This is a genomic window from Pseudomonas sp. MSSRFD41 (assembly GCF_014230245.1).
GTDB lineage: Bacteria > Pseudomonadota > Gammaproteobacteria > Pseudomonadales > Pseudomonadaceae > Aquipseudomonas > Aquipseudomonas piscis.
In genome coordinates, this window is record NZ_JACKZK010000029.1 from 1 (window position 1) to 55,755 (window position 55,755).

The window sequence follows — 55,755 nt, forward strand, 5'->3', positions numbered from 1 at the left end:
CTCGGCCCTGGACCCGGAGCTGGTGGGCGAGGTACTGGCGACCATCCGCGGCCTGGCCGAGGAGAAACGCACCATGGTCATCGTCACCCATGAGATGAGCTTCGCCCGCGACGTGGCCAACCGGGTGATCTTCTTCGACAAGGGAGCGATCGTCGAACAGGGCGAAGCCAAGGCCCTGTTCGCCCACCCCCGGGAAGAACGCACCCGGCAGTTCCTCAGCAAGTTCCTCACCTCGGCCTGACCCGCCCCCAAAACTCCAAGGCCGCTCCGCGCCCCCTCACCTGCAGCCGCTGCCGAGCAACACGAGGCTGCACCAAGGCCCGCAGGGCCTTCAAACCCCAAAACCCACGGCCGCCGCGCGCCCATGCGCGGCCTGCGGCAGCGGCTACACACACCTGCGATACCCACACGCCCATCCCCCGCCTGACGTATACGTAACCCTCTTCTATGCATATTCCTCGAAGTTAGTTCATTTAATTTTTATCCACGTTTAGGGTATATGCCACCGGACCACCGGACATTCTTGATCCTGATTTCGCCGCATGACGCGGCCTATCCAAAGATGTGAGGTAGGTATGGTTCGGAACACAATCACCCCAGTGCAGATCGCCAGGGCATTGCGTGCAGCCAAGGAGTGGCACTGATGTCCAGTCTGGTAGAAGCACAGGTCCAGAGCGACCTGGACATTGCCCCCCTGTTGTTGCCCGCACAGGTCTTGCGTAACGACGCCGAGGCCCTGCAAGCCGCCCATGAACTGGCCGACGTGGCCCGCCAGCAGGCCGCCCAGCGCGACCGCCAGCGCAAGCTGCCCTGGGCGCTGGTCGAGCAGTTCACCCGCAGCGGCCTGGGCAGTATCGCCATTCCCCGGGCCTATGGCGGCCCACAGGTTTCCTACGTGACCGTGGCCGAGGTCTTCGCGATCATTTCCGCCGCGGACCCGGCCCTCGGGCAGATCCCGCAGAACCAGTTCGGCATCCTCAACCTGATCCTCGGCTGCGGCACCGAGCGCCAGAAGAAACAGCTGCTGCAAAGCGTCCTGGAAGGCTGGCGCATCGGCAATGCCGGGCCCGAACGCGGCACCAAGAACACCCTGGAACTCAAGGCGCGGATCAGCGCCGACGCCGACGGCCATGTGCTCAATGGCCAGAAGTTCTATTCCACCGGTGCGCTGTTCGCCCACTGGGTGGCGGTCAAGGCGCTCAACGACGACGGCCGCCAGGTCCTGGCCTTCGTCCGCCGTGGTACCCCGGGGCTACGCATCGTCGATGACTGGTCGGGCTTCGGCCAGCGCACCACCGCCAGCGGCACCATCGTGCTGAACAACGTACGGGTGGACTCCGAGCTGGTGCTGGACAACTGGAAGATCAACGAGACGCCGAACATCCAGGGCGCCGCCTCGCAGCTGATCCAGGCCGCCATCGATGCCGGGATCGCCCGCGAAGCCCTGGCCGATGCCATTGGCTTCGTCCGTGAACGCTCGCGGCCGTGGATCGACGCCAATGTCGAACGGGCCAGCGACGACCTCTATGTGATCGCCGACATCGGCAAGCTGCAGATCGAACTGCACGCCGCCGAGGCCCTGCTGCGCAAGGCCGGCCAAGTACTGGACCAGGTCAGCGCGGCGCCGATCACCGCCGAGTCCGCGGCCCGTGCCTCCATCGCCGTGGCCGAAGCCAAGGTGCTGACCACCGAGATCTCCCTGCAAGCCAGCGAGAAACTGTTCGAGCTGGCCGGCAGCCGCGCCACCCTCGCCGAATTCAACCTCGACCGCCACTGGCGCAACGCCCGGGTGCACACCCTGCACGACCCGGTGCGCTGGAAGTACCACGCCGTCGGCGCCTATCACCTGAACGGCACGCTGCCGGCCCGTCATTCCTGGATTTGACCGCCCAGAACGCTTTTGACCAGATCTCTGGAGAAACACATGTCTCTTTCCCAACACGTCGCGGTCATCACCAGCGACGAGCAAGCCCTGATTGTCGCCAGCGACCTGGCGGAAGACTTCAAGCGCGACAGCGCCCTGCGCGATCGCGAGCGGCGCCTGCCGCACCCCGAGCTGGAAGCCTTCAGCCGCTCCGGCCTGTGGGGCATCAGCGTACCCAAGGAATACGGCGGCGCTGGCGTCTCCAACGTCACCCTGGCCAAGGTCACCGCGCTGATCGCCGAGGCCGACGCCTCCCTGGGCCAGATCCCGCAAAACCATTTCTATGCCCTCGAAGTGCTGCGGGTGAATGGCAGCGAGCAGCAGAAGCAACGGCTGTACGCCGAGGTCCTGGCCGGCCGACGCTTCGGCAACGCCCTGGCCGAGCTGGGCACCAAGACCGCCCACGACCGCACCACCCGCCTGAGCCGCGACCGCAGCGGCCAGGGCTACCGCATCGACGGGCGCAAGTTCTACGCCACCGGCGCCCTCTACGCCCAGCGCATCCCCACCTCGGTGGTGGATGAGGACGGCATCCAGCAACTGGCCTTCGTCCCCGCCGACAGCCAGGGCCTGAACGTGATCGATGACTGGAGCGGCTTCGGCCAGCGCACCACCGGCAGTGGCTCGGTGGTCTTCGAAAGCGTGGCGGTGGACGCCGCCGACGTGGTGCCGTTCCAGAGCGCCTTCGAGCGTCCGACCCCGGTCGGCCCCCTGGCGCAGATTCTCCACGCCGCCATCGACACCGGCATCGCCCGCGCCGCCTACGAAGACGCCCTGCGCTTCGTACGGACCAAGAGCCGGCCGTGGATCGATTCCGGCCTCGACAAGGCCAGCGACGATCCGCTGACCCTCAAGAGCTTCGGCCACCTGAGCATTCGCCTGCACGCCACCGAGGCCCTGCTGGAGCGGGCCGGGGAATTCCTCGACCGCGCCCAGGCCCAGACCAACGCCGAGACCGTGGCGGCGGCGTCCATCGCCGTGGCCGAGGCCCGGGCCCTGAGCACGGAGATTTCCCTGGCCGCCGGCAGCACCCTGTTCGAACTGGCCGGCAGCCAGGCGACCCTGGCCGAATACGGCCTGGACCGCCACTGGCGCAACGCCCGGGTGCACACCCTGCACGACCCGGTGCGCTGGAAGTACCACGCCGTGGGCAACTACTACCTCAACCAGCAGAACCCGCCACTGCGGGGGACCATCTGATGAGCGCCCTCGCCCCCACCAAGAAGAAGATCCTGCTCAACGCCTTCAACATGAACTGCGTCGGGCACATCAACCACGGCCTGTGGACCCACCCACGGGACACCTCCACCCAGTACCAGAGCCTCGAGTACTGGACCGAGCTGGCCCAGTTGCTGGAGCGCGGGCTGTTCGACGGGCTGTTCATCGCCGATATCGTCGGGGTCTACGACGTCTACCAGGACTCGGTGGACGTGACGCTCAAGGAGTCGATCCAGCTGCCGGTCAACGACCCCCTGCTGCTGGTCTCGGCCATGGCCGCGGTGACCCGCAACCTGGGGTTCGGCCTCACCGCCAACCTCACCTACGAGGCGCCCTACCTGTTCGCCCGCAGGCTTTCCACCCTCGACCACCTGAGCCGTGGCCGGGTCGGCTGGAACATCGTCACCGGCTACCTGGACAGCGCCGCCCAGGCCATGGGCCTCAAGGAGCAGATCGAGCACGACCGCCGCTACGACCAGGCCGACGAATACCTGGAGGTGCTGTACAAGCTCTGGGAAGGCAGCTGGGAGGACGACGCCGTGCTCAACGACCGCGAGCAGCGCATCTATGCCCGGCCGGACAAGGTGCACAAGGTCGAGCACCAGGGCGAGTTCTACCAGGTCAGCGGCTATCACCTGTGCGAGCCCTCGCCCCAGCGCACCCCGGTGCTGTTCCAGGCCGGCAGTTCGGAGCGCGGCCTGGTGTTCGCCGGGCGCCACGCCGAATGCGTGTTCATCAGCGGGCAGAACAAGGCCGCGACCAAGGCCCAGGTGGACAAGGTCCGCGCCAGCGCCGTGGCCGCCGGGCGCAACCCCGAGGACATCAAGATCTTCATGGGCCTGAACGTGATCGTCGGGGCCACCGAGGAACTGGCCTGGAAGAAGCACGCCGAGTACCGCAGCCATGCCAGCGCCGAGGCCGGGGTCGCGCACTTCTCCGCTTCCACCGGCATCGACTTCGCCCAGTACGAGCTCGACGAACCGATCCAGTACGTGAAGAACAACGCCATCCAGTCGGCCACCAAGCACCTGCAGAACAACGACTGGACCCGGCGCAAGCTCCTGGAGCAGCACGCCCTGGGCGGGCGCTACTTCACCGTGGTCGGCTCACCGCAACAGGTGGCCGACGACCTGGAGTCCTGGATCGCCGAGACCGGCCTGGACGGCTTCAACCTGACCCGCATCGTCACCCCGGAAAGCTATGTCGACTTCATCGACCTGGTGATCCCGGAGCTGCAACGACGCGGGTCCTACAAGACCGCCTACGAGACCGGGACCCTGCGCGAAAAGCTCTTCCACCAGGACCGCAAGCTGCCCGCTCGCCACACCGGCGCGGCCTACCGCCGCTAACGGCATCGCGGGCAAGCCGGATCGCTGCCCGCTCGCTCCTGCAGATGCCTGCGCAGGAGCGAGGCTTGCCCGCGACAAGACCGTAATACCCCCAAAAACCTCGATGCACTGACTGGAACCCAAGACCATGAACACCAAGCTCCCGCGCCATCCGGTCAAAGCACTGGCCCTCGCCCTCGGGCTCTTCGCCAGCAGCGTCTTCGCCGCCGAACCGCCACTCAAGGTCGGCACCACCGCCGCCTTCGCCATTCCCCTGGAGGCCGCCGTCGCCGAAGCCGGCAAGCAAGGCCTGAAGGTGGAACTGGTGGAGTTCAGCGACTGGATCGCGCCCAACGTCAGCCTGGCCGCCGGCGACATTGACGTGAACTACTTCCAGCACATCCCGTTCCTGGAAAACGCCAAGGCCGCCGCCGGTTTCGACCTGGTGCCTTTCGCCCCGGGGATCATCAACAACGTCGGCCTGTACTCGAAGAAGTACAAAAGCTTCGACGAACTGCCTCAAGGCGCCAGCGTGGCCATCGCCAACGACCCGATCAACAGCGGTCGCGGCCTGCAGCTGCTCGCCAAGGCCGGGCTGATCAGCCTGAAGCCGGGGGTCGGCTACAAGGCCACCGAAGACGACATCATCGCCAACCCGAAAAAGATCAAGATCCTCCAGGTCGAGGCCGTGCAACTGGTGCGTGCCTACGACGACGCCGACCTGGTCCAGGGCTACCCGGCCTACATCCGCCTGGCCAAGACCTTCGATGCCGGCTCGGCGCTGCTGTTCGACGGCCTGGACCACAAGGAGTACGTGATCCAGTTCGTGATCCAGCCCAAGAGCAAAAACGATCCGCGGCTGATCAAGTTCGTCGATATCTACCAGCATTCGCCCGCCGTGCGCGCCGCCCTGGACCAGGCCCACGGCAAGCTCTACCAGGCCGGTTGGGAAGGTTGAGATGACAGTCGCCACGCATAAGCTTGCGCTCCCCGAACCCGAACCCCAGAGCGCCGAACGGACCGAGCTGCATCCGGACCTGAACCGCGCCCAGGTACGCTTCATCGGCCTGGGCAAGACCTACCAGGGCCAGCAGGGTCCGGTCCAGGCCCTGCACGGCATCGACCTGGCGATCCAGCGCGGCGAGGTGTTCGGCATCATCGGACGCAGCGGCGCCGGCAAGTCGTCGCTGATCCGCACCATCAACCGCCTGGAACGCCCCAGCAGCGGCCGGGTGCTGATCGACCAGGTGGACATCGGCGAATTCGACGAAGACCGCCTGGTGGCCCTGCGCCGACGCATCGGCATGATCTTCCAGCACTTCAACCTGATGTCGGCCAAGACCGTGTGGCACAACGTCGAGTTGCCGCTGAAGGTGGCCGGGGTGCCCAAGGCCCAGCGCCAGCGCAAGGTCCGCGAACTGCTGGAACTGGTGGGCCTGAAGGACAAGCACCAGGCCTACCCGGCGCAACTGTCCGGCGGCCAGAAGCAGCGGGTGGGGATCGCCCGCGCCCTGGTCCACGACCCCGAGATCCTGTTGTGCGACGAGGCCACCTCGGCCCTGGACCCGGAGACCACCCAGTCGATCCTCGGCCTGCTGCACGAGATCAACCAGCGCCTGGGCCTGACCATCATCCTGATCACCCACGAGATGGCGGTGATCCGCGAGATCTGCGACCGCGTCGTGGTGCTGGAACACGGGCGCATCGTCGAACAGGGGCCGGTCTGGGAAGTCTTCGGCAACCCGCAGCACGAAGTCAGCAAGACCCTGCTGGCACCCTTGCAACCTGAACTGCCCGAGGAGTTGCGCCAATGCCTGCGCAGCCATCCCGAAAGCGCCGCAGCAGCCGTGGTGCTGATCCTGCGCTTTACCGGTGCACAGCGCGACGAACCGGACCTGGCGGCGCTGTTCAACGCCCTGGGCGGACGCGTGCGGCTGCTGCAAGGTGGCGTGGAACGCATCCAGGGCCACGCCCTGGGGCAACTGCTGCTGGCGGTGCAGGGCTCGTCCCTGGACGCCGAGGCACTGCGCCAGCGCGCCAGGCACTGGGCACAACAGGTGGAGGTACTGGGCTATGTGGCTTGATCGCTTGTTGCAGGGCATTCTCGACACCCTGCTGATGGTCGGCGTGTCGTCGTTGATCGCCCTGCTGGCGGGGATTCCCCTGGCGGTGATCCTGGTCACCAGCGGCAAGGGCGGGATCTACCAGGCCCCGGCGCTGAACCGGGCGCTGGGGGCTTTCGTCAATCTGTTCCGCTCGATCCCGTTCCTGATCCTGATGGTGGCGCTGATTCCCTTCACCCGGCTGATCGTCGGCACCACCTACGGGGTGTGGGCGGCCGTGGTGCCGCTGACCATCGCCGCCACTCCGTTCTTCGCGCGGATCGCCGAAGTCAGCCTGCGCGAGGTCGACCACGGCCTGATCGAAGCGGCCCAGGCCATGGGCTGCCGACGCTGGCACATCGTCTGGCACGTGCTCTTGCCCGAGGCGCTGCCGGGGATCGTCGGCGGCTTCACCATCACCCTGGTGACCATGATCAACTCCTCGGCCATGGCCGGGGCCATCGGGGCCGGCGGCCTGGGGGACATCGCCTACCGCTACGGCTACCAACGCTTCGACAGCCAGATCATGCTCACGGTGATCGTGTTGCTGGTGCTCCTGGTGGCCGCAATCCAGCTCGGCGGCGACCGCCTGGCCCGGAAACTCAACAAGCGCTGATGCAGGCTGCGCACGGACGCGCAGCGGCCGCCGGTGTATATTCGGTCGGTCCCTCCCACAAGCCGCCTGCCGCCATGAAACTTGCCCCCGACGATCTCGATACCATCACCGCCACCACCCTGGGCCACTACAACCAGGTGGCCGAAGGCTTTCGCGAAGGTACTCGCGACCACGACGTCAGCCAGAACATCGACGCCCTGCTGCGGCATATCCAGGGCACCGCGCCCTTCACCCTGCTGGACTTCGGCTGCGGCCCGGGGCGCGACCTGCGCGCCTTCACCCGCCTGGGCCATGTGGCCATCGGCCTGGATGGCAGCCAGGAGTTCGCCCGGATGGCCCGGCAAGACAGTGGCTGCGAGGTCTGGCAGCAAGACTTCCTCAAGCTCGACCTGCCAGCGGAGCACTTCGACGGGATCTTCGCCAACGCCGTGCTGTTCCACGTCCCCGGCCAGGAACTGCCCCGGGTGCTCAAGCAACTGCATGGCACCTTGAAGCCCGGCGGCGTGCTGTTCAGCTCCAATCCCAGGGGCGACAACCAGGAAGGCTGGAACGGCGCCCGCTACGGCGCCTACCACGACCTCGCGGCCTGGCAGGCGCTGCTGACCGCCGCAGGTTTCGTCGAGCTGGAGCACTACTACCGCCCCGCCGGCCTGCCCCGGGAACAGCAACCCTGGCTGGCCAGCGTCTGGCGCAAGGCCTGACGAACACCCCTCCCCGTAGGAGCGAGCGGGCGGCGATCCGACTTGCCCGCGATAGCGATGCGCCTGATGCACCGCCATCGCGAGCACGCTTCGCTCCCAGGGATCAGCGGCTGTCCTGGTCCGGCTTGGGCTCCTTGATCCTGTACCAGGCCACGTACAGCGCCGGCAGGAACAGCAGGGTCAGCAAGGTGGCGATGATGATGCCGCCGATCATGGCGTAGGCCATCGGCCCCCAGAACACTTCCCGGGCGATGGGGATCATCCCCAGGCTCGCCGCCGCGGCGGTCAGCAGGATCGGCCGCCGCCGGTGGTGGGTGGCTTCCAGTACCGCATCCCAAGGGTCGTACCCGTCCTTCTCGTATTCATCGATCTGGGTCACCAGGATCACCGAGTTGCGGATGATGATGCCGATCAGCGCCAGGATCCCGAGGATCGCCACGAAGCCCATGGGCGTTCCCGTCGGCACCAGGGCCAGGACCACGCCGATCAGCCCCAGGGGCGCGACACTGGCCACCAGGAACATCTTCTGCACGCTGTGCAGCTGGATCATCAGGAAGGTCGCCATCAGGAACAGCATCAGCGGCACCACCTTGGCGATCGGTCCCTGGGCCTTGCCGCTCTCCTCCACGGTGCCGCCGGTGGCCACCGAATAGCCGGCCGGCAGGCCGGAGGCGAACCTGTCGATGGTCGGCTTGAGCTGCTTGACCAGATCGGTGGGCTGGATCTGGTCGCGCACCGCCGCCTTGATGGTGATGGTCGGCTTGCGGTCGCGGCGCCACACCAGGGGCTGCTCCAGCTCATAGCGCACACTGGCGAAGGCCAGCACCGGGATCGAGGTGCCGCTGGGGGTGACGATCTGCAGGTTCTGCAAGGTATCCGGTGAACCGCGCTCGCTGTCGTCGGCGCGGCCGACCACCTTGATCAGGTAGATGTCGTCATGCACCTGGGTCACCGTGGAGCCGCTGACGATGCTGTTCATCAGTTGCGCCACGTCTTCCGACGACAGGCCCAGTTGCCGCGCCTTGTCCTGGGCAATATCGATGCGCAGCACTTTGCCCGGCTCGTTCCAGTCGTAGATGATCTCGCCGATGTGCGAATTCTTGTCCAGCTCGGCGGCCAGCTCGATGGCGTGCTTGCGTACCTGGTCGATGTCCTTGCCGCTGACCCGGTACTGGATCGGCCGGCCCACCGGCGGCCCCATCTCCAGGGCCTGGACATAGCTGCCGATGCCGACGAAGTCCTGGCGCAGGCGCTTCTGCAGGCGCTCGGTCAGTGCGGTGCGCTGCTCCAAGCCCTTGCTGACGATCACCAGCTGGGCGTAGTAGGGATTCTGCAATTGCTGGTCCAGGGGCAGGTAGAAGCGGATCGCACCTTCGCCGATGTAGGTGCTCCAGCGCTCGATGTCCGGATCGTCCTTTAAGGTCGCCTCCAGTCGGTCCACCGCCCTGCGTGTCTCGTTGATCGAGGCGTTCTGCGGCAGGTTCAGGTCCACCAGGATCTCCGGCCGGTCGGAGGACGGGAAGAACTGGTTCTGCACGAAACGCATGCCGAACACCGAGGCGACGAACAACAGCACGGTGATGCCGATGGCCCACCAGCGATTGCGCATGGCCCACAAGAGGCCGCCATTGAAGGCCCGGCCGATCCGCCCCGGCTCCTCGGAATGAGGTTTGACGTCGGTGCTCAGGATATGCACGCCAATCACCGGGGCGAACAGCACCGCGACGATCCACGACACCAGCATCGCCACCGCGATCACCGCAAACAGGGTGAAGGTGTACTCCCCGGCCGAGCTGGCGTTCAGGCCGATGGGCACGAAGCCGGCCACGGTCACCAGGGTCCCGGTGAGCATCGGGAAGGCGGTGGAGGTATAGGCGTAGGTCGCCGCCTGCTCCTTGCTTTCACCCTTTTCCAGGCGCGTGACCATCATCTCCACGGTGATCATCGCGTCGTCCACCAGCAGGCCCAGGGCGATGATCAGCGCCCCCAGGGAAATACGCTGCATGGTGATGCCGCTGTACTCCATGAACAGGAAGACCATGGCCAATACCAGCGGGATCGAACAGGCCACCACCAACCCGGCCCGGACCCCGAGGCTGATGAAGCTCACCACCAGGACGATCACCACCGCCTCGAACAACGCGCTGGTGAAGCCACCCACTGCCTCCTCCACCACCTCGGCCTGGTCGGAGACCTTGTGCACGCCGACGCCCACCGGCAGGTCGGCGGTCAGCTGGTCCATGCGCGCATGCAGGGCCTTGCCGAAATCCTGGATATTGCCGCCCTTCTTCATGGCGATCGCCAGGCCGATGGCCGGCTGGCCGTTGAAGCGGAACATCGGGGTCGAGGGGTCGACGTAGCCACGGCTGATCTCGGCGATATCCGCCAGGCGATAGAAACGATCGTTGAGCCGCAGGTTGACCGTGGCCAGGTCCTTCTCCGAGGCGAACTGCCCCGAAGTGCGCACCGAGATCCGCTCCGGCCCGGCCTCGATCACCCCGGCCGGGGTCACCGCGTTCTGCGATTGCAGGCTTTGCAGCACCTGGCGCTGGTCGATCCCCAGGGCCGCCAGCTTGCGGGTGGAGAAGTTGAGGTAGATCACCTCGTCCTGCTCGCCGACCATCTCCACCTTGCCCAGGTTCGGCACCTCGCGGATCTGCGCCCGCACCTGCTCCACGTAGTCGCGCAGCTGGCGCATGCTCAGGCCATCGGCGGTGAAGGCGTAGATGGAGCCGAACACATCGCCGAACTCATCGTTGAACCCCGGCCCCTGCAAGCCCTGGGGAAACTCGCCACGGATGTCGTTGATCTTCTTGCGCACCTGGTACCAGATATCGGGGATGTCCTTGCCGCTGGTGGTGTCGCGCAGGTAGACGAACACCGTCGACTCGCCGGGGCGGGTGTAGCTCTTCACGTAGTCCAGGGAGTCGAGTTCCTCGAGCTTCTTCTCGATGCGGTCGGTGACCTGCTTGAGGGTCTCCTCCTGGGTCGCGCCAGGCCAGCGGGTCTGGATGACCATGGTCTTGATGGTGAAGGACGGGTCTTCCTCGCGTCCCAGGTTCATGTAGGAGAACACGCCCATCAACAGCGCCACGAACATCAGGTACCAGACGAAGGATTGATGCCTGATCGCCCACTCGGACAGGTTGAAGCTCCCTTTGCTGGCGGGCGTCATTGTGCTCGGTCCTCATCGATTTTGACTTTTTGCCCCGGCTTGAGGCTGTTGACGCCAGCGCTGACGATCCGCTCGCCGGGCTGCACGCCCTGGCTGATCAGCACCGAATCGCTGTCGCGGCTCAGTACCGTCACCTCACGGGGCGAGACAGTCAGGGCCTTGGGGTCGATGACCCAGATCCGGCTCTTGCCATCCACCTCTTGCAACGCAGTCGACGGCAGCTCGGTGCGCGGCGCGATGGCCGAGCTCAGGGTTACGCTGATGGCGGTGCCCAGGCGGAATGCCTCGGGGGTGTCCTTGAGGGTCAGGCGCGCCCGGCGGGTCCGGGTCGCGCTCTGGGCCTGGGGTTCGATCTCACGCACCGTGGCGCTGGTGCCGATGCTCGGATCCAGTTGCGCCGCGACCTGGAACACCACGTCCGCCGGCAACTGGTCCACCAGGTTCGCCGGCAGGTCGATCACCGCTTCCTTGACCTCGGGCCGGGCCAGGGTCACCACCTGCTGGCCGGCGCTCACCACTTGCCCGGCCTCGGCCTTCCAGGCGGTGACCACGCCACCGTGGTCGGTGTGCAACTCGCTGTAGCCGAGCTGGTCCCGGGCCTGCTGCACCGAGGCCCTGGCCTGGTCGAGGGAGGCGCGGGTGGTCTTCATGTCGGTCTGGGCCAGGTCCAGCTGGGCCTGGGCCCCGACCCCACGGTCGAACAGCTCCTGCTGGCGCCGGGCATTGGCCTGGGCATTGATCCACTGTGCCTGGACCCGGGCCAGGTCGCCCTGGGCCGCCCGCAACTGGTTCTGCTGGTCGGTGGGGTCCAGGGTCGCCAGCAAGTCCCCGGGGGCCACCTCGGCACCGACGTCGACATTGCGCTTGGCAATCCGCCCCGGCACCCGGAAGCCCAGGTTGGTTTCGTAGCGCGCCTGGATGTTGCCGGCAAAGCGTCCCAGGCTTTCCTCGGACTGCGGCGTCACCTGGAGCCACAGCACCGGACGCACCGGTTCAGGCGCCGGGTCCTCCTTCGAGCAACCTGGCAGCAACACCGCGGCACACCACAGCAAGGCCAGGCGCTTCATGGCTGCCTCCCCTGCTCGGTGGTCTTGCCGGCGATCTCCACCGGTACTCCCGGATACAGCAGTTGCCCGCCGGCCACCACCACCTGCTCACCGCCCTCGAGGCCTTCGCTGATGATCACCTTGCCGGTCAGGTAGCGCCCGACCTTGACCTTGTGCAGTTGCGCCCTGCCGTCAGCGTCCACCAGCCATACCGCCGGCTCGCGCAGGTCCTTGGTCAGCGCCGCCCAGGGCAGCAACACGCTGGCCTTGGCAGTGGCGCGAGCGGTGGCGCTGACCACCGAACCCAACTCCATGCCCGCCGGCAACGAATCGAGCTTGACCTTGACCTGCACCGTGCCGCTCTGGGCCGAGACCACCGGCGTCACTTCGCGGACCTTGCCGGTGGTGGTCACCTTGGGATTGTCCAGCAGGGCGATGGGGATGGTTTCCTGCCCCGGTGGCTGCATCACCAGCGACTCGTAGACGTTGAAGACCGCATCGCGCTCGCCATCCTGGGCCAGGCTGAAGATTGGCTGCGTCGCCTGCATCACCTGGCCGACCTCGGCCTGGCGGGCGGTGATCACCCCCGGGGCCTCGGCCACTAGTTCGGTGTAGCCCAATTGCTCGCGGGCATTGGCCAACTGGGCCTGGGCCGCGCTCAAGGCGCTCTGGCTGCTGCGCAGGGCGGCCTGGGCCGAGTCGTATTCGCTCTGGCTGGTGTAGCCCTTGGGCAAGAGTTTCTGCTGGCGGACGAACGCGGCGCTGGTCTGCTTGACCCGCGCCTGCTCGGCGAACACCGCGGCATTGGCCGAATCGACGTTGGTCTGCAAATCCTTGGGGTCGAGCCTGGCCAGTACCTGCCTGGCCTCGACCCGGTCGCCGACATCCACCAGGCGCTGGATGATCTTGCCGCCAACGCGAAACGACAGGTCGGTCTGGACCCGTGCCTGCACATCGCCGGTGAGGGTCACCGAAGCGGCGAATTCACTGTTCTCCACCTGCTGCACATGCACCCTTGGATGGTCCTTTTGCGCAGGCTGCTCCGCCCCGCAACCTCCCAGCAGGGCCAACAGGCAGAGCCCCACCACCCACTTCGTATCGAGACCAGCCATGCAGGCTCCTTTTGCTTGATCGATGCGCCGTGACGTTTACGACTGTGAGCTTAGAACAGGGTTCCACCCTTGCACTGTCCCCGCAGCGCAGGGTCTTGCTGCGTGCCCCGGAAGGTCCTGCCGGCCTTGGCGCAGCCTCGCTGCGCTCGACAGCGGCTACAGGTTCGCCCCGTGTCGCCGCCGCAGGGATGGCGCGACAAGAGCGCGGGGGATTGGGCACACTGCGCGGCAGGCAAAGGAGATCCGGCATGCTCAAGACCCTGGCGGTGGCCAATTACCGCTCCATCAACAAACTGGTGATTCCCCTCGCTCGGCTGAACCTGATCACCGGCGCCAACGGCAGTGGCAAATCCAATCTGTACAAGGCCCTGCGCCTGTTGGCGGAAACCGCCCAGGGTGGGGTGGTCAACGCCCTGGCCCGGGAGGGCGGGCTGGACTCGACCTTCTGGGCCGGGCCGGAAACCATCAGCCGACGCATGAGCCGGGGTGACGTGGCAGTCCAGGGCGGTCCACGCAAGACGGTCAAGCGCCTGCAACTGGGCTTTGCCAGTGAAGATTTCGGCTACGCCATCGGCCTCGGACTACCCGACTCCAGTGGGCATTTCATGCTTCCCGGCCACAGCCTGCCGATTCCATCGCGCTTCACCCTCGACCCCAACATCAAGCGCGAAAGTATCTGGGGCGGTGCGCTGTATCGGTCGGCCAGCGTGCTCGTGGATCGCCAGGGTCCGATGGTACGGGCTCGCGACGGGCGACAGTGGGAAGTACTGACGCAACACATCTCCAGCGGCGACAGTCTGTTCGACCAAGTGGGCAACCTGCGCTCATCGCCAGAAGTCTTGCACCTGCGCGAGCAGATCCGCGGCTGGCGCTTCTACGATCACTTACGCACCGACAGCCAGGCCCCCGCGCGCCGAGCGCAACTAGGTACCCGCACCCCGGTTCTGCACCATGACGGCCGGGACCTGGCGGCGGCCTTGCAAACCATCATCGAGGTCGGCGACCAACAAGCCTTGCACGACACCATCAGCGATGCTTTCCCGGGTTCCAGCCTGGAGATCGATGCTGTACCCGGAGGCTTGTTCGAAGTGCGTTTCCGCCAGGAAGGCTTGTTGCGCCCGCTGTCGGCGGCGGAGCTGTCGGACGGCACCCTGCGCTACCTGCTGTTGGTGGCGGCCCTGCTGACCCCGAGACCGCCGACGCTGATGGTGCTCAACGAACCGGAAACCAGCCTGCACCCCGACCTGCTGCCGGCGCTGGCGCGCCTGATCATCCGTGCCTCGGAGCAGTGCCAGGTGTGGGTGGTGTCCCACGCCCGGCGCCTGATCGCAGCCCTGCAGGAAGACCCGCAGTGCAACTGCATCGTGCTGGAAAAGGAGCTGGGCCAGACAGGTATCGTCGGCCAGCGCCTGCTCGACGAGCCCGCCTGGTACTGGCCCGATTGAGCCGCCAGAAAAGCATCACGGGCAAGCTTCGCTCCCAAGGTCTGTGTAGGAGCGAGGCTTGCCCGCGATGGCGTACTCAAGAGCGCCTCAAGCGCCCGGGGCGGATCACCCCTGCCACTTGCCGCCTTCGACGATCACGCTGTCGGGGTTGGTGTCGTCGCTCAGTTCCTTGCGCACGTACTGGTCGTACAGCTTGAGCAGGTACTTCTGCTCGCCCAGCTTGGCCAGCTCGGCATTGACCCAGTCACGCAGCTCGGTGTTGCCCTTCTTCACCGCCGGGGCGATCGGCGCCTGCTCGCCCAGGGTCTGCGGCAGCACGCGGTAGCCCGGGTTCTGCTTGGACCAGCTGAACAGGATCAGGTTGTCCTGGGCGTAGGCATCGCCACGGCCATTGGCCAGGGCCTGCAGGGACTCGGTGTTCTTCTCGAACTTGAGCAGCTTCCAGTCCGGGTGGTTCTGGGTCAGCCAGATATCCGCGGTGGTGCCGGTGGTGACGATGGTGGTGCGGCTCGCCAGGTCATCCAGGCTTTTCACCGGGCTGCCCTCGGGCACCAGGGCCTGGACCGCGACCTTGAGGTTGGGGTTGGTGAATTCCACCGCTTCCTTGCGCTCGGGGGTCACGGTCATGTTGGCCAGGATCAGGTCGACCTTGTCGCTTTGCAGGAACGGAATGCGGCTGGCCGGCTCCACGGCGACGAACTCCACCTTGTTCTCGTCGCCCAGCAGGTCCTTGGCGAACTGGCGGCCGATGTCGGTATCGAAGCCCACGTAGCGCCCGGCCTCATCGACGAAACCGAACGGCGGCTTGTCGGTGAACACGCCGACAATCAGCTTGTCCCGGGCCTTGATCTTGTCCAGGTAGCTGGCCGCCGGCGCAGCGCTGGCGGCACTGGCCGCAGGCTTGGAGGCCTCGGAAGATTTATCGCAGCCAGCCAGCAGGGCCAGGCCGAACAGCGGTAGCAACAGCAGTGAAGACTTGACGGTTTTCATAAGAGCTCCAGTTCCTTTCTAGGGGCTTTCTTGGGTAATGCTTCGACGAACGAGAACTTCTCCAGGAACTGCTGCGCGCGAACGGTCTGCGGGTTCGTGAAGAAAGCTTCGGGGGTGTTCTGCTCGAGGATGCGGCCAGCGTCCATGAACACGATGCGGTCGGCTACGGCCCGGGCGAAGGCCATTTCATGGGTGACGATCAGCAGCGTCATGCCGTCCCGGGCCAGGCCCTGGATCACTTGCAGCACTTCCTTGACCATTTCCGGATCCAGCGCCGCGGTGACCTCGTCGAACAGCATCACCTGGGGGTTCATGCACAGCGAGCGGACGATGGCGATGCGTTGCTGCTGGCCGCCGGACAGCTGCCGGGGAAACGCCTGGCGCTTGTCCGCCAGCCCGACCCGTTCCAACAGCGCCTCGGCCTGGGCCTGGGCCTCGCGGCGCTGGCGCTTCTGCACCTTGAGCGGGCCGAGGAGGATGTTGTCCAGCACGTTCATGTGGGGAAACAGGTGATAGCTCTGGAACACCATGCCGATCTGCTGGCGTACCTGGCGCCAGTCGGTGGCCGGGTCCAGCAGCTCGCGGCCGGCGAAGCGCAGGTGGCCACCCTGGGCGCTTTCCAGGCCGTTGAGGCAGCGCAGCAGGGTGCTCTTGCCGCAGCCGCTGGGGCCGAGGATGACGATCACCTCGCCCGACGCCACGCTCAGGTCGATATCGCGCAGCACCTGCTGCGAGCCGAAGAACTTGTTGAAACCCTGGAACTCGATCAATGCGCTCATGCTTGCGTCCAGCGCCGCTCCAGCACGCGGGAGGCGGCCGACAGCGGGTAGCAGATGAAAAAGAAAAACAGGAACAGGACGCCGTAGATCAGCACCGACTCGTAGGTACGCTCGATGATCTGCTGGCCGACCTTGATCACGTCCACCACGCCGATCAGCACCGCCAGGGAGCTGGTCTTGATGATCCGCGTGTAGACGTTGATGGTCGGCGGCGTCATGCGCTTGAGGGCCTGGGGCAGCAGCACGTGGCCATACAGCTGCAACGTCGACAGGCCGATGGACAACCCCGCCTCACGCTGGCCCCGGGGCAGCGAACGCAGCGCCCCGCGCACCACCTCGCCGACCTCGCTGGCGCCCCACAGCGACAGCACCAGCACCGCACAGGTGAAGCTGGGAATGCTGATGCCGAAGAAGATCGGGAAGCCGAAGAACAGCAAGTACAGCCAGACCAGCACCGGGATCGCCCGGAACAGCTCCAGGTAGAGGCGCAGCGGCACATCCAGCACTCGCCGCTGCAGGCTGCACAGCACGCCATAGAGCACGCCGCCCAGGGTGCTGAAGAGGATGCTCAGCAAGGAAATCGACAAGGTCTGCTCGGCGCCCCGGGCCAGTTGCGGCAGGGACACCAGCAGCAGCTCAAGACCCGAACTGGCCATGTTGCAGCCTCCTTTCCAGGTAGCTGAGCAACAGCGACAGCGGCAGGAACAGCAGCACGCAGATCAGCGTCAGCACCGCCAACATCTCGTAGGTCTTGTAGTACAGGGCGATGTAGCTCTTGGTGGTGTAGAGGATCTCCGGCACCGCCACCGCCGAGACCACGGTGGTCTCCTTGAGCAGGAAGATGAAGTTGGCGAACAGCGACGGCAGGCTGAGGATGCCCGCCTGGGGCAGGATCACATAGCGCAGCAGCTGCCAGCGCGACAGGCCGATGGAGCGCCCCGATTCCAGCTGGGCCAGCGGCACCGCCTCGACCCCGGCGCGCAGCACCTCGGTGAGATAGGCACCGCCGAGGAAAGTCATGGTGATGATCGCCGCGGTGAAGCCTGAGACCTTGATCCCCAGGGCCGGCAGGGCGAAGTAGACGAAGAACAGCTGGATCAGCAACGGCGTGTTGCGCGCCAGCTCCACGTACAGGCCGATCAGGCGGTGCACATAGGGCGTGCGGAACACCAGGAAGGCAGCGTTGATCAACGCCACTAGCAGGGAGGTACCGATGGCGATCAGGCCGACCTGCAGGGTCACCCCCACGGCCTTGAGGAACGCCGGCAGGGTGCTGAGGATGAAAGCGTAGTCGAGGGTCATTGAACGTCCTGGACGTCGCCGGGATACGGCGACGGTGATGCAGTCCATGGGGCGATGGGTAATCGCCGGGCTGAGCGCGACTCTAAAGCTATAAAAAGCAGAATTTAAATACCGTTAAGGCATATTGATATCACCCAAAAACCTAACCCGCGGATTTGCCGGGCTGGCATCCAGCGACTACCTTTTTGCCTGCCTGCCGGGTTCATGAGGACCGGGGCATTTCCCAGGACGCGCAGCTTCACAAGGACGATGACCATGGCCGATGAAAAGACTCCGCAACCGCTCGATCCCCATGACTTGCTCAAATGGCTCATGGCCTTGCGCCGGGCCATGCAGCCGGCGGGCTGACGCTGGCCAAAGATCCCAGCAATAAAAAACGCCGACGCTGGCCTAGCCGTCGGCGTTCGAACCTTGAAGGGGTTGGTCCGGTGGACAGCCTAGCCCATCAGAAGGCCGGCAATACCGCGCCGCTGTATTTCTTCTCGATGAAAGCCTTCACTTCAGGGCTGGTCAGGGCCTTGGCCAGCTTCTGGATGGCCGGGCTGTCCTTGTTGTCCGGACGGGCCACCAGGTAGTTCACGTAGGGCGAGTCGGCGCCTTCGATCACCAGCGCATCCTTGGCCGGGTTCAGGCCGGCTTCCAGGGCGTAGTTGGTGTTGATCATGTCCAGGTCAACCTGGTCCAGGACCCGTGGCAGCATGGCCGATTCCAGTTCCCTGAACTTGAAGTTGTGCGGGTTCTTGGCGATGTCCTTCGGAGTGGACACGGCGTTCTTCGGATCCTTGAGTTCGATCAGGCCGGCCTTGTGCAGCAGGATCAGCGCACGACCGCTGTTGCTGCCTTCGTTGGGGATGGCGATGCTGGCGCCGTCCTTCAGCTCGGCCAGGCTCTTGACCTTCTTCGAGTAGCCGCCGAAAGGCTCGACATGCACGCCGATCACGGTCTCCAGGTGGGTGCCCTTGCCTTCGTTGAAGTTCTTCAGGTACGGCAGGGTCTGGAAGTAGTTGGCGTCCAGGCGCTTCTGGTCCACTTGCACGTTGGGCTGCACGTAGTCGGTGAAGACCTTCACTTCCAGGTCCACGCCTTCCTTGGCCAGGGTCGGCTTGATCAGCTCGAGGATCTCGGCGTGCGGCACTGGGGTCGCGGCGACGACCAGCTTCTCGCCGGCCTGGGCGATACCGGCGCCCAGGGCTGCCGCCAGTGCGGTGAACAACAGAACTTTTTTCATGGGATGTCCTTAGGTGTCGGGGTCCGACGACGGCTTCAAACAGGGAGTGGATCGGGATACTGGTGAAGTGCCACTGCTGGCGTGAACCGGACAATACCGAGATTTTTTATTCCCGAAAAATATCTTTTATTCAATTTCATATTCCATTTTGTTCATACAGCCGAAAAGCCCCTTGCCAGAGCGCTCGCCCTATCGCAGCACCCGGCGAAGGTTGCACCGCTGTCGAGCGCGGCAAGGCTAGGTCAAGGCCGGCAGGGCCTTCAGGCAGGCCATTGAGCGGACTTCTTGGCGGCCGCTACGCGCCCTTACGCAGCCTGTAGCCGCTGTCGAGCCTGCGAGGCTGCGCACGAGGACGCAGTCCTCGCGCAACGAACTCCGCCCAAATCTCGTAGCGCCTGGACAGACAGGCGCTCCGCGCCCGGGCGCAGCCTGCGCCAGCGCCTACACCGCCAGCAGTTGCTTGAGGGCGGCGCGATCCGCCTCGGTGCCGGACTCGAGGATCCCGCGTACCAGCAGGCGCACCTGCTCCAGGGGCGCGGCCTGGGACGGCAGGTTGAGGTGTTCCGGAAGAATTTCCCCCCCATCGCTGACCAGCAGGGCGAAGTGAATGACGTTCTCCAGCTCGCGGGTATTGCCTGGCCAGCTGTGGCGCTCCAGGACCTGTTGCGCGGCTTCGCTGATCAGCGGCACGGGCAGGTCCAGGCGCTGGCTGTAGATCCCCAGGAAGTATTCGGCCAACGATTCGATATCCCCCACCCGCTCGCGCAGGGCCGGCAGCTCCAGCTGGCCCTCGCTCAGGTAGCGATACAAGCGCTCGTGGAACTTGCCCGCCGCCACCGCCTGGGCCAGGTCGATGCTGGTGGCCGCCACCAGGCGCACATCCACCGGGCTTGGCTGCTGCGCGCCGACCCGGGTCACCTCGTGGTTCTCCAGGGCCGCCAGCAGCTTGGTCTGGATCGGCAGCGGCAGGTCGCCGATCTCGTCCAGGTACAGGGTCCCGCCATTGGCCGAGCCGAACCAGCCGGCCCGGCTGCTGGCCGAGCCGCTGAAGCTGCCCGCGGCATAACCGAACAGCTCGGCGTCGGCGTAGGTCGGGCTGATGGCCCCGCAGTTGACCGAGACGAACAACCCGCCACGATCGCTGGCGCGGTGGATATGCCGGGCCAGCAGCTCCTTGCCGGTGCCGGTCTCGCTACGGATCAGCACCGAGGTCGAACGCGGCGCCAGTTGCTCCAGCTCCTCGCGCAGCTGGCGCGAACGCGGATCGACGAACACCAGCGCCTTGGCGCGGATGCTCAGGGGGCTTTTCTCGGCATCGGGAAAGGTCAGCAACGGCTGGCCGAAGGGGGTATGCGAACTCATGGCGGACTCCCGCCCCAAGGTGCCTGGAGGCGGGGGCGTTTAAACGAAAGAAGAAAACTCAGGCACGACGCAGGGCGTGCTGTTCCATGCGGTTTTGCAGGCGGTAGAGATAGGCGAAGCCCTGTTCCCAGCGATGGTGGCCGGACTTGACGTTGATATGCCCGGCACCGGCCAGGATCCCGGCCTCGGCGCCCCAGTCCCGGGCCAGCTCCAGGGCTCGCGCCGCGCTGACCGCGCTGTCGTTGTCCGAGCTGACCACCTGGCTGGGGAACGGCAGCAGGCCCCGGGGGATCGGGGCGAAATTGCGCAGCGCCGGGACACAGGCCGGACGCTCCACGTCCGCCGGCGCCACCAGCAGCGCGCCACGCACCTGGCGCAAGGCCGCCAGCGGCGCCCGCGCCGCCCAATGGACCACGGTGACGCAACCCAGGCTATGGGCGATCAGGATCACCGGGGTGTCATCGGCGGCAATGGCTTCGGCCAACGCGGCGACCCAGTCTTCCCGGCGCGGCGTCAGCCAGTCGGCCTGCTCCACTCGCGCACTGTTGGGCAGGCTGCGCTGCCAGTGGCTTTGCCAATGATCTTCTGGCGATCCCTGCCAGCCCGGCACAATCAAGTAGCGAATGGATTCGTTGCGCATGGGGAACTCTCCTGCTGCGTGTCTGTTCCCGAACGAGTATAGGGAGGGGATTTATATTGGTTAAGGAATAAGAAGCTATTTATTAAGACCTATAAAGAATATAAAACCCAACCCGCTCCACCTCGTGCAATCGCTGCCGCAGGCTGCGCAACGGCCGCCCGGGAGCCCATTCCACCGCGCACTTGAAGGCCCTGCGGGCCTTGGCGCAGCCTCGCTGCGCTCGACAGCGGCTACAGGGCCACAACAAAAAAAAGGCCGCACCCTGCCAAGGAGACGGCCTGAAAAGTCGTGGCTTTGTTGCTCGGTATCAGCGGGCGGTGATCACCGACAGCTTGGTGATGCCCGCACGCTCGATGGACGCCATGGCCCGGGCCACCTCGCCGTAGTTGACGCCATCGTCGGCCTGCAGCTGGACGCGGACTTCCGGGTCCTTCTGCTTGGCCGCTTGCAGGTTGGTTTCCAAGAGATCCGGTTGGATCTCGTCCTTGTTGATAAACAGCTTGCCGGTGCCATCGATGCTCACCACCAGCGGGTCCTTCTGCTCCACCGGGGCCACGGCCTCGGTCTTGGGCAGGTTGATGGGAATGGCGTTGGTCAAGAGCGGCGCGGTGACGATGAACACCACCAGCAGCACCAGCATCACGTCCACCAGCGGGGTGACGTTGATCTCGCTCAGTACCTCGTCGCTATCCTGGGTCGAGAAGGCCATGTCAGGAGGCCTCCTTCACTTTGTGGCCGGAGCCTTGGGCCGCGACCTTGTGCGCGGCCGGGTGGATCAGCACACGGAACGAACTCTTCTGCGCCAGGCTGTAGAAGTCATGGGCGAAGTCATCGAGGTCGGCGGCGGTCAGCTTCAGGCGCCGCAGGAAGTAGTTGTAGACCAGCACCGCCGGCACGGCGACGGCGATCCCCACGCCCGTGGCCACCAGCGCCGCGCCAATAGGCCCGGCCACGGTTTCCAGGCTGGCCGAGCCCGCGGCGCTGATGCCCTTGAGCGCTTCCATGATCCCCCATACGGTGCCGAACAGGCCGATGAAGGGCGAGGTGCTGCCGATACTGGCAACCACCGCCAGGCCTGTCTCAAGGGAGCGGCGCTCACGCACGATCTGCTGGCGCAGGGCACGCTCGAGCCGGTCCTGGTGGTTGATCGCCTGGCTCAGGTCGGCGGCGTGGGCGGCATCGCCCACCTGGATCGCCGCGTAGCCGGCCTGGGCCACCCGGGCCGCCGCACCGGGCTGGGTTTCGCTCAGGGGCGCGGCGGAGTCCAGGCTCGACGCCGCCCAGAACTGATTGTGGAACTTGCGATCCTGGGCCTTGAGGCGGGCGAACTGCACGCCCTTGACCAGGGCCAGGCCCCAGGTGGCGACGGAGAAGACCACCAGCAGCCAGATCACCGCGCTTTCGATGGATTCCAGTGGAGATGCCAGTAACGTCATGATGTGTTCCCTCTATAAGCGTGTGGATCGGGCCTTGTGGCTCAATGGATCTTGAAATCGATAGGTACGCTGACCCAGCCGTCCTGGGCCACGTCGCCCTGCTTGGCCGGGACGAAGCTCCAGCGCTTGACCGCGGCCAGGGCCGCATCGTCGAGTTGCTGGCGCCCACTGCTCTTCTGGATCTGGATCTCTCCCGGCTTGCCGCTGGCCAGCACGTGCACCCGAAGCAGCACCGTGCCTTCCCAACCCCGCCGCTGGGCCAGGGAGGGGTATTCCGGTGCCGGATTCTTCAGGTACGCGGCGCTGGCCGAAGCCGGGGTCACCGGAGCGGGAGCCGCTGGCGCGGGCGGGGCCGGGGCGGCCACCGGCGCGACCGGCTGCGGCGCTGCCGGAGCCTGCTGCACTGGCTTGGGCGCGGGCTTGGGTTCGGGCTTGGGCAGCGGTTTTGGCTTGGGCTTGGGCACCGGCTTGGGTGGCGGCGGCTTCACTGCCAGCTCGTCCTCCACCGGCGGCGGTGGCTCCACCACCGGCTGGACCGGCTGCGGTGGCGGCGGCTCGACCACCGGTGGCGCCGGATGCGAGAACTCGATGGTCATGGGCGGGATTTCCGGCGGCACGATGGGCAGCACCGGAGTGGGCTTCTGGCTCAGCCAGTAGATCACCGCGCCGTGCAACACCAGGGCCGCCACTCCCAGGAGAATCGCCTCGCGCCGGCGCAGCACCCGCTTGGGTGTGCGTTGCAGCCGAGCCTGGCCCAGCGGCAAGCGATGCGGCCGGCCGAGATCGACCAACTCGCCGCTGGGTGCCTGGCGCCACGGCACCTCCTGCGCGCTGGCGACGGTCTGGACATTGCCCATTGATTCACTCCCTACGATCTTCTGCGGATAACCGGCACCAGCGCCCTGACTCCCCCGCGCAACGGTGCCGTGGGGTCCATGATCCGCGCCCCTCGCTTATCTCTTAAAGTAATCTTTCAAGTTATATATAGACCCGCATGGAATATACAAAACTCGTGAAACCCTCCAGGCCGCGTGAATCAAGGGCTGCAGCCGCAACGGCGAAAGTCCATGCCTTGCCGGCATGAAAAATATTCCCGCAAGGCATCGAAAACACCTGGATAGCAGCCTCGATACAACTAACCAGAAGCAACGGCCCACAACTAAACTCAAACTCCGGGCACGACAAAGCCGCTGGAACATCACGCAAAGTTAATATCGACTAGCGGATATCCAGCGGCTGTCAGTTATCGAACTCGTTACTGCTTGAGGAATTCACCACTCAGGCCGACCACATCACCGCTGAAGTTGCTGCGGGCTCCGGACGCACGCAACCGAGCGTAGTTGTGATCGGCGGAAAACAGCGCCCAGGCCTGGGTCAACTCTCCGCTGAACGAACCGTTGGCGTCGTTGCCATCGGTCACGACCAGGCGGGCGTCGGCGTTGGAGTCTGCATAGGTGCCATTGATGCTCGACATGATGCAGGTTTCCTTATGCAGTTAAAGGTTTCTTCCAATGAAGCAAGTTCAAGAAGAACTCACGAAACCAGCATGGCCGGCACCCAAAAAGTTGCCCAAGACAAACTTGAGTTACAACTAATCAAATAGCTATAGAGTCCAGCACGCCCCCTACAGGCCATATCCACGCCAAGGCAACTTATAACTTTCCGGCCGCCAGCACGCGCAACTGCTCCTGCAATGCCTTGCCTGCCCGGCTCAAGCCGCTGCCGGCATACAGGGCCAGGCGCACGCCCTGGATATCCGGCAGGCCGCTGGCGGCATCGAGGATGCGGTGCTGCTTGCCCAGCACCCGTACCGGCAACAGGCTGATCCCCAGGCCCGCGCCCACCGCCGAGCAGACACTGGCCAGGCTGGCGCTGGAATAGGCGATGCGCCAGGGCCAACCGCCCACTTCCAGGTGGTGGAGCATTTCCTGGCGGTACAAGCCCCCCACGGGAAAGGCCACCAGCGGCAGCGGTTCGCGCCCGAAGGCCGGTTGCCGGAGGCTATCGGCCCAGCACAACGGCTCGGGCCAGGAATCCAGGCAGTCGTCGCCATGGCCCATCTGCTTGACCAGCAACAGGTCGAACTCGCCACGCCGGTATTGGCGCAGCAACTCCGGCCCCAGGCCGCAAGTGACCTCCAGGCGCACCGCCGGGTAGTCGCGGCCAAACCGTGACAGCAACGGCATCAGGCGCTCGGCGGCATAGTCCTCCGGCACGCCCAGGCGCAGCACTTCTTCACTGCGCTGGTTGATCAGCACGTCGCTGGCCTCTTCGTGCAGCGCCAGGATGCGCCGGGCATAGGCCAGCAACCGCTCGCCCTCTACAGTCGCCGCCACCAGGCGCTGGTCGCGGTCCAGCAACTGGCAGCCCAGGCTTTGCTCCAGGCGTCGAACCTGCTGGCTCACGGTGGACTGGGTCAGGTGCAGGCGCTCGGCGGCGCGGGTGAAATTCTGGCAGTCGGCGACTGCCACGAAACTGCGCAACAACACGGGATCGAACATCGCCAAACCATTCTGATAGCCACTGATTGGCATGATTATATTTAATTTCAGAATACCCAGGGGCTTGCCCATACTCGTCGCTCATCAGTCGGAACGGGAGGTTTGCATGGGGTTCAACCGGTCCTTCAAACGCGGCCTGTTGGCCGCCGGCCTGCTCACGGCGGGAGGGGTAATGGCCAGCGACAATGCATTGCTCGAAGCAGTACGCAACGGACAGTTGCAGCCAGTACGCGAGCTCATCGCCCAGGGCGCGCCGCTCGACGACCGGGACCCGGATGGCAGCAGCCCGCTACTGCTGGCCACCCGCGGCAACCAGGTGGAGATCGCCCGGGCGCTGATCGAGGCCGGCGCCGACGTCAACCGCAAGAACCTGATGCAAGACAGCCCCTACCTGCTGGCCGGGGCCAGCGGCCACGACGAGATCCTCAAGCTGACCCTGGCCCATGGCGCCGACCTCAAGAGCACCAACCGCTACGGCGGCACGGCGCTGATCCCGGCCTGCGAGCGCGGCCACGAAACCACCGTGGGGTTGCTGATCGCCGCCGGGGTCGACCTGGACCACGTCAACCGCCTGGGCTGGACCTGCCTGCTGGAGGCGATCCTGCTCTCCGATGGCGGCCCGGCGCACCAGCGCATCGTCAGCCGGCTGATCGCCGCCGGCGCCGACCTGAACCTGCCGGACCGCGCCGGGATCAGCCCCCTGCGCCATGCCGAACAACGCGGCCAGGAGGCCATCGCCAAATTGCTGCGCGAAGCCGGGGCTTCCTGAGCTCGCGCAGTGCACGCCGGAGACTTGCATGCATAACGATCAACACTTCCTCGAACGAGCCGTGGCCCTGGCCCGACGCAACGTCGAGCAGGGCGGCCGGCCCTTCGGCGCCTTGCTGGTACGCGACGGCCAGGTGCTGGCCGAGGCGGTCAACGAAATCCACCTCAGCCAGGACCCCACCGCCCACGCCGAATTGCTGGCGATCCGCAGCGCCAGCCAGCAACTGGGCCCGCGCCTGGACGGCTGCGTGATCTACGCCAGCGGCCAGCCCTGCCCGATGTGCCTGGCGGCCATGCACCTGTGCGGCATATCCCGGGCGGTGTTCGCCGCCAGCAACCAACAGGCGGCGCCGTTCGGCCTGTCCACCGCGGCGATCTACGAACAACTGGGCCTGCCCCTGGCCGCCCAGCGCCTACTGGTGCAGCACCTGCCACAGGCGGCGATGCAGGCTATCTACCAGGATTGGCAAGACCGTCATGCCGCGCACTGAACCAGCGTTCAAGACCTTCGCCGGCTGGGCCTTGCTGGTGTGCCTGGGGCTCAACCTGCGGCCGATCCTCAGTTCGGTCAGCCCGCTGCTGGGACAGATCCGCGAAGCCACCGGCATGAGTTTCCAGAGCAGCGCCTGGCTCACCAGCCTGCCGGTGATCTGCATGGGCCTGGTGGCACTGCTGGGTGTGCGCATCGAAGCGCGCCTGGGAGAGCGCCACGGGGTTTCCCTGGGCCTGCTGCTGGTGCTTTTGGCCTGCCTGGCGCGCCTGTACTTCGGCCAGGCACCAGCCTTGCTGGCTTCCGCCCTGCTGGGCGGCGCCGGCGTCGCGCTGATCCAGGCCCTGGTGCCGGCGCTGATCAAGCGCCAATTCCAGCATCGAGTGGCCCTGGCGATGGGCGTGTATTCGGCCTCGCTGATGGGCGGTGGCGGGCTCGCCGCACTGCTCAGCCCGCAAGTGGCCCTGCACTTCGCCAGCTGGCGGATGGGCCTGGGAGTCTGGCTGCTACCGGCCATGGCGGCCCTGATGCTGTGGACCTGCCTGCCCCTGGGCGCCGCCCGCCGCCCGGGTGCCCGATCCGTGACTGACAGCCTGTGGAGCAACCGCCGGGCCTGGCTGCTGGCGCTGTACTTCGGCCTGGTGAACTGCGGCTACATGAGCATGGTGGCCTGGCTCCCGGCCTACTACCTGCAGATGGGCTGGAGCGCCACGCTGAGCGGTTCGTTGCTGGCGTTCATGACCGTGTTCCAGGTCATCGCCGCGCTGTTGATGCCAGCCCTGGCCCAACGCAGCGTCGACCGTCGGCCTCTGCTGGGCATCAGCCTCACCGCCCAGGCCCTGGGCTTTCTCGGCCTGGTGCTGTGGCCGCTGCAAGCACCGCACCTGTGGGTGGCGCTGATCGGCTTCGGCCTGGGCGCCTGCTTCGGCCTGAGCCTGATCCTCACCCTGGACCACCGCCGCGATCCCCGGGCGGCCGGGCAACTGGCGGCCTTCGTCCAGGGCGTGGGGTTCTTGCTCAACGCCGTCTCGCCCTGGCTCACCGGCTGGCTGCGCCAGGTCACCGGCGAGTTCACCAGCGCCTGGTGGGTGCTGGTCGCCGGTGCCGTGGCGATGCTGCTCCTGACCCGCATCTTCAGCCCGTCCAGCTACCAGCCCAGTGCCCGTTTCGACACCGCCGCACACGCCGCATGAGCCTGGGGCCGGGTCCATCGGGCGGCTCGTGCCGAGCCGTGCGCAGCCTGCGCCAGCGGCTACACGCAACCCTGTAGCCGCTGTCGAGCGCAGCGAGGCTGCGACCGGGCGCGCAGCGCCCGCAACACCAGCAACGCGCTGCGGCAGGTCACCGATGAACAGCAAACAACGGCCACCGGCCGGGACTCGATGGAGTGGGCCAAAGCAATAAACGTTGGAGCGCGGGGAAATATTAGGGGAAATAAATTATTGTAATTCGATAATTATTTATCAATAATCCGTCACCCCCACAGCTTTGCAAGGAATACCCGATGCCCCTCCAAAACAATGGTTCTGCCCAATACCGGTTACGCCGGGTCGGCATGCTGGCCGCGATCCTGGCCTGGGTCATGGGCATCGTGGAAATCGGCGGCAACGCCGGGCTCTGGATCTACAGCAAGGACCAGGTCCTGGGCGCCCTGCTCGGGGTCTTCGCCGAACACTGGCCACGCCTGCTGGAAGCCGACTTCAAGCCCTCCACCCTGAGCTTCGCCCTGCTGGTGATCCTGGACTTCCTGCCATTGCTGCTGTCGAGCTTCGCCCTGTGGCTGACCGGGGTGTTCTTCATGCGCCTGTCCCGGGGAGAAACCTGGAGCGATCGCAACATCCGCATCCTCTGGCGCGTAGGCATGCTATGGATCATCGCCCCGGCCACTTTCCCGATGATGGAGACCCTGCAAGGCCTGGCCCTGTCCATCGACCTGCCGCCCGGCGAACGCATCCTGCAGATCTCCGCTGGCTTCTCGTCCTACGCCGCGTACGAAGTGGTCAAAGGAATCTTGCTGTGCTCGTTTTCCATTATCATGCGCGACGCGAAAATCCTCAGTGATGAGCACAGTCACTACATATAGACCAATGAGATGACCATTATCGTTCGGCTTGACGTTGTCATGGCTAAAAACAAGATTCGCTCGAAAGAGCTGGCCGCCATCCTGGGCATTACCGAGGCCAATCTGTCGTTGCTGAAAAATGGCAAGGTCAAGGGGATGAAAATCGAGACCCTCGACAAACTCTGCGCCGCACTCGACTGCCAACCCGGCGACTTGCTGGAGTACCAGGCAGACTGAGACTGCGTCTCCCCCCTTCGCGTGTGTTTGCTCGAGTCCAGACCGTTAAAGCCTGTTCCAAGCCCTCCTGTTATCCACTGGCTGACTCATGACTCGTACTCTGCTCTACCCGCTGTTGCTGCTCGTCTCCCTGTTGACCGGCTGCGCCAATAAACTCGACGTGGCGATCGACGCCACCCCAGCCCAAGACTACTACTTCGATCGCCACGCCCCGGTACTGGTGACCGTCAACGGCGCCAAGGATGCCCAGGCCCTCAAGGCCAGCTACTACCTGCGCGACATGGTCGCCGCCCTGCATGGCATGGGCTTCACCAAGGTGTATACCGAGTCGGCATTGCCGAAGGATCATCCACCGTTTCGCCTGAACATCGCCCTGGATGTGGGCAGCAAAAGGACCAGCTACCGCTACACCGCCACCGACTACGCCTCGGTGCCCAGCAGTACCAAGACCACGTGCATGCCCGGCAAGCACCAGCAGACCGTGTGCACCAGCACCCCGACCATGTCCTACCGCGCCGTCGGCTCCTCGGAGCGCACCGCCTACACCACCCTCTCGACCTTCAACATCAAGGCCAAGGACGAGCAGAGCCGGCGCACGGTGTTCGTACTGCGGGCCTCGTCCTATAACGAGGATTGCCAGGACGCCAAGATCGAGGATTTGCTGGTGCAGGAGAGCCTGGACAACCTGGACTTTCGCAACCGGGTCCAGCGCCACTACAGCGTGACCCTGCCCGAAGGCCAGAGCTGCAAATAAGCGCCTACCGCGCACCAGGCGGCGCGCCTACAATCGCCCCTCGATGCCGTCCCCCATCGGCGGGCACGGCCCTTGAGCACAAGGTGCATGTCGAGCATGACCCTGGATTGGAACGCCTGGGAAATAGAACCCGGATCGACGGTGGACGAACACCTGATCGCCCAGGTGCAGCAACGCCTGGGCGTCGAGTTACCGCCGCTGTACCTGGAACTGGTGCGCTACGCCGAGGCCGCCACGCCAGGAATCGGCACCTTCGCCTATGGCAACGGCTACGCCTGCATCAGCGAATTCTTCGCTTTCAGCCTGAACGACGCCCCCTGGACCCTGCTCTGGTACGCCAGCCCTGGCCGCGTGCCAGGGCTCGCCGCCGGCAGCCTGGCGATTGCCCGGGATGCCGGCGGCTTGCTGATCTGCCTGGACTTCAACAGCCCGCGCGTGGCGGTGGAAATCTTCGACCCCGACAGCGCCAACCGCTACCCGGTGGCCGCCGACTTCCAGGCCTTCGTCGAGTTGTGGCAGCCATGAACACACCGCGTAGATGGATAGTCGTACCCACCAGCCAGGGCGCCCTGCAACGCCTGGACCTGGACCAGTGCCGGCCGGGCGACCTGGAGGAACTGGCCCTGTCCCCAGAGCAGTGGGCGAGCCTGTCTCGCAGCGACCTGCTGCCGAGCTTGAACCGCGCCCTGGGCATCCTGATCGACGACTACGAAGACGCCTCGATCCAGGGCCAGGCCGACCTCGCCACGGCGCTGGCGATCCTCACCCAGGCCGCGACCGCCGGGGATGAACTTATCCACAGGCTGATCGCCCTGAATCGGCTGGCCCTGGAGCGGGACACCGGCCTGTACTTCTACTTCTGAGCGGGCAGGCGCCTTCGCCAGGGGCGAGCTTGCGGGGTCAGATCCCGGCGCTGGCCTGTTTCAACTGCGGCTCTGGCGCCTGCACGGCGGTTTGCGAACGCGGCGTACCCTCCGGCACCCAGTCGTAGTTCACCGGCAGCGCACGATACACCCAGTTGCTCACCGCCTCGCTGCCCGGGGCCTTGCCCAGGTAGGGGCTGACGTATTCCCAGACGATCTCGCCAGCGGCGGTGACCTGGAAGAAACGCCCGTTCATGCCCTCGTCGATCAGGGTGTTGCCGTTGGGCAGGCGCCGCGCGCTGCTGATGAACGAGCTGTAGAAGGCCCAGCCCGGTTGCCTGGAACTGGCGGCGCTGTATTGCCAGACGATTTCACGCTTGATCGGATCGATCTCCAGCACCCGGGAGCCGGCGATCAGCCCCAGGGGTACCGAGGGGTAGCCGGCCGTGCCCTGGTTGTCGAACACCAGCAGGTTGCCGGCCCCCGGCAGGCCGGCGGGAATGATATGGGCATCGTGCTGGCCGACGAACTGGTCCACCGGGCGCGGCAGTTTGCCGGCGCTTTTGGGCTCGATCGGCGCCAGGTTCGGCCCCAGGCGCCAGACCACCTTGGCGCTGTGCTTGTCGATGATGGCGATGAAGTTGGCGTTGCGCGAATCGATCAGCAGGTTGTCCGGGGCGAAGCGTTTGTCACCGGCGTCGAACCAGCGGTTGGGGCCCACCACGCTGAGGTTGTTGATGTGCAGGTAGTCCGGGTTGCTGGTGCCGCGCACCAATTGCAACTGGGCGGGGGTGAAACCGAACTCCTTGAGGTGCTCGGAGGCCAGCCACTGCCATTTGACCTGGCCGTCGGGGCTGACTTCGTAGATCGCATCATCGATCACCTGGGGCACCTTGAAGCCCGCCACCTTGTGCACCTTGTTGGCCAGCACCAGGGTGTTGCCATTGCTCAACCGGCGCAGGTCATGGTGCTGCTGGGCCGCGCCGCCCGGGGCCTGGTCGCCCCATTGCCAGACCCGCTTGCCGTTCCAGTCCAGCTCGCCGACGCTCTGGTTGCCCAGGCCGTTGCCCGCCGAGCCGAGCGGGCCGGGGTCCTTGTCCTTGAGCTGCAACAGCACCCGGCCACGCTCGCCGCCCACCAGTTGCGGGTCGATGATGGCCGAGGGAAAACCGGCCTGGGGCCAGTTCCTGACCTCGTTGCCGTTCATGTCGATCAAGTGGGTCTGCTTGTCGGCACCGCTGAAGATCACGTACTGGTTATAGGCCTTGGCCGGGTCGTAGCGGGTCACGCCGGTGGGGTAGACGCTGGGCGCCGCGTGCAGCGCTCCGGCCAGCAAGGTGGTGGTGAACAAGACCAAGGGGGTTGTGGCGCGTGGCATGGCAGGCACTCCTGTTCGGATTGAAAGGCGCCGACAGTCCCGGCGCCAGGTGCGAAAGCGGACTTCAGAAGTCGTAGCGACCGGTCACGCCCAGGGTTCGCGGCGTGCCCAAAAGACCCTCGTAACCACCGTTGCCGCCGGTCCAGAGGGTGGTGTAGTAGGTCTTGTCGAAGGCGTTCTTCAGCCACAGCGAGACGTCCCACTGGCCCTGCTCGTAGTTGCCCCGCAGGCCGGTGGAGAGGTTGACCACGGCGTAGCTGGGGATCTGCCCGTACTGGGAATCCTCCACCGTGCCCACGGCCTTGGAACGGAAGGCATAGCTGGCGGTGACGTATTCCTCCAGGCCGTTATCCAGGTTCCACTTGTATTCGCCGTTGGCGTTGGCGATCCATTTCGAGGCGCCCACCACCTGGTGCCCGGTGAGATCGCAGGACGCCGGCGCCCCGGGACGCAAGCTGACCTCCGGCGGGCATGGGGCATCCTTGTAGGACAGGTAGCGCACGTCGTTGTAGGAGCCGTTGAGGTTCAGGGTCAGGCCGCGCAGCGGCACCAGGGTGCTTTCCACCTCGACCCCGCGCGAGCGCACCGAACCGGCGTTGGTCAGGTACTGCACGCGGTTGCCATAGTCGTAGGCGTTGGTCTGGTAGCCGTTGACCTGGGTCCAGAACAGGTTGGCATTGAGCTGCAGGCGCCGGTCCCACAGGGTGCTCTTGAAGCCCAGCTCGGCGTTGTTGGCGCGCTCGGTGCCGATCAGCAACGAGTCGGCGCCGGCGGTGGGCGCCGAGCCTACCGCCAGGTTGACCCCGCCGGATTTCTCGCCGTGGGACAAGGTGGCATAGCCCAGCAGGTCGTCGCTGAAGCGGTAGCTCAGGTTGAGCAGGCCCGAAGGGCTGGTGCTGTACTGGTTCAGGTCGCCGGAATCGTAGGCCCCGGCCCGGCCGCGCCGGGCATTGGCCGCGGCACCGGTGACCGCGACGCCACCCAACGGTGCGTCGCGGCCGACCGAGGCGGTTTTTTCCTCGTAGGTGCCCCGCAGGCCAGCGGTGAAATCCAGGCGCTCGGTGAGGTGCCAGGTGCCCTGGGCGAACAGGGCGAAGCTGTCGGTGCGGATCTTGCCCTTGCCGATGCTGGTGACGTCGTTCAGCGCCCCGGTGGGCGTACCGTTCCAGATATCGGCCTTGGGCCCGTAGTAGGCGAAGGACTTGTTATCCAGGTCCGAGCCGAAGTAGTAGGCCCCCAGCACGTAGTCGAAGAACCCGCCGCTGGGCGAGGCCAGGCGAAACTCCTGGGACCACTGCTTATCTTCCACCGAGACCCCGGCGTTGTAGGTGGCCGGCACGTTGAGGCCATCGTCGTTGCGCGGGGTGAAGTTCCACCAGCGGTAGGAGCTGACCGAGGTCAGGGTGAAGTCGCTGGGCAGGGTCCAGTTGGCCTCCAGGGAGGTGCCACCCTGGAACACCGTGACGTGCTGGTCGTTGTCCAGGTTGACCTTGCGGTGGCTGCCGTTGACCAGGGTCGCGCCGGCCGCCGCCGCGCGCGACTCATAGACATTTCTGCCGTTGATGGTCGGCCCGGTGCTGTACAGCACCCGGGTGCCGGCGCTGGAATCCTCTTCGTTGTAGTCGCCGATCCAGCGCAGGTTGAAGCTCTCGTTGGGCTTGTACAGCAACTGGCCGCGAAAGCCCTGGCGCGAACCGCCGTTGAGGTCGTGGCCGTCGTGCTCGTTCTTGATATCGCCGCCGCTGCGGGTGCGATAGGCCGAGAAACGCCCGGCCAGCTCATCGGTCAATGGCCCGGAAAGGGTGCCCTTGGTCTGGAAGTAGCCATCCTCGCCCAGGGAGGTCTCGATGCTGCGCTCGGGGGTGAAGCTCGGCGCGCGGGTACTGATGTTGATCACCCCGGCGGTGGTGTTCTTGCCGAACAGGGTGCCCTGGGGACCACGCAGCACTTCCAGCTGCTCGATGTCCATCAGGTCGAACACCGCCATTCCCGGCCGCCCCAGGTAGACGTTGTCGATGTACAGCCCGACGCTGCCTTCCAGGCCGTCGCTGGCCGGGTTGTTGCCCAGGCCGCGGATCGACACGCTGGACTGGCGCGCATGCATGTAGGCGACGTTGACGCTGGGTACCAGCTGTTGCAGGTCCTGGATGCGATAGACCCGCTGGCTCTCCAGGGCCTGGCCGCCGATCACGCTCATGGGCGTGGGCACGTTCTGCGAGCTTTCCTCGCGGCGCCGGGCAGTCACGGTCACCGTCTGCAACTGGCCGTCGTCGGCCTTGGCCTTGTTGGCGCTGCTCTTGGCCGGCGCGGTTTCCGGCGCCGGGGCCTCTTCGGCCCAGGTCGGTGTCCAGCTGGCGCTGCCGGCCAGCAACAGGGCCAGGGGCAGGCGCTTGAGCCGCCGAGGCGTGAGGGGTGAAGCGATGGACAACGGGCTCATGGGCGGCTCCTGGTCAGAAAACATACAGCTCGCATATTCTCTAAAGTTATTTATTTATGTTTTTACAAAGATTTACTGCATAAGAGATTGCCTTTATAAGGAGTCGACCTAATGCATAGCCAATGCATTTCCCCGATATTTTTTATGTGAAAAATGCATATCGACCTGCGCCAGCTCCGCCACTTCATCGCCCTCGCCGAGCAGCGCAGCTTCGTCGCGGCCGCGGCCACGGTGAACCTCTCGCAATCGGCCTTCAGCCGCAGCATCCAGGCGCTGGAGCACAGCGTCGGTTGCCAGCTGGTGGACCGTGGGCGCAAGGACCTGGCGCCGACCAAGCAGGGCCAACTGCTGCTGGAACACGCGCGGCGGCTGGTCAGCGGCGCCCAGCAGATGGCCAACGAAATCAGCCAGTTCAATGGCCTGGAAGCCGGGGAATTGCGCTTCGGCTGCGGCCCGGCACCGGCGGCCGGGCTGATCCCCCGGGCCATCGGCAGCTTCATCGGGCGCTACCCCAAGGCCCGGGTGCAGTTCCAAGTGGAGGATTGGCAGAGCCTGGGCAAGCGCCTGCTGTGCGAGGAGTTCGAGTTCTTCGTCGCCGACACCCGGCACTTCGAGGCCGACCCGGACTACCTGACCCAGCGCCTGCGCCCACGCAAATGGCATTTCTGCTGTCGCGCCGGCCACCCCCTGGCCGGGCGTGACAGCGTCAGCGCCAGCGAGCTGATGAGTTACCCGCTGGCGGTGACCATCCGCCCGCCGAACCTGCGCAAGGTCATCGTCGATCTCAGTGGCAAGCCGGACTTCACGCCCAATGTGGAATGCGAGAACAGCTTCAGCCTGCTGGGGGTGGTGCTGCGCTCGGACGCCATCGGCATCGTCGGCTCCTACAGCGATGCCCTGCACCAGGCCAAGGGCGAGCTGGTGTGCCTGAAAATCGAGGGGCTGGCCGACGACCTGGAGGAGCTCTACACCCGCTACGGCATCGTCAGCCGCGCCGGGTATCGGCTGTCGCCGCTGGCCCAGGCGATGATCGAGGAGATCAAGCACCTCGACGCACAGGATGAGGAGTTGTGCTCGCTGGAGAACTTCGCGGTCTGATCCGGCCCAATCGCGGGCAAGCTCCGCTCCTACAGAGGAAGATTGCGCACGCTTGTGTAGGAGCGAAGCTTGCTCGCGATGGCGTCCTCAAGGCCCATGCATAACCCGCATGAAAAGCATGCGGCAAATGCGCTTGCCGGCATCCCCCGGCGAAGGCGAAAACCCTCACCTGTCTTTCGATCGGTGAAGCCCATGTCCCCTACTCCCCAACCCGTGCGCAACGTGCTCTACATCATGTGCGACCAACTGCGCCGGGATTACCTGTCGTGCTACGGCCACCCGCACCTGCACACCCCCAACATCGACCGCCTGGCCGCCGCCGGGGTGCGCTTCAGCCGCGCCTACACCCAAGGCACCATCTGCGGCCCGTCGCGGATGTCGGCCTACACCGGGCGCTACGTCAGCAGCCACCAGGTGGCGTGGAACGCCGTGCCCCTGCCGCTTGAGGAACTGACCCTGGGCGACTACCTGCGCCCCCACGGCATCCGCACCGCGCTGGTGGGCAAGACCCACGCCACGCCCAACCTGGATGCCCAGCAGCGGCTGGATATCGCCGCCGACAGCCCCCAGGCCGAACAGTTGAACGAAGTAGGCTTCGAGCCCTGGTTCCGCCACGACGGCATCTACCCCGACGACCCGCTGTTCGACGACAAGCGCGAGTCCGCGCCCTACACCCACTACCTGCGCGAGCGTGGCTACGCCGGGCGCAACCCCTGGCATGACTGGGCCAACGCCGCAGCCGGCGAGCAGGGGCAGATCCTCAGCGGCTGGCAGATGCGCCACGCGCACTTGCCGGCGCGGGTCGCCGCAGAGCATTCGGAAACCGTCTACACCACCGACCGCGCCATCGATTTCATCCGCGAACAAGGCGAGCGTCCCTGGTGCCTGCACCTGTCCTACATCAAGCCGCACTGGCCTTATATCGCCCCGGCGCCCTACCACGCGCTCTACGGTGCAGGGCAGGTACTGGCGCCGGTGCGGGCCGCGCCGCAGGAAGCCAGCGACCACCCGGTGTACCAGGCCTTCCGCCAGCACGAAGAAAGCCTGAACTTCTCCCGCGACGAGGTGCGCGCCAACGTGGTGCCCACCTACATGGGCCTGATCAAGCAGGTGGACGACCAGCTCGGCCGGCTGTTCGATGTGCTGCACAGCAGCGGACGCTGGGACGACACCCTGATCGTCTTCACCAGCGACCATGGCGACTTCCTCGGCGATCACTACCTGGGGGAAAAGGAATTCCTGCTGGAGCCGGCGGTGGGCGTGCCGCTGATCGTCCGCGATCCACGGCCTGCGGCGCACGGCACCCGGGGCACGGTGGATGCGCGCCTGGTGGAAACCATCGATGCCCTGCCGACCTTCCTCCAAGCCCTGGGCTTGCCGGGCGCCGAGCACCGCCTGGAGGGCCGCTCGCTGATCCCGCTGCTGCATGGCGCCATGCCGCCCTGGCGCCGCTACGCCATCAGCGAATACGACTATGCCTTCCAGGCCCCGGCCCGGGAGCGCCTGGGCCAGCCCATCGACCGTTGCCGCATGACCATGGTGCGCAGCGAACGCTGGAAGTACCTGGCCTACGACGGCTTCCGTCCGCAGCTGTTCGACCTGCAGAACGACCCGCAGGAACTGCACGATCTGGGGGCCGATCCGGCCTATGCGCCGGTGCGCGAAGAACACCTGGGCTACCTGCTGGAATGGCTGCGCGGGTTGAAGCGGCGGACCACCATCAGCCACGCCGAGATCGACTTGCGCGGGCAGCGGTTTCGTTATGGCGAGCCGGAGGCGGAGAAGCTGGTGCAGATCGGTGTGTGGTGAGGCGCTGACTTCAAGGACCTCATCGCGGGCAAGCCTCGCTCCTACCAAAGGCATACGCGTTCTTGCGTAGGAGCGAGCGGGCGGCGATCCGACTTGCCCGCGAAAAAAACGCCAATCCGCCACCGTCCCGAAGCCGCTGCGGCGATTGTGTGGCCTTCGGGCCCTGCGCAGCCTCGCACGCTCGGCCGCGACAGGGTTGGTGGTGACCTGCAACCGTCGAGGGCGTTCAAGCCCCCTTGGTGGTCTGGCTGCGCTGGCCGTGGACGCCCACCGGGACGTCGCCCTTGAGGGTCACCCGGCGCACCACGCGCTCCTGGCTGCCGTAGTCGTCGACAGCGTAGTGCTGGGTCGAGCGGTTGTCCCAGATCGCCACGTCGCCGGCGTTCCAGCGCCAGCGCACGGTGTTCTCCAGGCGCGTGACATGGCTTTGCAGCAGGTTGAACAGGTGCGCCGAATCGGCCTGGGAATAGCCCTTGATGCGCTTGACGAAATGCCCCAGCACCAGGCTCTTCTCGCCGCTCTGGGGATGCACGCGGACCACCGGGTGCTCGGTCTCGAACACCGTGGAGGTGAAGATCTTGCGGTAGCGCTCCAGCCGTTCCGCCGAGACGTCGGGCTTGACCGAGGCATAGTCGTACTCGTTGCTGTGCACCGCCCACAGCTGATCCGCCAAGGCCCGCAGCTCTTGCGGCAGCTCGTCGTAGGCGGTGGCGGTGTTGGCCCACACGGTGTCGCCGCCGAACGCCGGGGCCACCACCGAGCGCAGAATCGAGGCCTTGGGGTAGGCGTCGACGAAGGTCACGTCGGTGTGCCAGGAGTTGGCCCGCTGGCCCTGGGCGCCATCGAGCTCCATCAGGTAGCGGGTGCCGTCGCGTACCGGCACGGTGGGGTGGGCCACCGGTTCGCCCAGCAGGTGGGAGAAGGCTTCCTGGCTCTGGTCGTCGAGGTGGGTCTGGCCACGGAAGAAGATCACCTTGTACTGCACCAGCGCCTGCTCGATGGCCTGCACGGTGGCGGCATCGAGCTCGCCGGAAAGTTGCACACCACGGATCTCGGCGCCGATGCGGCCGGCCACTGGGTGGATTTCAAGGGCCTGGACAACGGGTTTGACAGCTAAAGCGGCATTGCTCATCGAAGACACCCTCGGTGGACTGCTCACGGTAGGAACCGCCGCGAAACAACGCTCTATCTATATTCACTTTAGATCTAATAGATAAATACATGCTTCGTTGACGGAATAAGAGCTTGCATTTAAAACCTCATTCCTCACTCGTCGCAAATGCCTTCGAGCTATTTTTCGGATGCCGGGAAAGCATATGGATCTTCGCCAATTGCGTTACTTCATCGCCCTCAACGAGCACCGCAGTTTTGTCCGCGCCGCCGATGCCATGGGCATCACCCAGCCGGCCTTCAGCCGCAGTATCCAGGGCCTGGAGCAGGAGTTCGGTTGCGTGCTGGTGGACCGGGGCAACAAGGACCTGCGCCCCACGCCCGAGGGCCAGGTGGTGCTGCAGCATGCCTTGAGCCTGGTGCAGGGTGCGGCCCTGCTCAGCAGTGAAGTGACGCAGATGACCAAGCTCGATGCCGGCGAGGTGCGCTTCGGCTGCGGCCCGGCGCCCGCGGTGAAGCTGGTGCCCGACGCCGTGGCGCAGTTCACCAGCGCCCACCCGCGGGTGCGCACCTGCTTTGCCGTGGATAACTGGGAAAAACTCAGCCGCAGCCTCAACCGCGAGGAGATCGAGTTCTTCATCGCCGACATCCGCCACTTCGAGGCCGATCCCAACTACCAGACCCAGGCCCTGACGCCCAAGCGCGGGGTGTTCTTCTGCCGTCCCGGGCATCCGTTGCTGGCCAAGGAGAGCCTGTCCACCAACGACATGTTCGACTACCCCCTGGCCACCACCCTGATCCCGCCGGGCATTCGCAAGTTGCTGGCCAACTTGAGCGGGCGCATCGATTTTTCACCGACCATCGAGACCGAGCATTTCCCGGCGCTGGTGAAGATCGTCCGCCAGTCCAATGCCATTGGCGTGGGCACCGCCGAGGCGTTCGCCGAGGATATCGCCCAGGGTTCGCTGGCCCTGCTGCACTGGCGCAACCTGCCGCAGAACATCGACAGCCTGAACGCCCGCTGCGGCATCGTCAGCCGCAGTGGTTTTCGCCTGTCGCCAGCGGCCCGCAAGATGATCGAAGTGCTGGTGAGCGTGGACCAGCAGCAAGTCGCCATCGCCCTGTAGCCGCTGACGAGCAGCGCGAGGCTGCGACCGGGCGCTACAGGCCGGCGGCGGCCAGTTGCGGCGCCACCCACTCGCTGACCTTGAACGGCTTGCGGATCAGCCGCTGCTTGGCCGCCAGGTCTACCGAATCCTGCAACCGGCCGAGGAACACCGGGTCCAGGGTCGAGGGGAAGATCTCGCTCAGGCGCTGGTCCTTGAGGTCGTCCTGGAGAATCACCGGTGGATAGCTGGCCAGCCCCGACACCAGCTGGATATAGGCTTCCTTGTTGCTGTCCTGGGTCAGCCATTGCACCGCCTGTTGCTGGGCCTTGAGCAGCTTTTCCACCGCCTCGGGATGCTCGTCGACGAACTTGCCCGAGCCCACCAGCACCGCCTGCACGCTGCCGGCGTCGCCCAGGTCCTTGGTGCTCAAGGGCAGTTCGGCCAGGCCCTTGCTGCGCAGGGCGGACAGCCCGGTGCTGCCCCAGGAGGCGTCGATCTGCCCAGCCGCCAGCGCCGCCACGGCGGCATTGAAGTCGAGGTTGACCACCTTCAGGTCCTTTTCGCTCAGGCCACGGCTGGCCAGGGCCGCATCGAACGACAATTGGGTGGCGGTGCCACGGAACACCGCCACGCGCTTGCCCTTGAGATCTTCCAGGGTCTTGATCCCCGATCCCGGCGCAACCCCCAGGTAATGCTTGACCCCACGGGCCGTGGCGCTGAGCAGGCGGGTATCCAGGCCATTGGACTTGCCGATGATGGCCGCCAGGTCGCCGAGGTAGGCCAGGTCCACCTGGCCATTGGCGAAGGCTTCGTTGATCACCGGCCCTGCGCCCTTGAAGAAATTCCACTGGATCTTGATGCCCTGGTCGGCGAAGGCCTTCTCCAGGATCTGCTGGTGGCGCAGCACATCCACCACTCCGCCCGAGCTGTGCTGGGTACCGGCGCTGAGGTCGGGCACGGCGATGCGGATTTCCTTGAGTTCGCCAGCCTGGGCCAGCAGCGGCAGGTAGCCCAGCAGCCCGGCCAGGGCCGGCGCGGCCAACAGGCTGATCACACGTTTGAAGGGAAGGTTCATGGGGACGGCTCCTGGAGGGCAAAGGCGTTGAGGAGCCCAAGGTAGGCCCAGCAGGGCAAGACATTTAAATACTAAAAATTCACATTTTAATAACAAAAAGAAATAACCCAGTCAGTACGGGGCTCCCCCGGGAACATGCGGAAAATGCATGGAAAATATTCTCCAAATGCATTGGATGCGTGGCGATGGGAAGCCTTAAATGGCCTCTCTTATCGCTCAATAGCATTGATTTGATTATTAATAGAACACAAATGCATATTGTAGGAGCGATCGGTTTCGCCACGCCTGGACGTGGCCCGTCCCATGCCATGCCGCACCCGACGACGGAGGTCACCCATGGCCCGTGTTTCCCTGCTCAGCCTGCCCCTGTGGGCACCCTCCGACCCACGCCAACCTTGGCCGGCGGTCCACCGCCTGCTGCCTTGGTTGCTGCCATTGGGGTTGTTCGGCCTGTGGTGGCTGGCCAGCCGCAACCAGTGGATGAGCGAGCAGATCCTGCCGACGCCGGGACTGGTCTGGAACAGCGCCCGGGAGCTGGCCGCCGGCGAGCTCTGGAGCCACCTGGCGATCAGCCTGCAACGACTGGCCTGGGGCCTGCTGGTCGGGATCGGCATCGGCGCCCTGCTGGGTGGCGCCATGGGCTTCAGCCGCCGCCTGGAGCGCCTGGTGTTTCCCACCTTCGGTGCCCTGGCGCAGATCCCGACCCTGGCCTGGGTGCCGCTGTTCATGGTGTTTTTCGGCATCGGCGAACTGCTCAAGCTGGTGGTGCTGCTCAAGGCGGTAGTGGTCCCGGTGACCCTGCATACCCTGGTGGGCGTGCGCGACGCGCAACCGCGGCTGCGCGAAGCGGCCATCGTGCTGCGCCTGCCACCGATCCTGCTGCTGCGGCGCCTGGTGCTGCCCGCCGCACTGCCGGCCTTCATGGCGGGCGTACGCCTGGCCCTGGCCACCGGCTGGACCTCATTGCTGGCGGTGGAGCTGCTGGCCTCCAGCGAAGGCATCGGCTACCTGATGGTCTGGGCCAGGCAGCTGTTCATGCTGGATATCGTCTTCGTCTGCATCCTGGTGATCGGCGTGCTGGGCATGGCCATGGATCGCGGCATCGGCTGGCTGGACCGCAAGCTGGTGTACTGGCCGCACCCGGCCACCGCCGAGTTTCGCCGTGGCCCGCGCCACCAGGGCTGGCAGCGCCTGCAACCCTGGCTGCTGCCCCTGGCGCTGCTGGCCCTGTGGCAGTTGGCGAGCGAACGCCAGTGGCTGGACGCCAACATCCTGCCCAGCCCCCTGGCGGTGCTGGCCACCACCGTCGACGGCCTGCTCGACGGCAGCCTGCTGGGCGGCCTGGGCCTGAGCCTGGGGCGCACCCTGGCCGGCCTGTTGCTGGGCGCCAGCCTGGGCCTGGGGTTGGGACTGCTGCTGGGCCTGTCGCGCTTGAGCGAGCGCCTGCTGGGGCCGACCCTGGCCGCCCTGCGCCAGATCGCCATCTTCGCCTGGGTGCCGCTGCTTACCGCCTGGTTCGGCCTGGGCGAGCTGGCCAAGTGGGTCTTCGTCGCCCTGGCCGCCTTCTTCCCGCTGTTCGTCGCCACCCAACGCAGCGTCGCCCAGCTCTCGCCACAACTGGCGGAGGCTGCCCAAGTGTTGCGCCTGGGTCTCTGGCAGCGCCTGCGGCGCCTGGTATTGCCCGGGGCCGCGCCGGGGATCTTCGCCGGCCTGCGGGTGAGCCTGATCTACGCCTGGCTGGGCACCATCGGCGCTGAGTACTTCATGCCGTCCGACGGTGGGATCGGCAGCCAGATGATCAGCGCCCAGCAGTTGCTGCGCATGGACCTGATCATGGCCGGGATGCTGCTGGTGGGCCTGACCGGCGCCCTTATCAACTTCCTTGGGCAATGGCTGGAACGCCACGCCACCCGCTGGAGACACGCATGAACGCACCCTTGGTCAGCTTCGAACACGTAGGCAAGAGCTTTCCCGTCGCCGGTGGCGAGCTGGAAGCGATCCGCGAATTCAACCTGGACATCGCCGAGGGCGAATTCGTCGCCATCGTCGGCTCCAGCGGCTGTGGCAAGTCCACCCTGTTGCGCCTGCTGATCGGCCTGGACACTGAGTTCCGTGGCCAGATACGCGTCGACGGCAAGGCCGTCAGCGGCATCGGCAGCGAACGCGGCATCGTGTTCCAGGAGCACCGGTTGTTCCCTTGGCTGACGGTGGCCGAGAACATCGGCCTGGGCCTGGTCAACGAGCCCCTGGGCGCCGCCGAGCGCCAACGGCGCATCGCCAGCTTCATCGAGCTGGTGGGCCTCGAGGACTTCGCCAAGGCCTATCCGCACCAACTGTCCGGCGGCATGGCGCAGCGGGTGGCCATCGCCCGGGGGCTGGTGGCCAGCCCGCGCATCCTGTTGCTGGACGAACCTTTCGGCGCCCTCGACGCGCTGACCCGCCAGCAGATGCAGGATGAGCTGCTGGCGATCCGCGAGCGGGCACGGATCACCACGGTACTGGTGACCCACGATGTCGAGGAAGCGATCTTCCTCGCCGACCGGGTGGTGGTGATGGAGCCACGCCCGGGGCGGATCAAGCGCGTGGTCGAGGTCGCCCTGCCCCATCCGCGCCAGCGCAGCCGCTTCGACTTCCACCAGCTGCGCGAGGAACTGCTGCACGAACTGACCAGCGACGATCACTACCAGGCCCCGCCACCGGTACGGATCAGCGACCTGCCCTTGACCTTCATTGCTTGCTGAACAGGAGTGACTCGATGCCGCAACGTCCCAATTTCCTGGTGATCCTGGCCGACGACCTGGGCTTTTCCGACCTCGGCGCCTTCGGGGGCGAGATCGCCACGCCGAACCTCGATGCCCTGGCCTTCAACGGCCTGCGCCTGACCGACTTCCATACCGCCCCGACCTGCTCGCCGACCCGCTCCATGCTGCTCACCGGCACCGACCACCATATCGCCGGGATCGGCACCATGGCCGAGGCCCTGACCCCGGAGCTGATCGGCAAGCCAGGGTACGAGGGCCACCTCAACGACCGGGTGGCGGCCCTGCCCGAGCTGCTGCGCGAAGCCGGCTACCAGACCCTGATGAGCGGCAAGTGGCACCTGGGGCTGACCCTGGACCGCGCGCCCCACGCCCGGGGCTTCGAGCGTTCGTTCGCGTTGCTGCCCGGGGCCGCCAACCACTATGGTTTCGAACCCACCTATGACGAACACACCCCGGGCCTGCTCAAATCCACCCCGGCGCTGTACATCGAGGACGATCGCTTCCTCGACGGGCTGCCCCAGGGGTTCTATTCCTCCGATGCCTTCGGCGACAAGCTCCTGCAATACCTCAAGGAGCGCGACCAGAGCCGGCCGTTCTTCGCCTACCTGCCGTTCTCGGCACCCCATTGGCCGTTACAGGCCCCTGAAGAGATCGTAGCCAAGTACCGCGGGCGCTACGACGCCGGTCCCGAGGCCCTGCGCCTGGAACGGCTGGAGAAGCTCAAGGCCCTGGGGCTGGTGGACGCCCAGGTCGAGCCGCACCCGCTGATCGGCCTGGACGCCGAGTGGGCCGCCCTCAGCGACGATCAGCGCCAGCGCTCGGCCCGGGCCATGGAGGTGTATGCGGCCATGGTGGAGCGCATGGACTGGAACATCGGCCGGGTGGTGGATTACCTGCGCCAGCAGGGCCAGCTGGACAACACGCTGATCCTGTTCATGTCCGACAACGGAGCCGAAGGGGCTCTGCTGGAAGCCTTCCCCAAGTTCGGCCCGCAGCTGTTGAGCTACCTGGACCAGCATTACGACAACAGCCTTCAGAATATCGGCCGGGCCAATTCCTATGTCTGGTACGGACCGGCCTGGGCCCAGGCCGCCACCGCGCCGTCGCGACTGTTCAAGGCCTTCACCACCCAGGGCGGGATTCGCGTGCCGGCGTTGCTGCACTACCCGCAGCTGCCGCTCAAGGGGCAGGTCAGCCATGGCTTCGGCACGGTGATGGACATTACCCCGACCCTCTTGGACCTGGCCGGCGTGCGCCATCCGGGCAAGCGCTGGCGCGGGCGCGATATCGCACCGCTGCGGGGCAAGTCGTGGCTGGGATTCCTGTCCGGCGAGACGGCGCAGGTGCATGACGAGCACACGGTCACCGGCTGGGAGCTGTTCGGCCGCCGGGCGATCCGCCAGGGGCAATGGAAGGCGGTGTACATTCCAGGCCCCGTGGGCCCGGCCACCTGGCAGTTGTACGACCTGGGGCGCGACCCGGGGGAGATCCACGACCTGGCCAGCAGCCACCCGCAAAAGCTGCAAACCCTGTTGCAGGAATGGCAGCGCTACGTGGACGAGACCGGGGTGATCCTCAGCGAGTCGCCGTTCCAGCCGGATTGATCGCGGCCGGGCAATCGCCATCGCGGGCAAGCCTAGCGCCTACCGGCCTGGCTGCCCGCGATGGCCTCAACCATCACACCTCAAGCCTCGGCACCCAGCGCCTGCGGCGCCTGCTGTTCCTTACGGGTAAACCGGTTGGCCCGGCCGAAGGTGCCCAGGTCGTTGAAACGCACGCCCATCTGCGCCATCACCCGGTGGGCCACTGGCGCGGTCATCTGGCGGATGTAGAAGGGCTCCTTGACCACGAAGTGGTGGATGCCGTGGGTACTGCCGAAGTTGAAGCAGAACGCTTGCAGCGGCCACATCCACCAAGGGTTGAGGACCTGGGTCTGCTGGATCACGTTGCCCGGCTCGACATCGCCGTAGTAGTGCATGTTGGAGCTGACGAAGTGCAGGCAAAAGGTCCGCAGCACGTTCGGGCCGACGATCACCACCACGGCGATGTCGATCACCTGCATCAGCGCCAGGGTGCTGGCCGACCACTCGATGGAAGTGCCCAGCAACGCGGCGACGCCATTGGCTCCATGGAAGCCGAGAAACAGGTACCAGGCGCCCCAGTGCAACTGCGCCAGGGGAGCATAGGCTGCCATCAGCCGGGCGAAACGCTTGAGCTTGGCCTTCCAGCCCGGCACATGGAGCGTATGGACGAAGGCCGAGATCATGTTGTCGCCCACCATCAGCAGTCGCGCGATGCCCCACGACTCGCCGTTGGTGATGCCACGCTCTTCGACATCGCCCGCGGAGCCCGAGACCTTGTGGTGGTTCAAGTGCAACTGGCGGCGTATCCAGGGGTTGATGGTGCTGGGGCGAGCCAGCCAGACCAGGCCCATCATCAGGTTGTGGGGCACCCGCCGCTTGCGGAAATACATGCTGTGGATCAGGTCGTGCTCCAGCTCGTGGGTCAGCGAGGCGAAGAACGCATTGAGCAGCAGGCAGGCCCACCAGGCCAGGTGACCGTTGAGATAGAGCGCGGCGCAGCCGACCATGCCGGCCAGGGCGAAGGCCAGGATCGTCGCGCCCAGGGCGTCCTGGTGACGCAGGAGCGGATAGCGCCGGCGCAGTTCATCGCCCCGGGCCACGACCACTTCGCGAATGTGCGCCGCGCGCTGTTGTGCGTCCATCCGTTCGGGGCTTGCGCAAGTACCCTGCATGATTCCATCCTCTGGGTCAGTGATGTGTGCATCCTGCCCCGGGCCCTGGCCCTGGGCGCTAGCCGTGAACGCCAACCTGTTGACCGGACGCGCCAATCGCATGACCGAAGCCACCTCTCTCGCCAGCTGGACCCGCGCCCTGCGCAAGCAGCTGGATGCCCTGGACCTGGATAGCGCGGCCCTGTGCCGCGAGGCCGGGCTTGACCCCCAATTGATGGACAATCCCAACGCCCGCTATCCGCTGTCGGCCACCACTCGTCTGTGGCAACTGGCGGTACAGGCCAGCGGCGATCCAGCCATCGGCTTGCGGGTGTCGCGCTTCGTCAGCCCCACCACCTTCCACGCCCTGGGGTATGCGCTGGTGGCCAGCGGCAGCTTGCGCGAGGTGTTCGAGCGCATCCTGCGCTATCACCAGGTGGTCAGCGATGCCCTGGTCCCGCAGTTGATCCGCGAGCAGGACCGCTACCGCTTCGTCCTGAAGATGCCCGAAGGCGCCCAGCAGCCGGCGTTCGAGGCCATCGACGCGTTCGCCGCGATCCACGTGCGCACCTGCCGCAGCCGCCTGGGCCGTGAATACGCGCCGCTGGCCGTGTACCTGCGGCGGCCGCAGCCCGAGGACCCCAGCCAATGGCACCGGGTGTTCCGCTGCCCGGTGCACTTCGCGGCCAGCGAGGACTGCCTGGAGTTTCGCGTGCAGGATTTCGAAAGCCACCTGGACGATGCCAACCCGGAACTGGCCGAACACAACGAGCAAGTGCTCAAGCGCGCCCTGGCGCAGCTACGGCCATTGACCTGGGAGCGCAAGGTGCGCGAAGTGATCGAGGCCCAGTTGCCCGACGGCGAGCCGGCCGCCGAGCGCGTGGCCCAGGCCCTGCACCTGAGCCTGCGCAGCCTGCAACGGCACCTGGCGGACGAAGGCACGCGCTTCGACACCCTGCTCAACGAGTGCCGGGAAAACCTCGCCCTGCTGCACCTGCGCGACCCGGCCTGCTCCCTCAGCGAAATCAGCTACCTGCTGGGATTCGCCGACGCCAGCAGCTTCAGCCGGGCCTTCAAGCGCTGGACCGGCATGACCCCCGGACAATTCCGCGACGGCCTGCGCTGACCCCGAACCGTCCCTGACCTGCATGGAACCAGGCACCGCCAGATGGCGGCGCGTGCCGAGCCGTGCGCAGCCTGCGGCAGCGGCTACACGGAACTGGCCAGGGCACGCAGGCGTTCGGCATCGAGGATCTCGATCTCGCCATAGCTCAGCCGCAGGATGCCCTGGTGCTGCAGGTCCTTGAGGATCTGGTTGGTGGTCTGGCGCGACAGCGAGAGCATCAGCGCCAGCTGTTCCTGGGGCAGTTGCAGCAGGCGCCGGCTCTGGGTCACTTCGCCATAACCGGCGGCCATCGCCAGCAGGCGGTTGGCCACCCGCGCCGGGGCCGGCATCAGGCTCAATTGCTCCAGGTTGATGAAGGCCAGGCGCAACTTGTGGCTCATCAACAGGGCGAACTGGCGCCAGTAGACGGGTTGCTCGTCCAATAGCCGCGCAAGGTTCGCCTGGGGTACCTGGAGCAAGGTGCAGGCACCCTCGGCGCAGGCATCGTGGGTACGCGGCTGCCCGTCGAACAGGCAGATCTCGCCGAACCAGTGGGGTGCCTCCATCAGGCTGAGCAAGGCCTCCTTGCCCTGCGCGCTGACCGCGCCGACCCGCACCACGCCCTCGACCACCGCATACAGGCCGCAGGGTGGATCGCCACGACGAAACAGGTACTGCCCCGGCGCCAGCCGCCGCAGGCGGGCATTGTCGAGCAGGCTATCCTGTAGAGAGGGCGGCAAGTGGCTGAACCACTGGCCGGCCATCAGGCATTCGCGCCATTGCTGCATATCCATGGACCGTGTTTTCCCCAGGGCATCGCCTTGATTGTCGCCTAGCCGACAGAGCCGTGATCGGGCGTGCGGCATGATCCGGCCACCCAACGGAGGAACAACAATGAAAAGCCTCGTCGATCACCTGAGTCAATACGCGGCCTATCACCGCGACCCACGCAATATCGCCAGCCACTTCATCGGCATCCCGATGATCGTGGTCGCCGTGGCCGTACTGCTGTCCCGCCCGGCCTGGCCGGTGGCCGGGCTGACGCTTTCGCCGGCGCTGCTGGCCCTGTTCGCGGCGGTGTACTACCTGCGCCTGGAACTGCGCCTGGGGTTATTGATGAGCGTGCTGATGGGCTTGTCGGTGTGGGCTGGCCAGGCACTGGCGCAACAGAGCACCCTGGTCTGGCTGGCCAGTGGCCTGGGCCTGTTCGTGGTGGGCTGGGTGATCCAGTTCGTCGGCCATTACTACGAAGGGCGCAAGCCGGCCTTCGTCGATGACGTCTCCGGGCTGATCATCGGCCCGCTGTTCGTGGTGGCCGAACTGGCCTTCCTGCTGGGCCTGCGCCATGACCTCAAGCAGCAGATCGAGGCACGGGCGGGGGGTGTGCGGGTCAATCCGAAGCGTGCCGCGATCTAGATCGCAATCGCGGGCAAGCTCCGCTCCTACAGAAGCACGCATTCTGCTTCTGTAGGAGCGAGCGGGCGGCGATCCGACTTGCCCGCGATGCTTCTCGGCTTTTAGAGATTGGCGACCTTCTGCCAGACCTTGGGCTTGAAGAACAGCGTCTCGCCCTTGGCCAGGCCCACCAGGCTGTCATGGTCCTTCACCACTTCGGCCTCGATCAGTTCATCCTGGCCCTCGACCTTGAGCGTCACCCGGGTGGTGGCGCCCAGCGGGCGGATATCGCGGACCTGGGCGGCGTGGTGATCCTCCAGCTCCGCACGCGACAGCGACACTTCATGGGGCCGGAACAGCACATGGTTGTCCTCCCCCAGGCGCAGGCGGTTGGAGTCGCCGAGGAAGTGATAGACGAAATCGCTGGCCGGATACTCGTAGACCTCGCCAGGTGAGCCGATCTGCTCGATCACGCCCTTGTTCATCACCACGATGCGGTCGGCCACTTCCATGGCCTCTTCCTGGTCGTGGGTGACGAACACCGAGGTCAGGTTGATGTCTTCGTGCAGCCGCGCCAGCCAGCGGCGCAGCTCCTTGCGCACCTTGGCATCCAGCGCGCCGAAGGGCTCGTCCAGCAGCAGCACCTTGGGCTCCACCGCCAGGGCCCGGGCCAGGGCGATACGCTGGCGCTGGCCGCCGGAGAGCTGCTCCGGATAGCGATCGGAGAGCCAGTCCAGCTGCACCATGTTCAGCAGTTCATGGACCTTCTCGGCGATCCGGCTTTCGCTGGGGCGCTGGTTCTTGGGCTTCATGCGCAGGCCGAAGGCGACGTTGTCGAACACGCTCATGTGGCGGAACAACGCGTAGTGCTGGAACACGAACCCGACGTTGCGATCGCGCACATCGTGGCCGGAGACGTCCTCGCCGTGGAACACGATGTTGCCGGCATCGGGCGTCTCCAGGCCGGCGATGATCCGCAGCAGGGTGGTCTTGCCGCAGCCCGAAGGGCCGAGCAGCGCCACCAGCTCACCGCTGTGGATATCCAGGTTGATGCTGTCCAGGGCCTTGAAGGCGTTGAAGTTCTTGCTGACGTTACGGACTTCGATCGACATGTCTTATTCCTCCGCGGCGCTGGCGCGCAGGCGGTTGATTCGGGATTCGCTCCACTGCTTGAGCAGCAGGATGAACAACGCAAGGATCAGCAACAGGCTGGCCACGGCGAAGGCCGCGACGTGGTTGTACTCGTTGTAGAGGATCTCCACGTGCAGCGGCAGGGTGTTGGTGACCCCGCGGATGTGCCCGGAGACCACCGACACCGCGCCGAACTCGCCCATGGCCCGGGCGGTGCAGAGCACCACGCCGTAGATCAGGCCCCATTTGATGTTGGGTACGGTGACGTGCCAGAACATCTGCCAACCGTTGGCCCCCAGCAGGCGCGCGGCCTCTTCTTCCTGGGTGCCCTGCTCCTGCATCAGCGGGATCAGCTCGCGGGCGACGAAGGGCACGGTGACGAAGATGGTGGCCAGGACGATGCCCGGCAGGGCGAACACGATCTGGATGTCGTGCTCCGACAGCCACGGGCCGAACAGCCCCTGGGCGCCGAACATCAGCACGTAGACCAGGCCGGCGATCACCGGCGACACCGAGAACGGCAGGTCGATCAGGGTCACCAGGAGGCTCTTGCCACGGAACGAGTACTTGCTCACGCACCAGGCGGCGCTGACCCCGAACACCAGGTTCAACGGCACCGAGACCAGCACCGCGATCACCGTGAGCTTGAGCGCCGACAGGGCGTCGGGCTCCAAGATCGCCGCGAAGAATGCACCCAGGCCAAGCTTGAGCCCCTGGGACACGACGATGAACAGCGGCAGCAGCAGGAACAGGGCGAAGATCAGCCAGCCCAGGCCAATCAATACCCGCCGCGAAGTGGCGCTGCCACGGCGGGCGGCGTTGGCCGACGAGGCGGCGATGGACGATTGGGACATGGTTCGCGCCTCCTTATGGGGTTTCGATACGCCGCTGCAGCAGGTTGATCAGCAGCAACAGGATGAAGGACACCACCAGCATCAGCACGCCGATGGAGGTGGCCCCGGTGTAGTCGTACTGGTCGAGCTTGACCATGATCAGCAGCGGCAGGATCTCGGTCTTCATCGGCATGTTGCCGGCGATGAAGATCACCGAGCCGTACTCGCCCACGCCCCGGGCGAAGGCCAGGGCGAAACCGGTCAGCCAGGCCGGCAGCAACGCCGGCACCAGAATGTGGCGGAACACCTGCCAGGGCTTGGCGCCGAGGCAGGCGGCGGCTTCTTCCACTTCGCGGGGGATGTCCGCCAGTACCGGCTGTACGGTACGCACCACGAACGGCAGGGTGACGAAAGTCAGCGCCAGGGTGATGCCCAAGGGCGTGTAGGCGATCTTGAAGCCCAGGTCGGTGGCGAACTGGCCCACCAGCCCGGTGGGCGCGTACAGCGCGGTCAGGGCAATGCCCGCCACCGCGGTGGGCAACGCGAAGGGCAGGTCGATCATCGCATCGATGATCCGCCGTCCGGGGAAGCTGTAGCGCACCAGGACCCAGGCCAGCAGCGTGCCGATCAGGCCGTTGATGACTGCCGCGTACAAGGCGGTGCCGAAGCTGAGCTTGAGGGCCGCCAGCACCCGGGGCGCCGAGACGATGGCCCAGAACTGGTCCCAGGTGAGTTGTGCGGCATGGACGAACATCGCCGCCAGGGGGATGAGCACAATCAGGCTGAGGTACACCAAGGTGTAGCCCAGCGTCAGCCCGAAGCCGGGTATGACGGGGGAGATACGACGCGACATAAGAGTCCTTGGTTGAACGCAGGTGAAACGCACGAAGCCCCGAAGTGATTCCGGGGCTCCAGGCGACGGCGGTTAGAGTGGCTCCTCCTGTTACTGGGCCTGGTAGATCTGGTCGAACACGCCACCGTCATTGAAGAATTTCGGTTGGGCAGTTTTCCAGCCGCCGAAGTCCTTGTCGATAGTCACCAGCTCCAGTTTCGGGAACTGCTGGCCGTATTTGGCCGCCACGTCCTTGTCCCGTGGACGGTAGAAGTTCTTCGCCGCGATCTCCTGGCCGGCCGGGCTGTACAGATGCTTGAGGTAGGCTTCGGCGATCGCCGTGTTGCCCTTCTTCTCGGCGTTCTTGTCCACCACCGCCACCGGCGGTTCGGCGAGGATCGACAGCGACGGCACGACGATGTCGAACTTGTCGGCGCCCCCTTCTTCCTTGAGCGCCAGGAAGGCTTCGTTTTCCCAGGCCAGCAGCACGTCGCCCTGGCCGTTGTTGACGAAGGTGATGGTCGAGCCACGGGCGCCGGTATCCAGCACCGGTACGTGCTTGAACAGCTCCTGCACGTACTCCTTGGCCTTGGCTTCGCTACCCCCGGCCTTCAGGCCGTAGGCCCAGGCGGCCAGGAAGTTCCAGCGAGCGCCGCCGGAGGTCTTCGGGTTGGGGGTGATCACCGAGACGTCCTTCTTGATCAGGTCGCCCCAGTCCTTGATGCCCTTGGGGTTGCCCTTGCGCACCAGGAACACGATGGTCGAGGTGTAGGGTGTGCTGGCGTCGGGCAGGCGCTTCTGCCAGTCCGCCGGCAGGGTCTTGCCGAGCTTGGCGATTTCGTCGATGTCGCCGGCCAGGGCCAGGGTCACCACGTCGGCGCGCAGGCCATCGATCACCGCCCGGCCCTGCTTGCCCGAGCCACCGTGGGATTGCTGGATCTTCACGTTGTCGCCGGGGTGCTCCTTCTTCCAGAAGCTTACGAACTCGGCGTTGTAGTCCTGGTACAGCTCGCGGGTCGGGTCGTAGGACACGTTGAGCAGCTCATAGTCCTTGGCTACGGCGGAACCGGCAAAAACGGCACTGGCGAGGGCAGCCAGGGCATAACGGCGAATCGACGACATGGTAGAGCTCCCGAGATTTTCTAATGTGCTGGCATTTTTCTTATGGCGAATCAGGCTCGCATTCGCGGATGAACGCTGGGGTACGAACTGGGGGTCATGGGTGACGCCCTCCGGTTGACCAGTCGGGCCTCTCGCTTGCGAGAGGGTGATTTGATTCAGCTGGATTTGTTGCCGGGTTGCTGCAGGCGGAATTTTTCCTTGCGCTCGATCTGCACGACCTGGGCGTTGTGCACGGTGATTTCCACCGCACCGAAGCGCAGGTCCCGCAGTGCACTTTGAATTTCACGCAAGATGGTTGCTTCGTCCTGTCCGTCGACGCTACGTAGAGATGCGCTCATGGTGATGCTCCTGAGTGGGATGTGCCGTGCAGTGGCGGCACTGCGGGTGGCGTGGAGCAATAGTAGATAGGCAGGGATATTCTTAAAAATACTATTTAAGAATGTTTATATAACCAGTGGAAATTATTCGGCGGGGCGCGCAGTTACGGGCCCCCTGAGTCCATGCCCGCCCTCTTGCGACCGCTACGCGAAACGCCTGTAGCCGCTGTCGAGTGCAACGAGGCTGCGACCGGAGGCGCAGCGCCCGCCAGCTGCATCAGGCGCGTCAGAGGATCTGCGGGGCGTTGTCCCAGTCCAGCAGGGAGGCCGGCATCGGCCGGCCGAACCAGTAGCCCTGGCCCAGATCGCAGCCCTGGTCCAGGAGGAAGCGGGCCTGCTCCATCTGTTCGATACCTTCGGCATGGACCTGCATGCCCATGCTCTGGGCCAGTGCCACGATGACCCGGGAAATCGCCGCATCGTCCTCGTCCCACGGCAAGCCGGCGACGAAGCCCTGGTCGATCTTGAGCTTCTGCACCGGCAGGCGCTTGAGCCGCAGCAACGACGAATAACCGGTGCCGAAGTCGTCGATGGCCAGGCGGATGCCCAGCTCGCGCAGGCGGTGCATCTGCTCCAGGGCCACTTCCGGGTCGTCCATCAGCGCGCTTTCGGTGACCTCCAGCTCCAGGTAGGCCGGGTCCAGCCCGGTGTCGTGCAGCACCTGGGCCACCTGCTGGTACAGCTCGCTGCGGGCGAACAGGCGGGTCGAGACGTTCACCGCGATGAACGACAGCACCACGCCCTCGGCCTGCCACTGGCACATCTGCCGGCATGCCTCGCCCATGACCCAGGCATCGATCTCGGCAATCATCCCGGTGCGTTCGGCGATGGGGATGAACTCCGCCGGCGGCACCAGGCCGCGGTGCGGGTGCTGCCAGCGCACCAGGGCTTCGACGCCCACCAGGCGACTGGTGGCAAGGTCGTGCACCGGTTGGTAGTAGACCCGTAGCTCCTGGCGGTCCAGGGCGCGGCGCAACTCGAAGGCCGTCTCCACCCGCTGCTGGGCATGGGCGGTGAGTTCCTCGGTGTACAAGGCATAGCCATTGCGTCCGGCGCTCTTGGCCTTGAACAGCGCGGCATCGGCGTTGCGCAGCAACTGGCTGGCGCTGCGGGCATCGCTGGGGAACAGGCTGATGCCGATGCTGGCATTGATCAGCACCTGGTGGCCGTCCAGCTGGAACGGTTCCTTGAGGCCATCGAGGATGCGCTGGGCCAGGGCGGCCGCCTGCACCAATTGCGGGCAGCTTTCGGCCAGCACGGCGAACTCGTCGCCGCCCAGGCGCGCCAGGGTCACTCCGGGGCCGAACATGTCGCGCAAGCGTTGGGCAAACGCCTTGAGCAACTGGTCGCCGACGTTATGCCCGAGGCTGTCGTTGACCATCTTGAAGTGGTCCAGGTCGATCATCAGCATGGCGCAGCCGCGCTTGTGGATCTGCGCCGAGGCCAGGGCCTGTTCGGCGCGGTCGGTGAGCAACAGGCGGTTGGGCAGGTCGGTCAGCGGATCGTGGTGGGCCAGGTGCGCCAGCTCGTGCTCGGAATCCTTGATCGCGCTGATGTCGGAGAATACCGCCACATAGTGGGTGAGCTCGCCCTGCTCGTCGCGGATCGCGCGGATGGTCTGCCACTGCGGATAGATTTCCCCGCTCTTGCGTCGGTTCCAGATTTCCCCGCTCCACTCGCCGCTCTGGCGCAACGCGCCGAACATCGCCTGGTAGAAGTCCACCGAATGATGGCCGGACTTGAACATGCTCGGCTGGCGCCCCAGCACTTCCTCGCGCTGGTAGCCGGTGATCTCCATGAAGGCGCGGTTGACGTGGACGATCTGGCCCTGGGTGTCGCTCACCAGTACCCCTTCGCGGGTACAGTCGAACACCGCCGCGGCCTGGCGCAGGCGCTCACGGTCCTTCTGCTGGTGGCGCAACCAGCGGTCGGCGCCCAGCACACGTAGCAAGCGCGCCCGGGCAAAGAAGATCAGCACCGCGCTGACCACGGCCCAGGCATAGCAGCTGGTTTGCTGCCACAGGGCCCGGTCGATCGATCCATCGAAGAAACTGCTCAATAAATAGCCACTGAGCTGCAGCCAGGCCATGGACAGCAGCAGGTAGAGCAGCGCAGCACGCAAGCCATTGCGATAAGAAACCGACATAAGCCCGTCTATTTCCACACGAAAAGTTTGGGATTATAGAGGAAGAAACATCCCGCCACTCTTATCTGAAAGGGCGACTGGTTTTCTCACCGGGCATGGTGATAATGCCAGGGCTGTTTTTTCTCTATCGAGGGCCTTATCGCCTATGTGGTATGAAGGTTTACTTGGCTTGTCCGCCTGGCAACTGGTGGCAGTCACCCTGTTGATGACCCACGTGACCATCGTTGCGGTCACGGTCTATCTGCACCGTTATTCCGCGCATCGCTCCCTGGAGCTCAATGCCGGCCTCAAGCATTTCTTCCGTTTCTGGCTGTGGCTGACCACCGCGCAGAATACCCGCGAATGGACCGCGATCCATCGCAAGCACCACGCCAAGTGCGAGACCGTCGACGACCCCCACAGCCCGGTGATCAAGGGCTTGTCCACCGTGCTGCGCAAGGGCGCAGAGCTGTACCGCGAGGAAGCGCGCAACCCCGAGACCCTGCGTATCTACGGCAAGAACTGCCCGGAAGACTGGATCGAGCGCAACCTCTACAGCCGCTACAAGCTCGGCGGCGTGGCGCTGATGGCGGTGATCGACCTGCTGCTGTTCGGCACCATCGGCATCACCATCTGGGCGGTGCAGATGATGTGGATTCCATTCTGGGCCGCCGGCGTGATCAACGGCCTGGGCCATGCGGTGGGCTATCGCAACTTCGAATGCCGCGACGCGGCCACCAACCTGGTGCCCTGGGGCATCATCGTCGGCGGCGAGGAGCTGCATAACAACCACCACACCTACCCCAACTCGGCCAAGCTGTCGGTGAAGAAGTGGGAGTTCGACATGGGCTGGGGCTGGATCAAGCTCTTCAGCCTGCTGGGCCTGGCCAAGGTCCAGCGGGTGGCGCCCATCGCCCACCGGGTCGAAGGCAAGGGCCACCTGGACATGGACACCGCCATGGCCATCCTCAACAACCGCTTCCAGATCATGGCCCAGTACCGCAAGCTGGTGATCGGCCCGCTGGTCAAGCAGGAACTGGCCAAGGTCGATCACTCGGTACGCCATCAGTTCCACCGCGCCAAGCGCTTGCTGTCCCGGGAAACCAGCCTGCTGGAAGATCGCCACCACCTGCGCATCCAGAACATGCTGGAACACAGCCAGGCGTTGAAGGTGATCTACGAGAAGCGCCTGGCCCTGCAACAGATCTGGGTCAAGACCAGCTCCAATGGCCACGACATGCTGG

General features: G+C 65.6%; 52 protein-coding genes and 1 pseudogene (1 of these 53 only partly in view). 26 read left to right on the forward strand and 27 right to left on the reverse strand.

All coding sequences use genetic code 11. From position 1 onward, the window contains the following. From H7A76_RS28125 to H7A76_RS28160, 8 genes and pseudogenes are all read left to right on the forward strand, one after another. A pseudogene (locus tag H7A76_RS28125) lies at window positions 1-241 on the forward strand (L-cystine ABC transporter ATP-binding protein YecC); the annotation flags it as partial. Window positions 242-643: 402 nt separating this feature from the next. Further along, window positions 644-1,885, forward strand: a complete 1,242-nt coding sequence (locus tag H7A76_RS28130; RefSeq protein ID WP_185701549.1) for an SfnB family sulfur acquisition oxidoreductase — start codon at window positions 644-646, stop codon at window positions 1,883-1,885. A gap of 39 nt (window positions 1,886-1,924) precedes the next feature. Beyond that, the gene (locus tag H7A76_RS28135; RefSeq protein WP_185701550.1) at window positions 1,925-3,124 is read left to right on the forward strand and encodes an SfnB family sulfur acquisition oxidoreductase; all 1,200 of its coding nucleotides are present in this window, start codon (window positions 1,925-1,927) and stop codon (window positions 3,122-3,124) included. Next, on the forward strand, window positions 3,124-4,491 hold the full coding sequence (locus tag H7A76_RS28140) for an LLM class flavin-dependent oxidoreductase (RefSeq protein WP_185701551.1): 1,368 nt from the start codon (window positions 3,124-3,126) through the stop codon (window positions 4,489-4,491). Before H7A76_RS28135 ends, H7A76_RS28140 begins: the two co-directional genes overlap by 1 nt. A gap of 127 nt (window positions 4,492-4,618) precedes the next feature. Continuing rightward, window positions 4,619-5,428 (forward strand): MetQ/NlpA family ABC transporter substrate-binding protein, encoded by an 810-nt coding sequence (locus H7A76_RS28145; protein ID WP_068580135.1) that lies wholly within the window; start codon window positions 4,619-4,621, stop codon window positions 5,426-5,428. Between the two features lies 1 nt (window position 5,429). Beyond that, window positions 5,430-6,554 (forward strand): methionine ABC transporter ATP-binding protein, encoded by a 1,125-nt coding sequence (locus H7A76_RS28150; RefSeq protein WP_185701552.1) that lies wholly within the window; start codon window positions 5,430-5,432, stop codon window positions 6,552-6,554. After that, window positions 6,544-7,188, forward strand: coding sequence for a methionine ABC transporter permease (locus H7A76_RS28155; RefSeq protein ID WP_185701553.1), 645 nt, complete (start codon window positions 6,544-6,546; stop codon window positions 7,186-7,188). Before H7A76_RS28150 ends, H7A76_RS28155 begins: the two co-directional genes overlap by 11 nt. Window positions 7,189-7,262: 74 nt before the next feature. Beyond that, window positions 7,263-7,889, forward strand: coding sequence for a class I SAM-dependent methyltransferase (locus H7A76_RS28160; RefSeq protein ID WP_185701554.1), 627 nt, complete (start codon window positions 7,263-7,265; stop codon window positions 7,887-7,889). A gap of 103 nt (window positions 7,890-7,992) precedes the next feature. Here the strand turns inward: H7A76_RS28160 and H7A76_RS28165 are convergent, their stop codons facing one another. From H7A76_RS28165 to H7A76_RS28175, 3 genes are read right to left on the reverse strand one after another with little or no spacing between them, the layout of a single operon-like run. Next, window positions 7,993-11,064 carry an efflux RND transporter permease subunit gene (locus H7A76_RS28165; RefSeq protein ID WP_185701555.1) on the reverse strand — a complete coding sequence of 1,024 codons (3,072 nt, stop codon included), beginning with the start codon at window positions 11,062-11,064 and terminating at the stop codon, window positions 7,993-7,995. Further along, on the reverse strand, window positions 11,061-12,131 hold the full coding sequence (locus tag H7A76_RS28170) for an efflux RND transporter periplasmic adaptor subunit (RefSeq protein WP_185701556.1): 1,071 nt from the start codon (window positions 12,129-12,131) through the stop codon (window positions 11,061-11,063). The genes H7A76_RS28165 and H7A76_RS28170 overlap by 4 nt, the downstream gene beginning before the upstream one ends. Next, window positions 12,128-13,222, reverse strand: coding sequence for an efflux RND transporter periplasmic adaptor subunit (locus tag H7A76_RS28175; RefSeq protein WP_185701557.1), 1,095 nt, complete (start codon window positions 13,220-13,222; stop codon window positions 12,128-12,130). Before H7A76_RS28175 ends, H7A76_RS28170 begins: the two co-directional genes overlap by 4 nt. 248 nt (window positions 13,223-13,470) lie before the next feature. On the opposite strand from H7A76_RS28175, the gene H7A76_RS28180 reads away from it, so the two are divergent. Beyond that, window positions 13,471-14,667: an AAA family ATPase gene (locus H7A76_RS28180; RefSeq protein WP_185701558.1), complete on the forward strand. Its 1,197-nt coding sequence runs from the start codon at window positions 13,471-13,473 to the stop codon at window positions 14,665-14,667. A gap of 105 nt (window positions 14,668-14,772) precedes the next feature. On the opposite strand, the gene H7A76_RS28185 is transcribed toward H7A76_RS28180, so the two are convergent. From H7A76_RS28185 to H7A76_RS28240, 12 genes are all read right to left on the reverse strand, one after another. Beyond that, a complete protein-coding gene (locus H7A76_RS28185; protein ID WP_068580119.1) occupies window positions 14,773-15,657 on the reverse strand; it encodes a transporter substrate-binding domain-containing protein in 885 nt (294 codons plus the stop codon). Further along, on the reverse strand, window positions 15,654-16,436 hold the full coding sequence (locus H7A76_RS28190; protein WP_022644163.1) for an amino acid ABC transporter ATP-binding protein: 783 nt from the start codon (window positions 16,434-16,436) through the stop codon (window positions 15,654-15,656). The genes H7A76_RS28185 and H7A76_RS28190 overlap by 4 nt, the downstream gene beginning before the upstream one ends. Beyond that, a complete protein-coding gene (locus tag H7A76_RS28195) occupies window positions 16,433-17,092 on the reverse strand; it encodes an amino acid ABC transporter permease (RefSeq protein ID WP_185701559.1) in 660 nt (219 codons plus the stop codon). The genes H7A76_RS28190 and H7A76_RS28195 overlap by 4 nt, the downstream gene beginning before the upstream one ends. Next, on the reverse strand, window positions 17,073-17,738 hold the full coding sequence (locus H7A76_RS28200; protein WP_185701560.1) for an amino acid ABC transporter permease: 666 nt from the start codon (window positions 17,736-17,738) through the stop codon (window positions 17,073-17,075). The genes H7A76_RS28195 and H7A76_RS28200 overlap by 20 nt, the downstream gene beginning before the upstream one ends. Window positions 17,739-18,183: 445 nt before the next feature. Further along, entirely contained in the window at window positions 18,184-18,966 is a 783-nt protein-coding gene (locus H7A76_RS28205; RefSeq protein ID WP_185701561.1) for a MetQ/NlpA family ABC transporter substrate-binding protein, read from the reverse strand. Between the two features lie 441 nt (window positions 18,967-19,407). Further along, a complete protein-coding gene (locus H7A76_RS28210) occupies window positions 19,408-20,328 on the reverse strand; it encodes a sigma 54-interacting transcriptional regulator (RefSeq protein ID WP_185701562.1) in 921 nt (306 codons plus the stop codon). Window positions 20,329-20,386: 58 nt separating this feature from the next. Then, entirely contained in the window at window positions 20,387-20,968 is a 582-nt protein-coding gene (locus H7A76_RS28215) for an alpha/beta hydrolase (RefSeq protein WP_185701563.1), read from the reverse strand. Window positions 20,969-21,275: 307 nt separating this feature from the next. After that, the gene (locus H7A76_RS28220; RefSeq protein WP_053132759.1) at window positions 21,276-21,677 is read right to left on the reverse strand and encodes an ExbD/TolR family protein; all 402 of its coding nucleotides are present in this window, start codon (window positions 21,675-21,677) and stop codon (window positions 21,276-21,278) included. 1 nt (window position 21,678) lies between these two features. Next, window positions 21,679-22,404 carry a MotA/TolQ/ExbB proton channel family protein gene (locus H7A76_RS28225; RefSeq protein WP_185701564.1) on the reverse strand — a complete coding sequence of 242 codons (726 nt, stop codon included), beginning with the start codon at window positions 22,402-22,404 and terminating at the stop codon, window positions 21,679-21,681. Window positions 22,405-22,445: 41 nt separating this feature from the next. Continuing rightward, window positions 22,446-23,261 (reverse strand): energy transducer TonB, encoded by an 816-nt coding sequence (locus tag H7A76_RS28230; RefSeq protein WP_185701565.1) that lies wholly within the window; start codon window positions 23,259-23,261, stop codon window positions 22,446-22,448. A 398-nt stretch (window positions 23,262-23,659) separates the two neighbouring features. Next, window positions 23,660-23,878, reverse strand: coding sequence for a hypothetical protein (locus tag H7A76_RS28235; RefSeq protein WP_185701566.1), 219 nt, complete (start codon window positions 23,876-23,878; stop codon window positions 23,660-23,662). A 178-nt stretch (window positions 23,879-24,056) separates the two neighbouring features. Next, the gene (locus H7A76_RS28240; RefSeq protein ID WP_185701567.1) at window positions 24,057-24,905 is read right to left on the reverse strand and encodes a LysR substrate-binding domain-containing protein; all 849 of its coding nucleotides are present in this window, start codon (window positions 24,903-24,905) and stop codon (window positions 24,057-24,059) included. Between the two features lie 106 nt (window positions 24,906-25,011). On the opposite strand from H7A76_RS28240, the gene H7A76_RS28245 reads away from it, so the two are divergent. The 8 genes from H7A76_RS28245 (at window position 25,012) to H7A76_RS28280 (ending at window position 30,079) form a co-directional block, all read left to right on the forward strand. Continuing rightward, window positions 25,012-25,674, forward strand: coding sequence for an ankyrin repeat domain-containing protein (locus tag H7A76_RS28245; protein WP_185701568.1), 663 nt, complete (start codon window positions 25,012-25,014; stop codon window positions 25,672-25,674). Window positions 25,675-25,702: 28 nt separating this feature from the next. Continuing rightward, window positions 25,703-26,164, forward strand: coding sequence for a nucleoside deaminase (locus H7A76_RS28250; protein ID WP_185701569.1), 462 nt, complete (start codon window positions 25,703-25,705; stop codon window positions 26,162-26,164). Next, window positions 26,151-27,356: a CynX/NimT family MFS transporter gene (locus tag H7A76_RS28255; protein WP_185701570.1), complete on the forward strand. Its 1,206-nt coding sequence runs from the start codon at window positions 26,151-26,153 to the stop codon at window positions 27,354-27,356. Before H7A76_RS28250 ends, H7A76_RS28255 begins: the two co-directional genes overlap by 14 nt. Before the next feature lie 311 nt (window positions 27,357-27,667). After that, window positions 27,668-28,246 carry a hypothetical protein gene (locus H7A76_RS28260; protein ID WP_185701571.1) on the forward strand — a complete coding sequence of 193 codons (579 nt, stop codon included), beginning with the start codon at window positions 27,668-27,670 and terminating at the stop codon, window positions 28,244-28,246. Window positions 28,247-28,255: 9 nt separating this feature from the next. Then, on the forward strand, window positions 28,256-28,462 hold the full coding sequence (locus H7A76_RS28265) for a helix-turn-helix domain-containing protein (RefSeq protein ID WP_022643915.1): 207 nt from the start codon (window positions 28,256-28,258) through the stop codon (window positions 28,460-28,462). Between the two features lie 88 nt (window positions 28,463-28,550). After that, window positions 28,551-29,216 (forward strand): hypothetical protein, encoded by a 666-nt coding sequence (locus tag H7A76_RS28270; protein WP_185701572.1) that lies wholly within the window; start codon window positions 28,551-28,553, stop codon window positions 29,214-29,216. 96 nt (window positions 29,217-29,312) lie between these two features. Further along, a complete protein-coding gene (locus H7A76_RS28275; RefSeq protein WP_260498100.1) occupies window positions 29,313-29,741 on the forward strand; it encodes an SMI1/KNR4 family protein in 429 nt (142 codons plus the stop codon). Then, window positions 29,738-30,079, forward strand: a complete 342-nt coding sequence (locus H7A76_RS28280; protein WP_185701574.1) for a hypothetical protein — start codon at window positions 29,738-29,740, stop codon at window positions 30,077-30,079. The genes H7A76_RS28275 and H7A76_RS28280 overlap by 4 nt, the downstream gene beginning before the upstream one ends. Window positions 30,080-30,116: 37 nt before the next feature. Here the strand turns inward: H7A76_RS28280 and H7A76_RS28285 are convergent, their stop codons facing one another. Continuing rightward, entirely contained in the window at window positions 30,117-31,457 is a 1,341-nt protein-coding gene (locus tag H7A76_RS28285) for an aryl-sulfate sulfotransferase (RefSeq protein WP_185701575.1), read from the reverse strand. 64 nt (window positions 31,458-31,521) lie between these two features. Next, window positions 31,522-33,894, reverse strand: coding sequence for a TonB-dependent receptor (locus H7A76_RS28290; RefSeq protein ID WP_185701576.1), 2,373 nt, complete (start codon window positions 33,892-33,894; stop codon window positions 31,522-31,524). A 153-nt stretch (window positions 33,895-34,047) separates the two neighbouring features. Between H7A76_RS28290 and H7A76_RS28295 the strand changes: the two genes are divergently transcribed. Both H7A76_RS28295 and H7A76_RS28300 read left to right on the forward strand, forming a co-directional pair. After that, on the forward strand, window positions 34,048-34,992 hold the full coding sequence (locus H7A76_RS28295; protein ID WP_185701577.1) for a LysR family transcriptional regulator: 945 nt from the start codon (window positions 34,048-34,050) through the stop codon (window positions 34,990-34,992). A 192-nt stretch (window positions 34,993-35,184) separates the two neighbouring features. Next, window positions 35,185-36,801, forward strand: coding sequence for an alkaline phosphatase family protein (locus H7A76_RS28300; RefSeq protein ID WP_185701578.1), 1,617 nt, complete (start codon window positions 35,185-35,187; stop codon window positions 36,799-36,801). Window positions 36,802-37,027: 226 nt separating this feature from the next. Here H7A76_RS28300 and H7A76_RS28305 read toward each other — a convergent pair whose 3' ends face one another. Then, a complete protein-coding gene (locus tag H7A76_RS28305; RefSeq protein WP_185701579.1) occupies window positions 37,028-37,933 on the reverse strand; it encodes a TauD/TfdA family dioxygenase in 906 nt (301 codons plus the stop codon). A 184-nt stretch (window positions 37,934-38,117) separates the two neighbouring features. On the opposite strand from H7A76_RS28305, the gene H7A76_RS28310 reads away from it, so the two are divergent. After that, window positions 38,118-39,038 (forward strand): LysR family transcriptional regulator, encoded by a 921-nt coding sequence (locus H7A76_RS28310; protein ID WP_068580077.1) that lies wholly within the window; start codon window positions 38,118-38,120, stop codon window positions 39,036-39,038. A 34-nt stretch (window positions 39,039-39,072) separates the two neighbouring features. Here H7A76_RS28310 and H7A76_RS28315 read toward each other — a convergent pair whose 3' ends face one another. Further along, window positions 39,073-40,095 (reverse strand): ABC transporter substrate-binding protein, encoded by a 1,023-nt coding sequence (locus H7A76_RS28315; protein WP_185701580.1) that lies wholly within the window; start codon window positions 40,093-40,095, stop codon window positions 39,073-39,075. A gap of 336 nt (window positions 40,096-40,431) precedes the next feature. On the opposite strand from H7A76_RS28315, the gene H7A76_RS28320 reads away from it, so the two are divergent. The 3 genes from H7A76_RS28320 to H7A76_RS28330 are packed head-to-tail and all read left to right on the forward strand — an operon-like array spanning window position 40,432 to window position 44,461. After that, window positions 40,432-42,024 (forward strand): ABC transporter permease, encoded by a 1,593-nt coding sequence (locus H7A76_RS28320; protein WP_185701581.1) that lies wholly within the window; start codon window positions 40,432-40,434, stop codon window positions 42,022-42,024. Further along, on the forward strand, window positions 42,021-42,836 hold the full coding sequence (locus H7A76_RS28325; protein WP_185701582.1) for an ABC transporter ATP-binding protein: 816 nt from the start codon (window positions 42,021-42,023) through the stop codon (window positions 42,834-42,836). Before H7A76_RS28320 ends, H7A76_RS28325 begins: the two co-directional genes overlap by 4 nt. Before the next feature lie 14 nt (window positions 42,837-42,850). Next, the gene (locus H7A76_RS28330) at window positions 42,851-44,461 is read left to right on the forward strand and encodes an arylsulfatase (protein ID WP_185701583.1); all 1,611 of its coding nucleotides are present in this window, start codon (window positions 42,851-42,853) and stop codon (window positions 44,459-44,461) included. An 80-nt stretch (window positions 44,462-44,541) separates the two neighbouring features. Here H7A76_RS28330 and H7A76_RS28335 read toward each other — a convergent pair whose 3' ends face one another. Then, window positions 44,542-45,612, reverse strand: a complete 1,071-nt coding sequence (locus H7A76_RS28335; protein ID WP_185701584.1) for a fatty acid desaturase — start codon at window positions 45,610-45,612, stop codon at window positions 44,542-44,544. A gap of 100 nt (window positions 45,613-45,712) precedes the next feature. On the opposite strand from H7A76_RS28335, the gene H7A76_RS28340 reads away from it, so the two are divergent. Beyond that, window positions 45,713-46,717, forward strand: coding sequence for an AraC family transcriptional regulator (locus H7A76_RS28340; RefSeq protein WP_185701598.1), 1,005 nt, complete (start codon window positions 45,713-45,715; stop codon window positions 46,715-46,717). Window positions 46,718-46,800: 83 nt separating this feature from the next. Here the strand turns inward: H7A76_RS28340 and H7A76_RS28345 are convergent, their stop codons facing one another. After that, window positions 46,801-47,490 carry a Crp/Fnr family transcriptional regulator gene (locus tag H7A76_RS28345; protein ID WP_185701585.1) on the reverse strand — a complete coding sequence of 230 codons (690 nt, stop codon included), beginning with the start codon at window positions 47,488-47,490 and terminating at the stop codon, window positions 46,801-46,803. 100 nt (window positions 47,491-47,590) lie between these two features. On the opposite strand from H7A76_RS28345, the gene H7A76_RS28350 reads away from it, so the two are divergent. Continuing rightward, window positions 47,591-48,112, forward strand: coding sequence for a DUF962 domain-containing protein (locus H7A76_RS28350; protein ID WP_185701586.1), 522 nt, complete (start codon window positions 47,591-47,593; stop codon window positions 48,110-48,112). A 101-nt stretch (window positions 48,113-48,213) separates the two neighbouring features. Here H7A76_RS28350 and H7A76_RS28355 read toward each other — a convergent pair whose 3' ends face one another. The 6 genes from H7A76_RS28355 to dibA all read right to left on the reverse strand — a co-directional run bounded on the left by H7A76_RS28355 (window position 48,214) and on the right by dibA (window position 54,532). Beyond that, entirely contained in the window at window positions 48,214-49,203 is a 990-nt protein-coding gene (locus tag H7A76_RS28355) for a sulfate/molybdate ABC transporter ATP-binding protein (protein ID WP_185701587.1), read from the reverse strand. 3 nt (window positions 49,204-49,206) lie between these two features. Beyond that, on the reverse strand, window positions 49,207-50,076 hold the full coding sequence (cysW, locus tag H7A76_RS28360; RefSeq protein WP_085598086.1) for a sulfate ABC transporter permease subunit CysW: 870 nt from the start codon (window positions 50,074-50,076) through the stop codon (window positions 49,207-49,209). A gap of 13 nt (window positions 50,077-50,089) precedes the next feature. After that, a complete protein-coding gene (gene cysT, locus H7A76_RS28365) occupies window positions 50,090-50,908 on the reverse strand; it encodes a sulfate ABC transporter permease subunit CysT (protein ID WP_185701588.1) in 819 nt (272 codons plus the stop codon). 90 nt (window positions 50,909-50,998) lie between these two features. Further along, the gene (locus H7A76_RS28370) at window positions 50,999-52,009 is read right to left on the reverse strand and encodes a sulfate ABC transporter substrate-binding protein (protein ID WP_185701589.1); all 1,011 of its coding nucleotides are present in this window, start codon (window positions 52,007-52,009) and stop codon (window positions 50,999-51,001) included. Between the two features lie 155 nt (window positions 52,010-52,164). Beyond that, the gene (gene oscA / locus H7A76_RS28375) at window positions 52,165-52,347 is read right to left on the reverse strand and encodes a sulfur starvation response protein OscA (RefSeq protein WP_185701590.1); all 183 of its coding nucleotides are present in this window, start codon (window positions 52,345-52,347) and stop codon (window positions 52,165-52,167) included. Between the two features lie 265 nt (window positions 52,348-52,612). Then, on the reverse strand, window positions 52,613-54,532 hold the full coding sequence (gene dibA / locus H7A76_RS28380) for a phosphodiesterase DibA (protein ID WP_185701591.1): 1,920 nt from the start codon (window positions 54,530-54,532) through the stop codon (window positions 52,613-52,615). A gap of 145 nt (window positions 54,533-54,677) precedes the next feature. Here dibA and desA point away from each other — a divergent pair, with 145 nt between their 5' ends. Continuing rightward, window positions 54,678-55,755 carry the 5' portion of a delta-9 fatty acid desaturase DesA gene (gene desA, locus H7A76_RS28385; protein ID WP_185701592.1) on the forward strand. The gene runs 107 nt beyond the window's last position, so 1,078 of the gene's 1,185 nt are visible here — the first part of the coding sequence; the start codon lies at window positions 54,678-54,680; the stop codon falls past the right edge of the window.

Bases quoted from the DNA above. Each gene is read 5' to 3' on its own strand.
- H7A76_RS28130 (WP_185701549.1), top strand. From the start codon at position 644: ATGTCCAGTCTGGTAGAAGCACAGGTCCAGAGCGACCTGGACATTGCC.
- H7A76_RS28135 (WP_185701550.1), top strand. From the start codon at position 1,925: ATGTCTCTTTCCCAACACGTCGCGGTCATCACCAGCGACGAGCAAGCC.
- H7A76_RS28140 (WP_185701551.1), top strand. From the start codon at position 3,124: ATGAGCGCCCTCGCCCCCACCAAGAAGAAGATCCTGCTCAACGCCTTC.
- H7A76_RS28145 (WP_068580135.1), top strand. From the start codon at position 4,619: ATGAACACCAAGCTCCCGCGCCATCCGGTCAAAGCACTGGCCCTCGCC.
- H7A76_RS28150 (WP_185701552.1), top strand. From the start codon at position 5,430: ATGACAGTCGCCACGCATAAGCTTGCGCTCCCCGAACCCGAACCCCAG.
- H7A76_RS28155 (WP_185701553.1), top strand. From the start codon at position 6,544: ATGTGGCTTGATCGCTTGTTGCAGGGCATTCTCGACACCCTGCTGATG.
- H7A76_RS28160 (WP_185701554.1), top strand. From the start codon at position 7,263: ATGAAACTTGCCCCCGACGATCTCGATACCATCACCGCCACCACCCTG.
- H7A76_RS28165 (WP_185701555.1), bottom strand. From the start codon at position 11,064: ATGACGCCCGCCAGCAAAGGGAGCTTCAACCTGTCCGAGTGGGCGATC.
- H7A76_RS28170 (WP_185701556.1), bottom strand. From the start codon at position 12,131: ATGAAGCGCCTGGCCTTGCTGTGGTGTGCCGCGGTGTTGCTGCCAGGT.
- H7A76_RS28175 (WP_185701557.1), bottom strand. From the start codon at position 13,222: ATGGCTGGTCTCGATACGAAGTGGGTGGTGGGGCTCTGCCTGTTGGCC.
- H7A76_RS28180 (WP_185701558.1), top strand. From the start codon at position 13,471: ATGCTCAAGACCCTGGCGGTGGCCAATTACCGCTCCATCAACAAACTG.
- H7A76_RS28185 (WP_068580119.1), bottom strand. From the start codon at position 15,657: ATGAAAACCGTCAAGTCTTCACTGCTGTTGCTACCGCTGTTCGGCCTG.
- H7A76_RS28190 (WP_022644163.1), bottom strand. From the start codon at position 16,436: ATGAGCGCATTGATCGAGTTCCAGGGTTTCAACAAGTTCTTCGGCTCG.
- H7A76_RS28195 (WP_185701559.1), bottom strand. From the start codon at position 17,092: ATGGCCAGTTCGGGTCTTGAGCTGCTGCTGGTGTCCCTGCCGCAACTG.
- H7A76_RS28200 (WP_185701560.1), bottom strand. From the start codon at position 17,738: ATGACCCTCGACTACGCTTTCATCCTCAGCACCCTGCCGGCGTTCCTC.
- H7A76_RS28205 (WP_185701561.1), bottom strand. From the start codon at position 18,966: ATGAAAAAAGTTCTGTTGTTCACCGCACTGGCGGCAGCCCTGGGCGCC.
- H7A76_RS28210 (WP_185701562.1), bottom strand. From the start codon at position 20,328: ATGAGTTCGCATACCCCCTTCGGCCAGCCGTTGCTGACCTTTCCCGAT.
- H7A76_RS28215 (WP_185701563.1), bottom strand. From the start codon at position 20,968: ATGCGCAACGAATCCATTCGCTACTTGATTGTGCCGGGCTGGCAGGGA.
- H7A76_RS28220 (WP_053132759.1), bottom strand. From the start codon at position 21,677: ATGGCCTTCTCGACCCAGGATAGCGACGAGGTACTGAGCGAGATCAAC.
- H7A76_RS28225 (WP_185701564.1), bottom strand. From the start codon at position 22,404: ATGACGTTACTGGCATCTCCACTGGAATCCATCGAAAGCGCGGTGATC.
- H7A76_RS28230 (WP_185701565.1), bottom strand. From the start codon at position 23,261: ATGGGCAATGTCCAGACCGTCGCCAGCGCGCAGGAGGTGCCGTGGCGC.
- H7A76_RS28235 (WP_185701566.1), bottom strand. From the start codon at position 23,878: ATGTCGAGCATCAATGGCACCTATGCAGACTCCAACGCCGACGCCCGC.
- H7A76_RS28240 (WP_185701567.1), bottom strand. From the start codon at position 24,905: ATGTTCGATCCCGTGTTGTTGCGCAGTTTCGTGGCAGTCGCCGACTGC.
- H7A76_RS28245 (WP_185701568.1), top strand. From the start codon at position 25,012: ATGGGGTTCAACCGGTCCTTCAAACGCGGCCTGTTGGCCGCCGGCCTG.
- H7A76_RS28250 (WP_185701569.1), top strand. From the start codon at position 25,703: ATGCATAACGATCAACACTTCCTCGAACGAGCCGTGGCCCTGGCCCGA.
- H7A76_RS28255 (WP_185701570.1), top strand. From the start codon at position 26,151: ATGCCGCGCACTGAACCAGCGTTCAAGACCTTCGCCGGCTGGGCCTTG.
- H7A76_RS28260 (WP_185701571.1), top strand. From the start codon at position 27,668: ATGCCCCTCCAAAACAATGGTTCTGCCCAATACCGGTTACGCCGGGTC.
- H7A76_RS28265 (WP_022643915.1), top strand. From the start codon at position 28,256: ATGACCATTATCGTTCGGCTTGACGTTGTCATGGCTAAAAACAAGATT.
- H7A76_RS28270 (WP_185701572.1), top strand. From the start codon at position 28,551: ATGACTCGTACTCTGCTCTACCCGCTGTTGCTGCTCGTCTCCCTGTTG.
- H7A76_RS28275 (WP_260498100.1), top strand. From the start codon at position 29,313: ATGACCCTGGATTGGAACGCCTGGGAAATAGAACCCGGATCGACGGTG.
- H7A76_RS28280 (WP_185701574.1), top strand. From the start codon at position 29,738: ATGAACACACCGCGTAGATGGATAGTCGTACCCACCAGCCAGGGCGCC.
- H7A76_RS28285 (WP_185701575.1), bottom strand. From the start codon at position 31,457: ATGCCACGCGCCACAACCCCCTTGGTCTTGTTCACCACCACCTTGCTG.
- H7A76_RS28290 (WP_185701576.1), bottom strand. From the start codon at position 33,894: ATGAGCCCGTTGTCCATCGCTTCACCCCTCACGCCTCGGCGGCTCAAG.
- H7A76_RS28295 (WP_185701577.1), top strand. From the start codon at position 34,048: ATGCATATCGACCTGCGCCAGCTCCGCCACTTCATCGCCCTCGCCGAG.
- H7A76_RS28300 (WP_185701578.1), top strand. From the start codon at position 35,185: ATGTCCCCTACTCCCCAACCCGTGCGCAACGTGCTCTACATCATGTGC.
- H7A76_RS28305 (WP_185701579.1), bottom strand. From the start codon at position 37,933: ATGAGCAATGCCGCTTTAGCTGTCAAACCCGTTGTCCAGGCCCTTGAA.
- H7A76_RS28310 (WP_068580077.1), top strand. From the start codon at position 38,118: ATGGATCTTCGCCAATTGCGTTACTTCATCGCCCTCAACGAGCACCGC.
- H7A76_RS28315 (WP_185701580.1), bottom strand. From the start codon at position 40,095: ATGAACCTTCCCTTCAAACGTGTGATCAGCCTGTTGGCCGCGCCGGCC.
- H7A76_RS28320 (WP_185701581.1), top strand. From the start codon at position 40,432: ATGGCCCGTGTTTCCCTGCTCAGCCTGCCCCTGTGGGCACCCTCCGAC.
- H7A76_RS28325 (WP_185701582.1), top strand. From the start codon at position 42,021: ATGAACGCACCCTTGGTCAGCTTCGAACACGTAGGCAAGAGCTTTCCC.
- H7A76_RS28330 (WP_185701583.1), top strand. From the start codon at position 42,851: ATGCCGCAACGTCCCAATTTCCTGGTGATCCTGGCCGACGACCTGGGC.
- H7A76_RS28335 (WP_185701584.1), bottom strand. From the start codon at position 45,612: ATGCAGGGTACTTGCGCAAGCCCCGAACGGATGGACGCACAACAGCGC.
- H7A76_RS28340 (WP_185701598.1), top strand. From the start codon at position 45,713: ATGACCGAAGCCACCTCTCTCGCCAGCTGGACCCGCGCCCTGCGCAAG.
- H7A76_RS28345 (WP_185701585.1), bottom strand. From the start codon at position 47,490: ATGGATATGCAGCAATGGCGCGAATGCCTGATGGCCGGCCAGTGGTTC.
- H7A76_RS28350 (WP_185701586.1), top strand. From the start codon at position 47,591: ATGAAAAGCCTCGTCGATCACCTGAGTCAATACGCGGCCTATCACCGC.
- H7A76_RS28355 (WP_185701587.1), bottom strand. From the start codon at position 49,203: ATGTCGATCGAAGTCCGTAACGTCAGCAAGAACTTCAACGCCTTCAAG.
- cysW (WP_085598086.1), bottom strand. From the start codon at position 50,076: ATGTCCCAATCGTCCATCGCCGCCTCGTCGGCCAACGCCGCCCGCCGT.
- cysT (WP_185701588.1), bottom strand. From the start codon at position 50,908: ATGTCGCGTCGTATCTCCCCCGTCATACCCGGCTTCGGGCTGACGCTG.
- H7A76_RS28370 (WP_185701589.1), bottom strand. From the start codon at position 52,009: ATGTCGTCGATTCGCCGTTATGCCCTGGCTGCCCTCGCCAGTGCCGTT.
- oscA (WP_185701590.1), bottom strand. From the start codon at position 52,347: ATGAGCGCATCTCTACGTAGCGTCGACGGACAGGACGAAGCAACCATC.
- dibA (WP_185701591.1), bottom strand. From the start codon at position 54,532: ATGTCGGTTTCTTATCGCAATGGCTTGCGTGCTGCGCTGCTCTACCTG.